The organism is Allobosea sp. P4_C6 (genome assembly GCF_056402015.1).
On record NZ_JBFUIF010000005.1, the window covers coordinates 110703 to 168373 of the forward strand.

General features: G+C 66.2%; 42 protein-coding genes, 1 tRNA gene and 1 pseudogene (1 of these 44 only partly in view). 14 read left to right on the plus strand and 30 right to left on the minus strand.

Features of this window, described 5'->3' with window-relative positions:
- Together AC1DVA_RS05350 and AC1DVA_RS05355 are read left to right on the plus strand one after the other, a co-directional pair.
- Window positions 1-771 carry the 3' portion of an efflux RND transporter periplasmic adaptor subunit gene (locus tag AC1DVA_RS05350; protein ID WP_265051506.1) on the plus strand. 390 nt of this gene lie to the left of the window's left edge, so 771 of the gene's 1161 nt are visible here — the last part of the coding sequence; the start codon falls outside the window, past its left edge; it ends in the stop codon at window positions 769-771.
- Window positions 772-775: 4 nt separating this feature from the next.
- Window positions 776-3937, plus strand: coding sequence for an efflux RND transporter permease subunit (locus tag AC1DVA_RS05355; protein ID WP_476805236.1), 3162 nt, complete (start codon window positions 776-778; stop codon window positions 3935-3937).
- Between the two features lie 41 nt (window positions 3938-3978).
- Here the strand turns inward: AC1DVA_RS05355 and AC1DVA_RS05360 are convergent.
- From AC1DVA_RS05360 to AC1DVA_RS05405, 10 genes and pseudogenes are all read right to left on the minus strand, one after another.
- Window positions 3979-5840: pseudogene (locus AC1DVA_RS05360) on the minus strand (ABC transporter ATP-binding protein).
- Between the two features lie 136 nt (window positions 5841-5976).
- Window positions 5977-6855: an ABC transporter permease gene (locus AC1DVA_RS05365; protein WP_476805237.1), complete on the minus strand. Its 879-nt coding sequence runs from the start codon at window positions 6853-6855 to the stop codon at window positions 5977-5979.
- Between the two features lie 13 nt (window positions 6856-6868).
- Entirely contained in the window at window positions 6869-7810 is a 942-nt protein-coding gene (locus tag AC1DVA_RS05370) for an ABC transporter permease (RefSeq protein ID WP_476805238.1), read from the minus strand.
- A gap of 133 nt (window positions 7811-7943) precedes the next feature.
- The gene (locus tag AC1DVA_RS05375; RefSeq protein WP_476805239.1) at window positions 7944-9545 is read right to left on the minus strand and encodes an ABC transporter substrate-binding protein; all 1602 of its coding nucleotides are present in this window, start codon (window positions 9543-9545) and stop codon (window positions 7944-7946) included.
- A 103-nt stretch (window positions 9546-9648) separates the two neighbouring features.
- A complete protein-coding gene (locus AC1DVA_RS05380) occupies window positions 9649-11118 on the minus strand; it encodes a M81 family metallopeptidase (RefSeq protein WP_476805240.1) in 1470 nt (489 codons plus the stop codon).
- A gap of 196 nt (window positions 11119-11314) precedes the next feature.
- Entirely contained in the window at window positions 11315-12850 is a 1536-nt protein-coding gene (locus AC1DVA_RS05385) for a CYTH and CHAD domain-containing protein (RefSeq protein WP_476805241.1), read from the minus strand.
- 119 nt (window positions 12851-12969) lie between these two features.
- Window positions 12970-14223 carry a DUF1501 domain-containing protein gene (locus AC1DVA_RS05390; protein ID WP_476805242.1) on the minus strand — a complete coding sequence of 418 codons (1254 nt, stop codon included), beginning with the start codon at window positions 14221-14223 and terminating at the stop codon, window positions 12970-12972.
- 5 nt (window positions 14224-14228) lie between these two features.
- Window positions 14229-15695 (minus strand): DUF1800 domain-containing protein, encoded by a 1467-nt coding sequence (locus tag AC1DVA_RS05395; protein ID WP_476805243.1) that lies wholly within the window; start codon window positions 15693-15695, stop codon window positions 14229-14231.
- Between the two features lie 178 nt (window positions 15696-15873).
- Window positions 15874-17082, minus strand: coding sequence for a CaiB/BaiF CoA transferase family protein (locus AC1DVA_RS05400; protein WP_476805244.1), 1209 nt, complete (start codon window positions 17080-17082; stop codon window positions 15874-15876).
- Window positions 17079-19280: a molybdopterin-dependent oxidoreductase gene (locus AC1DVA_RS05405; RefSeq protein WP_476805245.1), complete on the minus strand. Its 2202-nt coding sequence runs from the start codon at window positions 19278-19280 to the stop codon at window positions 17079-17081. Before AC1DVA_RS05405 ends, AC1DVA_RS05400 begins: the two co-directional genes overlap by 4 nt.
- Window positions 19281-19404: 124 nt before the next feature.
- Between AC1DVA_RS05405 and AC1DVA_RS05410 the strand changes: the two genes are divergently transcribed.
- Both AC1DVA_RS05410 and AC1DVA_RS05415 read left to right on the plus strand, forming a co-directional pair.
- Window positions 19405-20337 carry a LysR substrate-binding domain-containing protein gene (locus AC1DVA_RS05410; RefSeq protein ID WP_476805246.1) on the plus strand — a complete coding sequence of 311 codons (933 nt, stop codon included), beginning with the start codon at window positions 19405-19407 and terminating at the stop codon, window positions 20335-20337.
- 131 nt (window positions 20338-20468) lie between these two features.
- A complete protein-coding gene (locus AC1DVA_RS05415; protein ID WP_476805247.1) occupies window positions 20469-21152 on the plus strand; it encodes an NAD(P)/FAD-dependent oxidoreductase in 684 nt (227 codons plus the stop codon).
- 322 nt (window positions 21153-21474) lie between these two features.
- Here AC1DVA_RS05415 and AC1DVA_RS05420 read toward each other — a convergent pair whose 3' ends face one another.
- The 5 genes from AC1DVA_RS05420 to AC1DVA_RS05440 all read right to left on the minus strand — a co-directional run bounded on the left by AC1DVA_RS05420 (window position 21475) and on the right by AC1DVA_RS05440 (window position 27056).
- Entirely contained in the window at window positions 21475-22809 is a 1335-nt protein-coding gene (locus AC1DVA_RS05420; RefSeq protein ID WP_476805248.1) for an LLM class flavin-dependent oxidoreductase, read from the minus strand.
- Between the two features lie 37 nt (window positions 22810-22846).
- A complete protein-coding gene (locus tag AC1DVA_RS05425; RefSeq protein WP_476805249.1) occupies window positions 22847-23728 on the minus strand; it encodes an ABC transporter permease in 882 nt (293 codons plus the stop codon).
- Window positions 23729-23746: 18 nt separating this feature from the next.
- On the minus strand, window positions 23747-24664 hold the full coding sequence (locus tag AC1DVA_RS05430) for an ABC transporter permease (protein ID WP_476805250.1): 918 nt from the start codon (window positions 24662-24664) through the stop codon (window positions 23747-23749).
- Window positions 24661-26181, minus strand: coding sequence for an ABC transporter substrate-binding protein (locus AC1DVA_RS05435; RefSeq protein WP_265051490.1), 1521 nt, complete (start codon window positions 26179-26181; stop codon window positions 24661-24663). The genes AC1DVA_RS05430 and AC1DVA_RS05435 overlap by 4 nt, the downstream gene beginning before the upstream one ends.
- 188 nt (window positions 26182-26369) lie before the next feature.
- Window positions 26370-27056 (minus strand): TetR/AcrR family transcriptional regulator, encoded by a 687-nt coding sequence (locus AC1DVA_RS05440; protein WP_476805251.1) that lies wholly within the window; start codon window positions 27054-27056, stop codon window positions 26370-26372.
- Window positions 27057-27214: 158 nt separating this feature from the next.
- Between AC1DVA_RS05440 and AC1DVA_RS05445 the strand changes: the two genes are divergently transcribed.
- Both AC1DVA_RS05445 and AC1DVA_RS05450 read left to right on the plus strand, forming a co-directional pair.
- Complete coding sequence (locus AC1DVA_RS05445; RefSeq protein WP_476805252.1) at window positions 27215-30475, plus strand: TonB-dependent siderophore receptor; 3261 nt, start codon at window positions 27215-27217, stop codon at window positions 30473-30475.
- On the plus strand, window positions 30472-31611 hold the full coding sequence (locus tag AC1DVA_RS05450) for an SIP domain-containing protein (RefSeq protein ID WP_476805253.1): 1140 nt from the start codon (window positions 30472-30474) through the stop codon (window positions 31609-31611). The genes AC1DVA_RS05445 and AC1DVA_RS05450 overlap by 4 nt, the downstream gene beginning before the upstream one ends.
- Window positions 31612-31737: 126 nt before the next feature.
- Here AC1DVA_RS05450 and AC1DVA_RS05455 read toward each other — a convergent pair whose 3' ends face one another.
- The 4 genes from AC1DVA_RS05455 to AC1DVA_RS05470 form a co-directional block, all read right to left on the minus strand.
- Entirely contained in the window at window positions 31738-33792 is a 2055-nt protein-coding gene (locus AC1DVA_RS05455; RefSeq protein WP_476805254.1) for a hypothetical protein, read from the minus strand.
- An 89-nt stretch (window positions 33793-33881) separates the two neighbouring features.
- Complete coding sequence (locus AC1DVA_RS05460; protein WP_476805255.1) at window positions 33882-34838, minus strand: LamG domain-containing protein; 957 nt, start codon at window positions 34836-34838, stop codon at window positions 33882-33884.
- Window positions 34831-35892 (minus strand): glycosyltransferase family 4 protein, encoded by a 1062-nt coding sequence (locus AC1DVA_RS05465; RefSeq protein ID WP_476805256.1) that lies wholly within the window; start codon window positions 35890-35892, stop codon window positions 34831-34833. Before AC1DVA_RS05465 ends, AC1DVA_RS05460 begins: the two co-directional genes overlap by 8 nt.
- Before the next feature lie 124 nt (window positions 35893-36016).
- Window positions 36017-37363 carry an FAD-dependent oxidoreductase gene (locus AC1DVA_RS05470; RefSeq protein ID WP_476805257.1) on the minus strand — a complete coding sequence of 449 codons (1347 nt, stop codon included), beginning with the start codon at window positions 37361-37363 and terminating at the stop codon, window positions 36017-36019.
- A 35-nt stretch (window positions 37364-37398) separates the two neighbouring features.
- Between AC1DVA_RS05470 and AC1DVA_RS05475 the strand changes: the two genes are divergently transcribed.
- The 3 genes from AC1DVA_RS05475 to AC1DVA_RS05485 are packed head-to-tail and all read left to right on the plus strand — an operon-like array spanning window position 37399 to window position 42242.
- Entirely contained in the window at window positions 37399-39567 is a 2169-nt protein-coding gene (locus AC1DVA_RS05475; RefSeq protein WP_476805258.1) for an HAD family hydrolase, read from the plus strand.
- Window positions 39555-40751, plus strand: coding sequence for a glycosyltransferase family 4 protein (locus tag AC1DVA_RS05480; protein WP_476805259.1), 1197 nt, complete (start codon window positions 39555-39557; stop codon window positions 40749-40751). Before AC1DVA_RS05475 ends, AC1DVA_RS05480 begins: the two co-directional genes overlap by 13 nt.
- 51 nt (window positions 40752-40802) lie before the next feature.
- Window positions 40803-42242: a lipopolysaccharide biosynthesis protein gene (locus AC1DVA_RS05485; RefSeq protein ID WP_265051479.1), complete on the plus strand. Its 1440-nt coding sequence runs from the start codon at window positions 40803-40805 to the stop codon at window positions 42240-42242.
- 3 nt (window positions 42243-42245) lie between these two features.
- Here the strand turns inward: AC1DVA_RS05485 and AC1DVA_RS05490 are convergent, their stop codons facing one another.
- The 10 genes from AC1DVA_RS05490 to AC1DVA_RS05535 all read right to left on the minus strand — a co-directional run bounded on the left by AC1DVA_RS05490 (window position 42246) and on the right by AC1DVA_RS05535 (window position 54566).
- Entirely contained in the window at window positions 42246-43313 is a 1068-nt protein-coding gene (locus AC1DVA_RS05490; RefSeq protein ID WP_265051478.1) for a glycosyltransferase family 2 protein, read from the minus strand.
- Window positions 43303-44088 carry an FkbM family methyltransferase gene (locus AC1DVA_RS05495; protein WP_265051477.1) on the minus strand — a complete coding sequence of 262 codons (786 nt, stop codon included), beginning with the start codon at window positions 44086-44088 and terminating at the stop codon, window positions 43303-43305. The genes AC1DVA_RS05490 and AC1DVA_RS05495 overlap by 11 nt, the downstream gene beginning before the upstream one ends.
- Window positions 44089-44112: 24 nt before the next feature.
- Entirely contained in the window at window positions 44113-45822 is a 1710-nt protein-coding gene (locus AC1DVA_RS05500; RefSeq protein ID WP_476805260.1) for a P-loop NTPase family protein, read from the minus strand.
- Window positions 45822-47825, minus strand: coding sequence for a glycosyltransferase (locus AC1DVA_RS05505; protein ID WP_476805261.1), 2004 nt, complete (start codon window positions 47823-47825; stop codon window positions 45822-45824). The genes AC1DVA_RS05500 and AC1DVA_RS05505 overlap by 1 nt, the downstream gene beginning before the upstream one ends.
- Window positions 47822-49231, minus strand: coding sequence for a hypothetical protein (locus tag AC1DVA_RS05510; protein ID WP_476805262.1), 1410 nt, complete (start codon window positions 49229-49231; stop codon window positions 47822-47824). Before AC1DVA_RS05510 ends, AC1DVA_RS05505 begins: the two co-directional genes overlap by 4 nt.
- A gap of 79 nt (window positions 49232-49310) precedes the next feature.
- Window positions 49311-50003, minus strand: a complete 693-nt coding sequence (locus tag AC1DVA_RS05515) for a class I SAM-dependent methyltransferase (RefSeq protein WP_476805263.1) — start codon at window positions 50001-50003, stop codon at window positions 49311-49313.
- 102 nt (window positions 50004-50105) lie between these two features.
- On the minus strand, window positions 50106-51263 hold the full coding sequence (locus AC1DVA_RS05520) for a glycosyltransferase (RefSeq protein ID WP_476805264.1): 1158 nt from the start codon (window positions 51261-51263) through the stop codon (window positions 50106-50108).
- Between the two features lie 115 nt (window positions 51264-51378).
- Window positions 51379-52071 carry a sugar transferase gene (locus AC1DVA_RS05525; RefSeq protein ID WP_476805265.1) on the minus strand — a complete coding sequence of 231 codons (693 nt, stop codon included), beginning with the start codon at window positions 52069-52071 and terminating at the stop codon, window positions 51379-51381.
- 401 nt (window positions 52072-52472) lie between these two features.
- Window positions 52473-53141, minus strand: a complete 669-nt coding sequence (locus AC1DVA_RS05530; protein WP_476805266.1) for a LuxR C-terminal-related transcriptional regulator — start codon at window positions 53139-53141, stop codon at window positions 52473-52475.
- A 75-nt stretch (window positions 53142-53216) separates the two neighbouring features.
- Entirely contained in the window at window positions 53217-54566 is a 1350-nt protein-coding gene (locus AC1DVA_RS05535; protein ID WP_476805267.1) for a polysaccharide biosynthesis/export family protein, read from the minus strand.
- 81 nt (window positions 54567-54647) lie between these two features.
- Between AC1DVA_RS05535 and AC1DVA_RS05540 the strand changes: the two genes are divergently transcribed.
- Window positions 54648-54983 (plus strand): hypothetical protein, encoded by a 336-nt coding sequence (locus AC1DVA_RS05540; RefSeq protein WP_476805268.1) that lies wholly within the window; start codon window positions 54648-54650, stop codon window positions 54981-54983.
- A gap of 194 nt (window positions 54984-55177) precedes the next feature.
- Window positions 55178-55453 carry a hypothetical protein gene (locus AC1DVA_RS05545; RefSeq protein WP_476805269.1) on the plus strand — a complete coding sequence of 92 codons (276 nt, stop codon included), beginning with the start codon at window positions 55178-55180 and terminating at the stop codon, window positions 55451-55453.
- 14 nt (window positions 55454-55467) lie between these two features.
- Here AC1DVA_RS05545 and AC1DVA_RS05550 read toward each other — a convergent pair.
- A tRNA-Glu gene (locus AC1DVA_RS05550) sits at window positions 55468-55543 on the minus strand.
- Between the two features lie 298 nt (window positions 55544-55841).
- Here AC1DVA_RS05550 and AC1DVA_RS05555 point away from each other — a divergent pair.
- The 3 genes from AC1DVA_RS05555 to AC1DVA_RS05565 all read left to right on the plus strand — a co-directional run bounded on the left by AC1DVA_RS05555 (window position 55842) and on the right by AC1DVA_RS05565 (window position 57435).
- On the plus strand, window positions 55842-56585 hold the full coding sequence (locus AC1DVA_RS05555) for a ComF family protein (protein ID WP_476805270.1): 744 nt from the start codon (window positions 55842-55844) through the stop codon (window positions 56583-56585).
- A gap of 31 nt (window positions 56586-56616) precedes the next feature.
- Complete coding sequence (gene grxC / locus AC1DVA_RS05560) at window positions 56617-56874, plus strand: glutaredoxin 3 (protein WP_476805271.1); 258 nt, start codon at window positions 56617-56619, stop codon at window positions 56872-56874.
- Between the two features lie 84 nt (window positions 56875-56958).
- Window positions 56959-57435: a DUF1178 family protein gene (locus tag AC1DVA_RS05565; RefSeq protein WP_476805272.1), complete on the plus strand. Its 477-nt coding sequence runs from the start codon at window positions 56959-56961 to the stop codon at window positions 57433-57435.
- The last annotated feature ends 236 nt before the right edge of the window (window positions 57436-57671 follow it).

Below are 57671 nucleotides of genomic sequence, written 5' to 3' on the forward strand. Positions count from 1 at the left end.
ATCGTGCAGCGCCAGCGCGCCGAGGAGCTCCTGCGCACCAGCGCCGGCTCGGTCGCCGTCCGCGACCAGCGCGTCGCCGAGGAGAAGAGTGCGCAAGGCAACCAGACCATTGCGGAAGCCAATCTGAAAACGGCGCAGATCAACCTCGGCTACACCGAAATCACGGCGCCGATTTCCGGTCGGATCGGCCGGACGAAGCTGACCAGGGGCAACGTCGTCGGCCCCGATAGCGGCGTGCTGGTGCAGATCGTCAGCGGCGATCCGATGTATGTGACCTTTCCGGTCAGCCAGCGTGAATTCCTCGGCTTGAAGACGAATGCCGTCACGGCCGAGACACGCGCCCCGTTCGTCACCATCAGGTTCGCGGACGGATCGAGCTACGACCAGAAGGGGCGCGTCGATTTCGTCGATGTCTCGGTCGACCGCGCCACCGACACGGTCCTGGTGCGCGCCGAGATTGCCAATCCCGAGGGAAAGCTCATCGACGGCACGCTCGTGCGCGTCACCGTCCAGGCCGATCAGAGCGAGGAGAAGGTGCTGGTTCCGCAATCGGCGCTGATCGCCGATCAGCAGGGCGCCTATGTCTTCGCGGTCGAGGACGGCAAGGCCGTGGTGAAGCGCGTCAAGATCGGCGCCGAGGCCGGTGCCTATATCGTCGTCGAACAGGGTCTGGCCGGCAACGAGCAGATCGTGGTCGAGGGGCTGCAGAATCTCAGGGCGGGAACGCCAGTCCTCGCCTCGCCCGTGCCCCCGCCGGCCGGCCGGAGCTGAGCCGATGTTCACCTCCGTCTTCGTCGACAGGCCGCGCCTGGCCATCGTCATCGCGCTCGTCACCACGATCGCCGGCCTGCTCTCGCTCTTTGCGATTCCCGTGGCGCAGTATCCGGACATCGTGCCGCCGCAGGTTTCGGTGACGACCTCCTATCCCGGCGCGTCGGCGGCTGTGATCGAGCAGACGGTGGCCCAGCCGCTCGAAGCCCAGATCGTCGGCACCGACAAGATGCTCTACATGAAGAGCGTCAGCGGCAATGACGGCAGCTATTCGCTGCTAGTCTCGTTCGAGCTGGGCACGAACCCCGACATCAACAGCGTCAACGTCAACAACCGCGTGCAGATCGCCTTGTCGAAGCTGCCGCAGGAGGTGCAGCGCAACGGCGTGACGGTGAAGAAGAAGTCCTCGGCGCTGCTCGGCGTCATCGCGGTCTATGCGCCGAAGAACACCTACGACACGCTGTTCGTCTCGAACTACGTCACCATCAACCTGCTCGACTCGATCCGTTCGACGGCGGGCGTCGGCGACGCGGCGCTGTTCGGCGCCCAGGATTATTCGATGCGGGCCTGGATCCGCACCGACAACCTGACCGGCCTCAACCTGACGACCGGCGACATCATCAGCGCCATCCAGTCCCAGAACGCGCAGGCGGCCGTCGGACGCATCGGCGCACGTCCGATATCGGATGACCAGCAGTTGCAGCTGAACATCCAGACCAAGGGCCGGCTCAGCACGCCCGAGGAGTTCGGCAAGATCGTGCTGCGCACCAATGCGGACGGCTCGATCCTGCGGCTGTCCGACGTTGCGCGCCTCGAGCTCGGCGCCGCCAATCTCGACCGCGACACAAGGCTGAACGGCGGCCCGGCCGTCCTGATCGGCGTCTACCAATCGCCCGGCGCTAATGCGATCGCCGCGCTCGACGCCGTCAAGAAGACGGTGGGCGACCTCTCGAAATCCTTCCCCGAGGGACTGGCCTGGAAGGTCACCTACGACCCGACCGCCTTCGTCACGGCGACGATCCACGAGGTGCAGAAGACGCTGCTCGAGGCCTTCGTCCTCGTCGTGCTCGTCGTCTACCTGTTCCTCGGCAACATCCGGGCGACGCTGATCCCGACCGTCGCCGTGCCGGTCAGCCTGATCGGCGCCTTCATCGTCCTCAACGCCATCGGCTATTCCGCCAATACGGTGTCGTTGCTCGCGGTGGTGCTCGCGATCGGCATCGTCGTCGACGACGCAATCGTGGTGATCGAGAACGTCGAGCGCGTGATGGAGGAACATCCGGAGCTCACCCCGGCCGAGGCGACGAAGAAAGCCATGGGCGAGATCGTGGCGCCGATCATCGCCATCACGCTGGTGCTGCTCTCGGTCTTCGTTCCCGTCGCCTTCATACCGGGCATTTCGGGCGAGCTGTTCCGGCAGTTCGCAGTCACCGTGGCGGTCGCGATGGTGCTGTCCGCCATCAACGCGCTCACCCTTTCGCCGGCGCTTTGCGCCATTCTGTTGAAGCCACAGCACGGGCCGCGGCGCGGGCCGATCGCCCGTATCATGAGCGGCATCGACTGGACGCGGGACCGCTACGGCAACGCCGTCGCGCGCCTCGTGCGGGTCGCCTTCGTCAGCCTGGCGCTCACCGCGGCATTCGGCGCCGGCATCTATGCGATGGGCCGGATCACGCCGACAGGCTTCCTGCCCGACGACGACCAGGGCGCCTTCTTCGTCGTCGCCCAGTTGCCCGACGGCGCTTCCATCGGGCGGACGTCGGTGGCCATGGCGCAGGTCGAGGGCATCCTCAAAAGCGAGAGCGCGATCGCCGACTACTCCACTGTCATCGGGCTGAACTTCCTCGACAATTACTCCCAGCCCAACGCCGCCTTCGTCATGGTCTCTCTCAAGCCGTTCGAGGAACGGACGAGCCGCGACGATTCCGCCCAGGCCGTCATCGCCCGCCTCTCGCAGAAGCTGCGAGCGGTGCGCGACGCCAATGTCGTGCCGCTCGGCCCGCCGCCGATCATCGGCCTCGGCAGCGGCGGCGGCTTCAGCTATGTGCTGATGGATATGGGAACGTCCGATCCCAAGGCGCTCGGCCGTGCGCTGCGCGGCCTCACCATCGCCGCCAATCAGGACCCGCAGCTGCGGCGGGTGTTCTCGACCTTCTCGGATTCGGCCCCGTCGATCTATCTCGACATCGACCGGGACAAGGTCCAGATCCTCGGCGTCGAGCTGACCAACGTATTCCAGGCGCTGCAGGCCTCGCTCGGCGGCTACTACGTCAACGACATGAATCTGTTCGGCCGGACCTGGCAGGTGCAGGTACAGGCCGATGGCGCCGATCGCGCCTCGCTCGACGACATCTACCGCATCAATGTCCGCAGCCGCGCCGGCGACATGATCCCGCTGCGCAGCTTCGTCGAGGCCAAGGTCGTGGTCGGGCCGCAGGCCCTGATCCGCTACAACAACCGCCTTGCCGTGACCTTGCAGGGCTCGCCCGCACCCGGTGTCTCGTCCGGCCAGGCGCTGGCCGCCATGGAAGCGGTCTCCGCCAAGACGCTGCCGCCGAACTATCGCGGTGCCTGGACCGACGTCTCGTTCCAGGAGAAGCGGGCGGAGGGGCAGACCTCGATCATCCTCGCCTTCGCGCTGCTCTTCGCCTACCTCTTCCTCGTCGCGCTCTACGAGAGCTGGACGATCCCGGTCCCGGTGCTGCTCTCGGTCGCCGTCGGCGTGCTGGGAGCCTTCGTCGCGATCGTGATCGGGAGGCTGACGCTCGATCTCTACGCCCAGATCGGCATCGTCGTGCTGATCGGCCTGGCCGCCAAGAACGGCATCCTGATCGTCGAGTTCGCCAAGGAGCTGCGCGAGAAGGGACATCCGCTGCTGCACGCGGCGACCGAGGGCGCGCGCCTGCGCTTCCGACCGGTGATGATGACCTCCTTCGCCTTCATCCTCGGCCTGCTGCCGCTCGTCATCGCCGAGGGGCCGGCGAAACTCGCCAGGCGCAATGTTGCGACACCGGTCTTCGGCGGCATGCTCGCAGCGGCCTTTATCGGCATCTTCGTGATCCCGGCGCTCTACGTGGTCTTTCAGTCGCTGCGCGAGCGCCTGCGTCCGTCGACCCGGCCGAAGGAAGAACTCGCTGTGCCCGCAGTGGAGAAGGGCACGGTTTGACGGTGTCGCCGGATGCTCCGACCTGAGCGGGATGCGTCCGGCTACTGGAAGCCCGCAGCCTGGAGCGAGAACAGCTCGGCGTAGCGCCCGCCCAGCGCCATCAAGGCGGCGTGATCGCCGCTTTCCAGGATCGCGCCGTTTTCCAGCACGAGAATGCGGTCGGCCATGCGCACGGTCGAGAAGCGGTGCGAGATCAGGAGCGCGGTCGTCGATCGGCTCAGGTTGCGGAAGCGCTCGAAAATCTCGACCTCGGCGCGGGCATCCAGCGCAGCGGTCGGTTCGTCGAGGATGAGGATGTCAGCGTCGCGGAAATAGGCACGCGCGATCGCGATCTTCTGCCACTCACCGCCCGAGAGATCGATCCCTTGCGCGAAACTGCGCCCCAGCATCTGGTCGTATCCCATCGGGAGCTTGCCCATCAGCGGGTCGGCCAGGCTCTTCCGCGCGGCCTCGACGATCCTCGGCCGATCATCGATGGCAGCGACACGGCCGATGCCGATATTCTCCGCCGCGGTGATGTTGTAGCGCGCGAAATCCTGGAAGATCGCGCCGACATGGCTGCGCAGCTCGTCAAGGTCGATCTCGCGCAGATCGATGCCATCGACGAGAATGCGGCCTCGACCGGATCGTAGAGCCGGGTCAGCAGCTTGACGATGGTGGTCTTGCCCGCGCCGTTCTCCCCGACCAGCGCGAGCGTCTCGCCGGGACTGAGCACGAAGCTGAGATGGCGCACCGCCCAGCCGTCCTTGCCGGGGTAGCGGAAGCCGACATCCTCGAAGACGATGCCCTGCCGCAGTGGTGACGGAAAGGCGCGCGGGCGCGCCGCGTTCGGCATCGACGAGCGCAGGTCCATGAAGGAGAAGTAGTCGTTGAGATACTGCGCCTGCGAGGCGATCTGCGTCAGGCCGAGGATCAGACCTTCAAACAGCCCGTTGAGGCGCAGCAGCGAGCCGGACAGGAAGATCAGATCGCCCAGGCTGATCTCGCTCCGCACGGCCCGCCAGGCCAGGACGGCATAGGCCGCGTAATAGGCCAGTGAGCCGACCGCGCCGAACAGGCTGCCCCAGACGGCGCGGCTGATCGCCAGCCTGCGCCGCGCGACGAACAGCGTCTCGGCCAGGGCCCCGAAGCGATCCGCCAGGAATCGGCCGAGGCCGAAGAGCTTGACCTCCTTGGCCAGATCCGCGACCGAGCCGACATGGCGGACATATTCCATCTGCCGGCGCTCGGGCGTAGGGGCGACGCTCCAGTCATAGGTCTTCTCGTTGAAATACGCCTCGCTGAGCAGCGTGGGCAGCAGCGCCAGCATGAGCAGGCAGACCAGCACCGGCGCGTAGAAGATCAGCCCCGCGAGAAAGGCGATCAGCGTGACGACGCTCTGTACCTGCCCCATCATCAGGCTGAGCAACCCACCCCCGCTCATCGTCTGGATGCGCGCACGCAGCAGCTTGTCCTGCGCCTGACTGGATTCGATATCCATCAGGTCGAGCCGCGCGGCGTGCTCGATCAGATCGATGCCGAGCCGGTTGGCATGCCGCTCGGAGAGCAGCCCCTCCGTCAATGTGCTCAGGCGTTGCAGGATGTTCGCGCCGACCATCAGCACGCATTCGAGCGCGAGCCACTCGGCCAGCGCCGAGAGGCGCCCACTCGCCAGCCAGTCGGCCAGAGCGGGCCCCGGCGACGGCATTCCCGCCTGCAGCACGACCTCGTCGACAATCAGCTTGCCGACGAACAGCGCGAGCGGTGGCTGCACCGCGCGCAGCAGCCGCAGCACGATCGCCGCCGACACCAGGACGGGACTTGCCGTCCAGAGGCTTCGCAGCAGGCGCGGCAGCTGCGCCAGTGTCGTGAAGCGCTGAAGCAGCGTCGTCCTGGCCGAAGCCAGAGGCGCGATGAAAACCATTCTCGATCCTGGATTGCCGAAGTCCGCGACTCCGTGCCCTCTTTTAGCCTGAGGGCACCGACCGAGCCATACTCTGCGCAGGCCGGGGATGGAGTGGAACTATGGGTTCACGGCGGCGGAAACCCGTATTAAGCTCCTATAATCGCCGCGAGAGACGGGGATCGAGCCGGTCCCGCAGGCCGTCGCCGAGCAGGTTCACCGCCAGCACCACCAGCGCCAGCGCAATCGCCGGGCAGAAGATCGTCCAGGGTGCGCGGGCGAGATAGAGGCGGCTCGACGCGATCATGTTGCCCCAGCTCGGGACTTCCGGCGGAACGCCGGCACCGAGGAATGACAGCGAGGCCTCGACCAGGATGGCGGAGGCGCAGATATAGGTGGCCTGCACGATCAGGGGCGCAATCGTGCTCGGCATGATGTGGCGGAACAGAATCCGGGGCGTGCGCGCGCCGCAGGCGATCGCGGCCTCGACGAAGGGCAGTTCCTTGACGCTGAGCACGATGGAACGCACCAGCCTGACGACGCGCGGCAGCTCCGGGATCGAGATCGCTGCGATGACGATGCCGATGCTGCCCTGGTTGAGGGAGACCATGGCGATCGCCAGCAGGATGGCGGGGATCGCCATCAGCCCGTCCATGAGCCGCATGACGATACCGTCGAACCAGCGGTAATAGCCGGCGAAGAGGCCGATCGTCAGGCCGACGAGGATCGAGATCGTCGCGACGCTGAAGCCGACGATGAGCGAGACGCGTGCGCCATAGACGGTGCGGGCGAAGACATCCTGGCCGAGATGGTCGGTGCCGAACCACAGTGCCTGCGACGGCGGCTGCAGGCGCCGGGTCGGCAGCTTCATCATCGGATCGCCGGCGATCAGCGGCGCCACGACGGCGATGCCGAGGAAGAAGATCAGGATGGCGGCACCGAGCAGCACCGTCGGGTTGCGGCGCGCGAAGCGGCCCAAGCGAGCGATCTGGTTGCCGGAGGAAGGAACGACGGGCGGAGCGGTGATCACGGTCATCGGTCGCGCTCCCTCAATGCCGGATGCGCGGATCGATAAGCGAATAGGACAGATCGACCGCCAGATTGATCAGCACGTAGACGCCGGAGAAGACGAGGATCACGCCCTGGATGATCGGATAATCGCGCTTCGAGATGGCATCGACGACCAGCCGGCCGACGCCGGGGATATTGAATACGGTCTCGGTGATCACCACGCCGCCGATCAGGAGCGCGACGCCGATGCCGATCACGGTGATGATCGGCACGCCGGCGTTCTTGAGCGCATGCTTCATCAGCATCGTGCGGGCCGGAACGCCCTTGGCGTTGGCGGTGCGGATATAGTCCTCCTCCAGAACCTCCTGTATCGAGGCGCGCGTCATGCGGGCGATCAGCGCGACATAGGCGAGGCCGAGCGTCACGGTCGGCAGAATGAGGTGGAGAAACCAGGGGCCGATCCCGTCCAGGATCGGCCGGTAGCCCTGCACGGGCAGCCAGCGCAGCTCGATGGCGAAGATGTAGATCAGCCCATAGCCGACGACGAAGGTCGGCATCGAGAAGCCGAGCACGGAAAAGCCCATCAACAGCCGGTCTATGGGGCGGCCCGCCTTCCAGGCCGCCAGCACGCCGAAGGTCACCGCGATCGTGACGGCGAAGAGCATCGTCAGCACGGCCAGCGACAGCGTCGGCTCCAGGCGCTGCAGGATCAGGGTCGAGACCGGGGTGCTGGAGAAGATCGAGACGCCGAGATCGCCCTGCACGACGCGCAGCGCCCAGCGCCCGAACTGGACGAGCAGGGGATCGTCGAGACCGAGGCGCTGGCGGATGGCGACGATCTGCTGCGGCGTGGCGTAGTCGCCGGCGATGATGGCGGCCGGGTCGCCCGCCGAAAGATGCAGCAGCAGAAAGACGAAGATGCCGACCAGCGTCATCACCAGAATGGTCGATGCCAGGCGTTGTGCGAGATAGCTCAGCATGGCTCCGGTCGTCCTCCGTCGGCTAGGTCGTTGCGCGGGCCGCAGCCGCGCGATCGCCCGCGAAAGGCGACGTTGCGGCCGGGGCCCGCCGATGGTGGGTCCCGGAGATCGGATGCAGGGCTCGGCAGGGCGCTCAGCCCTTTCTGACGTTCCAGAACGGGATCAGCTCGGGCATGCCGATCAGGCCCGTCAGGTTTCGCAGGGCCGCCGGCTGGAACCATTGGCCGAAATACGCATGCGGCACGAAATCCCAGGCGTTCTGCTGGATATCGCGGGCGATCTGCTTACGCTCGGCGTCGGTCGAGGCTCCGGCCCATTTGTCGCGCAATTGCTCGTGCAGTTCGTTGGTCGGCCAGCCGAACCAGCCCTTCTCGCCATTGGCGGCGTGGCCGCTGAGCGAGACGGGATTGCCGAAGGCGTTGACCGAGCCGGAGGTGAAGAAGACGTTCCAGCCGCCCTGGTCCGGCGCTGCCTTGACGGCGCGGCGGGTGACGACCGCGCCCCAGTCGGAGGCCTGCAGCGAGACGTTGAAGCCGGCCTGCCGCATCCATTGCGCGATCAGGTTGGCGGCGTTGTTCATATAGGCGATGTTGGTCGCCTGCAGCACCACGGCCGGGCGCCCGTCATAGCCGGATTCCTTGACGAGCTGCCTGGCCTTGTCGAGGTTCGGCGCCGTCTTGAACCAGTCGATATTAGCGTCGTTCTCCATCGGCGTTCCCATGCCGAAGAGCGAGGAACAGCCGCGGAAATACTTCTCGTCGCCGAAGGTCGCCTTCATCACCTCGGTGGGGTGGATCAGGTGCAGCATCGCCTGGCGGGCCTTGACGTTGTTGAACGGCGGATGGAGCCAGTTCACACGCGCCCAGCCGAGCTGCCCCTGCTTGTTCAGCACCTCGAGCTTGATCTCCTTCTCGCCGGCCAGCGAGTCGAGCAGGTCGACATTGGGGTATTCGATCATGTCGATCTCGCCGGCGCGGATCGCGGCGATCGCCGTCGCCTCGTCGGCGATGTTCTCGTAGACGACGCGGTCGACGTTCACCACCTTGCCGCCGGCGGTGAAGACGGCCGGCTCCGAACGCGGCACATAGTTCGGATTGCGGTCGTAGACGTAGCGCTGCCCCTGGACGACGGCGCCCTCGTTGAAGAGGAAGGGCCCGGAGCCGAGGATGGTGCTGATCTGCTGGTTGGGGTCGGTCTGCGCCTCTTTCTCGCGCATGACGTAGCAGACATTGGTGGCCGCCTTGGCCAGCCACTCGACCACGAGCCCGTAAGGCTCCTTCATCACGATCTGGAAATTCTTGTCGTCCTTCACCGGCGTGTCGGCGAGGCGAGCCATCATGTGCTGGCCGCCGCCGTCGCGGGCGCCCCAGCGCCGGATCGAGGCGACGCAATCCTTCGCCGTCACCGGCGTACCGTCGGTGAAGCGCAAACCGTCGCGCAGCTCGAAGCTATAGGTCTTGCGGTCGTCCGAGAGCGACCATTTCGAGACCATCTGGGGCTGCGGTTCGTATTTGTCGTTCACGCCGAACAGCGTGTCGTAGACCATGCCGGCGTGGTAGGAGGTCATGTTCGCGGTCGTCCAGATCGGATCGAAGACGCGAAGATCGCCATGCAGGACGGCGCGGATGGTGCGCGCCACGGGAGGCGTGGTCTGGGCGCGGATCGTGGCCGGAGCGGCGACGATCGCGCCGGTGGCCAGCCCGCCCTGTACGAAGCGACGGCGTGTCGTGTTCATGTCGTTCTCCTCCTCGTTGTGGATCGGGCCGCGGGCATTCGCCTCGTCTGGCCCTCAGCGGGTCATGGCATCAATTCTCCTGGTCCATCCGGTGCATGCGGCGTCAGACGACGAGCCGGCCCGGCGGGAGCGGATCATGCGGCCAGAGCGGCCGGTTGATCTTGCGGTAGGGGTATTTGCGCACGTCGAGATGCGAAGGGCCACCGCCGTCGGTGTAGATCACCTCGCTTGCGATGGGTCCGTAGGCGGCGTGGAAGTGATTTGTCGACTTGACGCTGACGATGCGCTTCTGCGTCGGCTCGATGCCGACGCTGGTGAAGATCTCGAGCCCCAGCGCCTGCGTGCGGTGCGAGAGGAGCGCGACATCGATGCCGTCGATGCGGATGCCGACCGCGTTGCCGATCGGCACCTTCGCGGTGCCGAAGCTCTGAGTGCCGTTGCGGATGGCGCCGAGCACCGTCACCTCCCCGTCGACCGGCGTGCCGGAGGTCGAGGCCGCCTTGCCGCCGAAGCGCAGCGGGATGGTGGCGCCCACGCCGGCGGTCAGGCAGAACTCCACCGCGACCGGATCCCAGACGGGCCCGATGGCCGCGTCGCGGATGCCGCGCTCGCGCAGGCGGTGGATGATGTTGGTGTTGTCGGAGGCCGCGCCGCCGCCGGCATTGTCGGTCGAATCCGCGATGACGCTCGGGCCATTGGCAGCGCTGCCGAGGGCACGGTCGAGCGCCTCGTCGAGCGGAACGACGGGCGGGGCGAACTGCCCCTTGAGCGAACGGAACTCCTCGCCGAGCTTCACCGCGAGCGCATCCCCTCCAGCCTTGTCGTTGTCGGTAACGACGAGGACGCGGGTGCCGATCTCGGGCACGTCTCCCTGCTGGAAGCCATGTGCCAGCGAAACCGAGAGCACGCCATCCTTACCTTCGAGCGCGCTCATCCGATCGACGAAGGAGCGTCCGGGCTCGCGCGTCGTCGGCACCAGCTCGATCATGCGGCAGTCATAGAGCGACATCACCGGCCTGATCTCGCCGCGCACGGTGCCGAGGATGATATCGACGAGTTCCTCCGCCCGCTCGACGAAGTCGATATGCGGATATTCCTTGTAGAGGATGATCGCATCGGCAAGGCGGACGCGCTTCTCCGTCAGGTGGCAGTGCGGATCGAGCTCGACGCCGATCGGCACGGAGGGGCCGACGATGGCGCGGACGTGATCGAGGATGTCGCCCTCGCAATCATCATAGCCATGCGCGACCATGGCGCCGTGCAATCCGAGCAGGACGCCGTCGACGGGCAATGCGGCCTTGAGCTGGGCAAGGATCTCGTCGCGCATCTCCTCATAGTCGGCCTTGGCGCAGGTTCCGGATGGCTCGGCCCAGAAGCAGGAGCCTTCGACGAGCTCGAAGCCGTCGCGTTCGGCCCGCTGCCGCGCGACATAAAGGGGCGCCGTGCAATGGGTGGCGCGATCGGGATGCTGGCCGGCCGGAAAATAGGCCGAGGCCTCGAAATTGGCCCGGGATGTCGGAATGGGAGAGAAGGTGTTCGTTTCGGTTGCGAGCGAGGCAGCGAACAGGCGCATAGGTCACCTTCCCGAATGTCGCGCCATGTTCGATTGGCCGGGAAGCCAGAGTCAAGCCGCAATGCAAACCATGAAGTTTTGCGCATGCAGCATGGCGGCACATAATTCGAGCACGATGGCAGCGTCCTGGATGCGATCGCTCACCAGCGCGCGGTCCACCATCGTCATGCAGTGTTCCCTGCCCGCAACGATCCGCTCACTGCCAGAACGGCCGGAGCTCGACCAGATCTTCATGCGCCCCGACGGCGGATGCGAGCAGCTTCCGCTCCTTCGCGCCGATGTCCGCCGTCGCCAGCCCCGCGGCGAACTGGACGGAGCCGCCGGCATCCGAACCCGCCACATGTTCGAGCAGCTGATGGCCGGAGGCGATGTCGTTGAGCGTGCCGAGGCTGTCCTGCAGTTTCGCAAGAGCCGATGCAAAAGCCTTCCGGCGTTTCCGCTCCTTCTTGCCCTCGTAGAGACCAGCGAAGAACTCGGCGCCATAGCGCAGCTTCTTCGCGGCGATCCGGACCTGGTGCCGCTCCTCCGGGTCCAACGCCGCGAGATGCCGGCCACGCTTCCTGACCTGCCGCCTGCGCTTGTCGAGCTGGCGCGAGGCGAACGGCAGGACGGCCTGGTCGCGCTCGGCGGCGTTCGCTTCGGACAGCCACGGGCCGGCGTTGATCCACGCGACAAGATCGATCAGGAAATGCCGCCATTCCTCCGAACGCAGCATCTCGTCCACGGCAAGGTAGACTTCGGTGCGCTGGCTTTCGAGATGCTTCTCCAGGTTGAGGAGTTCGACCTGGTCGGGATGTCGGGACCTCTCCGCCGGCAGCGTTTCCGAAAGGAAGACATCGAGATTCCGGGCTCGCCCCAAAGGCTCCGACAGGCGCTTCAATCCCGCCTTGATGTCCTTGAGCCGGTCGTCGTCCAGCACATCCTTGAACAGGGACATCGCCGAACGCAGCCTGCGCACCGCAACGCGGGCCTGATGCAGGGCGGCGGCGTCGCGCCGATCGAGCAGGATGTCCTCGTTCAGCCGGAACTGGCGCAGGCAGCCATGGGCGACGGCACGAAAGGCATCTGCTGCCGACATGTCCTCCGACAGGGCGACCGGCTCGGCCTTGCGGACCCGATCAGCTTGCCCGTCGATCAGGCCGAACCCGCGCTCCGACTTGCTCGCCACTCCGAGACGGACCGGCACGCGCGTGCCGATTTCCCGCGCAAGCGTGAAGAGGTCGCCAGCCGTTCCGGTCTTCAGCTCCAGCTCGATCTCGCTGATGGCGGCGGTCTCAGCGCCGTCCTCCCCGCGAGAGTTCGTGACGCACCCTTGGTCCAGCGCGACTTCGATCTGCGAGTTCCCATGCTCCATCAGGCAGGTGGCACGTTCGACCGAGACGGTGAACAAGGCGACGAGCTTCGCCTTCCTGCCAAGCAGCTTCGCCAGTGGCGTCTTGTCCAGGGCGTCGCGATCCGGTTCGGGGCCGCCGACCTCCGCCTCCCATTCGGGGCGCTCGATCAGGCCGTCGCCGCCGGCTTTCATGGTCTGTACGTAGCCATCCTTCGTCCGCCTCACCCGCAGGACGTAACCGCATCCCTGCAGGAGGCGCTCCGGCGTGTCGAAATAGATCGACTCCAACCGATCCTCGCTTTTCGCCTCAGCCGCGGCAAAACGCGGCCATTGCCGCAGCGTGGCCAAATCCGCCGCATCGCAAACCAGCTTGAGCTCGACTTCCGTCGGGTCGGTCATGCCTTGGACCTGGCGCTCCCGGTGAAGACAAGGACAGGGCGCTCTTGTCTCACGCCAGTATAGCATTGAAGCCGGTCGCAGCGGCTCGCCCCAGAAGCGAGTCGGCGCGGGCCTGTCCGTCACACCACCAGACCTTGCATCGGCCTGAGATCGCCGGTGTCCGGGAACACCTTCTCCGCCAGAACCGGCCCGGAGAGGCCGAACAGATCGGCCACCACGCCCTTCGCCACGGCGCGGATATCCGTCGTGGGCCTCAGATCGCGGTTCTGGTAGAGCTGCTCCGGCTTCAGGCCGGGCCAGTCGGCGATGATGCGACCGCCCTTGACCGCCCCGCCGACGAGGAACGCGACCGTACCGGTGCCGTGGTCGGTGCCGACCGTGCCGTTGACCGCGGCCGTGCGTCCGAACTCCGTCGCGACCATCACCACCGTATCCTTCCAGACCGGCGCCAGCCCCTGCTCCAACGCGGCGAAGGCACCCTCGAGCCCGCCGAGCAGCGTCGCGAGCCGGCCCTTGGCGCCGCCTTCGTTGGCGTGAGTGTCCCAGCCCTCGAAGGCCAGCGCGGCGATGCGCGGCCCGTCATCGGCGCCGACGAGCGCGGCAGCCCCCTCTGCGATGCGTCGCATGCCATCGGCCGTATCCGGGCCGCCGCCGCCCATCTTGCCGTCGATGCCGCGTTGCTGCGCCAGCCTTTGCGTCTCGATCGCCTGGCTCAGCGCCGCCGCAAGGCCGGGATCGCGCTGGCCATAGAGATCGGCGAGCCGCATCGTCAGGTCGGCGCCGGCCCGCGCCATGCGCGGCGGCGCCCAGCCGAGCACCGACGCCTCGCCGCGCACCACCAGCGGCGGCACGACGCCGACGCCGAGCAAGCCCTTGCGCGCAACGCTTTCTCCCGCCGGAAGGCCGGCGAGCAGACGGTTGAGCCAGCCCGAAGCGGTGCGTCCCGGGCCGGGCTGGCCGCTCTCCAGCACGTCCTGCCCGTCGAAATGCGAGCGTTCGCGATAGCCGGTCGCGGCGGCATGGACGATGGCAGCGTGGCCCTGCCGGTAGAGCCGCGCCAGATTCGGCATCGCCGGATGCAGATAGAAGAAGCCGTCGAGCGGCAACGCGGCGTCGGGGCCATCCTTGGCGAGCGCGATGCCCTCGCGCAGATCGGCATAGCCGGGGTCGCCGATCGGCGGCACGGCCGAAAGACCGTCGAGCGCGCCGCGCAGGACCACCAGCAGGAAGCGGGGGTCGCGCGCGCCCGCTGCGGCATAAGCGAATTTCGGCACGAAGGACCATGCAAAGAGCGCGCCCGCGGCGCCGAGGACGGCGCGCCGCGACGGCGTCATGCGTTCGCAGTCATCATCGTCGTCGTCGTGATGATCCATCACCGTCACCTCCGCTGGAATTCGGGCGACATCAGCAGGAGCGCGAGCGCCAGCTGCCGGCTCTCGGCCCGCGCCACCGCCTGCCGCGTCTCGGGCGAGAGGATCGGCCCCAGGATATCGTCGGTCAGGCTGCGCGGATCCGGCACCGCATTCGCCGCCTGCCGCCCCCAGCCGGCGGCAACGTCGATGCGTGTCTTGACGCCCTCGGCCGAGGCCCAGGCGGCGTTGTCGTCGGCGTAGCCGTTCGGCCCCGAAGGCTGCCAGAAAGGCTGCCCCATCGCGGTCAAAGGCCCGTTGATCTGGCCGAAATCGGGCTGGCGGTCGAGCGCCCTATAGGAGGCGAGCAGGAACTCCTGCGGCGAACGCATCTTCGTCGCCGGCGCCGTCCACGCTTCATTGCTGCCGATCAGCGCCCGGTAGAGCGAAGGCAAGTCGCCGCCGCTCTGGCGGAAGGTGGCGACCAGGAGATCGACCAGCTTCGGCGGCGGATCATCAGCCACGAAATGGCGCACGAGCTTCGTCGCGATGAAATGGGCCGTCGCGGGATGGCGGGCGAGATCGGTCAGCGCCGCCACGCCCTGCGCACGCCCCGGCTGATCGTAGGAACGGCCGAGCAGCGGAGTCACGCCCGGCTCGTGCAACCCGGCATTGAAGGCGAAGGAGCCGGGAAAGCCGAGAACGCCCTCGCGACCCACGACCGTCCAGCCGGTGATGATGCGGGCGAGATTGGTGACGTCAGCCTGGCTGTAGCCGCCGGAGACGCCGAGCGTATGCAACTCCATGATCTCGCGCGCGAGGTTCTCGTTGAGCCCGCGCCGCTGGCGCCGGCCCACCGTCGAATTCGGGCCGACGGACTGGCGGTTGTCGAGGAAGTCCAGCATCGCCGGATGGCTCTCGGCCGCGACCAGCATGTCTTCGAAACGCCCGAAGACATGCGGGCGGATCGCCTCGCGCTCATAGGCGCCCGCCATGATCCGGCAGATGTTGCTCTTGGTCGCGCCGATGCAGAAATGGTTGGACCAGAACAGGGTCAGCCGCTCGCCGAGGCCGGTTTCGGCGGCCAGCGCCAGGGCGACACGCGCCTTCACCTCGTCGCGATAGGTGCGGTAGGGCAGCGCCGGCTCGTTCGGCGGCTTGGGCGGCGGCGCCATCTGGCCACGGGCCGCGTCGGCTTGAGCCTCGCCCTGCATCGCAGCCGCGACCTGCATGCCCGGAGCGGGCTGCTGCGCGGCCGGGCGTTTCGCTTCCCGCTCGCGCTTTTCCTCATCCTCGAAGGCGTAGAGTGCCTTGCCGATCTCGGCCGCGCCCGAGAACGGCACGCCCTGCGGCTGTGCGACGGGGCCGGCGTCGATCTCGGCGAGCAGGCGGTCCCGCGCCTCCCGGCGCATCGCCTCGCCCTGCCCCGGCTTCTGCCCGAGGCCGAAGCGCTGGAGGGCGACGGCCCCCGCCTTTGGATCGCCCGACTCCGCCATGCCATCGGCCTCCGCTGATCACGAGCGACAGCATCGGCAGCGACTATGGCGAAAAACCGAAGGGATTCATGACAATTCGGCAAATGTGCCGCGGGAGAACGCCCGAAGATTGCTATTTCAGCAGTTTTTTGTCGGTGCTGGGCTCGGCCCTGCTTCAAGGCCATGCTCCATTTGCCGCTCAGTCCCGCGCTTCCAGACAGGTCACGACACCCGCTGCGACCAGCCGTTGCACCTCCTTTGCAGAATATCCGGCTTCCGCGAGCACTTCCCGGCTGTGCTCTCCGAGGCGGGGAGCGGGTTTCTCCGGCTCGGGCTGGCTGGCGCTCCACTGCGAAGCGACACGCATTGTTCGGACAGGCCCCTCCGAAGGGTGTTCCGAGGTCGGGAAGAACCCCACCTCGACCAGATGCGGATCGCTGAGAAGCGAATCCAGCGTGTGCATGCGTGCGTGCGGGATATCCGCCTCGCCAAGCAGGCGCTCCCACTCGGCCGTCGAACGGGTGAGGAATATCGCCGCGACGCTCGCCATGATCCCGGCCATATTGCGGGTGCGGCTGGCATGGCTCGCAAAACGCGGATCGCCGCGCCAGTCGTCGCGCCCGGCGATGTCGATGAAGCGCTGCCAGTGACGGTCGGTATAGATGACCGCACAGAGATATCCGTCCGCCGTTCGGAACGGCCTGCGGTCCGGCGCAAGGAGGCGGGCATATCCGCCGTCGTCCAAAGGAGGATCATAGCTCAAGCCGCCGAGATGGTCGCCGAGGACGAAGCTCGCCATCGTCTCGAACATCGGGACGTCGATGCGCTGCCCCTGCCTCGTCCGGTCGCGATGGCGCAGGGCCGCCAGGATCACCGCAAGCGCATGCAGCCCGACGACGCGGTCGGCGATGTTGATGGGCGCATAGCGCGGTGTTCCGTCACCGGCATCGGCGATGAGCGCCGGCACGGCACACAAGCCCTGAACGAGATCGTCATAGGCGGGCTTGGCGGCGTAGGGACCATCCTGCCCGAAGCCGAAAGTGCCGACATAGATGATGTCCGCCCTGGCCTTGGCGACTGCCTCGTAGCCGAGGCCGAGCCGCTCCATCGCCTGCGGCCGCAGGTTGTAGACGAGCACGTCCGCGGTCCGCGCGAGATCGAGCGCGACATCCCGGCCGGCGGGCTTCTTGAGATCGACCACGATGCTGCGCTTCGAGCGGTTGGCATGCATGAACATGCCGCCCATCGCGCCGCTTCGGCTGGGCCCTACCTGGCGGATGAGATCGCCCTCGGGCGATTCCAGCTTGATGATGTCGGCGCCCATGTCTCCGAGGATCGAGGTCGCATAGGGACCCATCAGCACGGAGGTCATGTCGAGGACCCGGATGCCGGCCAAAGGACCGCTCATGGCAATTCGCTCGCGTCACGGGGCGGATCATAGGCGCGTATGGGCGAGGGTTCCCCTTCGTATCGCGCGCATTGGACCGTGGTGACCTGTCCGCAGCTCCCTTGGGCCAGCCGCGAGGTGCCGATGTCGCGCGTCACCACGTTCGGGTTGCCATGGCGGCAGAGGGGCTGGTCGCTGCCGTCCTCGACCGGATCGTACCAGGCCCCGGTCGAAAGGTTGGCAACACCGGGCATGACGCCGTCGCTGAGCTGGGCTGCGGCCAGACAGGCGCCCCGGCCGTTGAATATCCGCACGAGATCGCCGTCCGCTATGCCGCGCTCGGCCGCGTCTTGCGGGTTCAGCCGTACGACCTCACGGCCATGCCGTTTCGCCGATTGGCTGTAGGCGCCGAAATCGAGCTGGCTATGCAGCCGCGTCGCCGGCTGGTTGGCGATCAGCGTCAGCGGCGCGAATGCGTCGGGCTGCTCGGTGGCCGGCAGCCAGGCGGGATGGCCGGGGCAATCGTCGTAGCCGAAACCTGCGATCGTCTCGCAGAAGATCTCGATCCGCCCGCTCGGCGTCGGCAAGGCATTGCGTTCGGGGTCCGCGCGGAAGGCACGCAGCAGCCCGCCATCATCCGGCGCCGATGGCAGCGGGATCTCGCCGTTTTCCCAGAACTCGGCAAAGGACGGCGCGGGATGGCCCTGCGCCGCGAGTGCCTCGCGGGTCGGCTCGTAGAGATGCTCCAGCCATTGCGGAGCCGTGCGCCCCTCGGTGAAGGCAGCCTCGCAGCCCATACGCTGCGCGAGGCCGCGGAATATCTCGAAATCGTCGCGGGCCTCGCCGACCGGCTCGGCGATGCGCTTCATCGCGATCAGGCGGGGATCTGTCGCCGCGGCGCCGATATCGTCACGTTCCAGCGACATGGTGGCGGGCAGGACGATATCGGCGAAACGCGCCATCGGCGTCCAGGCGCTGTCCTGGCAGATGATGGTGTCGACCTGCGAGAAGGCGCGCCGCAACCGGTTGAGGTCCTGGTGGTGGTGGAAGGGATTGCCGCCGGCCCAGTAGATCAGCCTGATGTCGGGATAGGCCAGCGTCTGCCCGTTATATTCGAACGGTGTCCCGGGGCCGAGCAGCATGTTATAGCCACCCCCCGGAAGGCCGATCTGGCCGACCATCGCCGCCAGGACGGCGGCCATCCAGACCGGCTGCTCGCCATATTGGGCGCGCTGGAGAGCGTGGGCGACCGTGACGAGGCTGCGACCGCCGACCAGCCTGCGGGCGATCTCGCGGATGGTGCCGGCATCGACGCCGGTAATTGCGGCCGCCCATTCGGCGTCCTTGACGGTGCCGTCGTCCTTGCCACCGAGATAGGCGGCGAAGCGGTCGAAGCCGACGCAGTACCGATCGAGGAACGCTTGGTCGTGCAGATTTTCCGCGATCAGCGTCCGGGCGATACCGAGCATCAGCGCGACATCGGTGCCCGGGCGGATCGGCAGCCAATGCGGACGGGCATCGTCCGGCATGTCGTCGCGAAGCGGGCTCACGGACCAGAAGGCGCAGCCGCGCGCGGCGGCCCGCGACATCGCGTCGGGTTCGATATGGCGGGTGATGCCGCCGCTGGCGATCATCGAGTTCTTCAACGGCATGCCGCCGAAGGCGAGCACGAAGTCGGTGTGATCGGCGATCTGCTCCCAGGTGACGTTGCGCCGGGACAGGTTCTCGAACGGCCCCAGCACATGCGGCAGGATGACGGACGACGCCCCGGCGCTGTAGCTGTTGACGGAGCGGACATAGCCGCCGCACGCCACGTTGAAGAAGCGATGGATCTGGCTCTGAGCATGATGGAAACGCCCGGCGCTCGCCCAGCCATAGGAGCCGCCATAAATGGCCTGCGGCCCGAAGCTCGTCCGGACACGGCCGATTTCGGAGGCCAGACGATCCAGCACCTCGTCCCAGCCGACCGCGACGAGATCGTCGCGGAAATCCCGCTCACGCCGGCCGGGACCGGCTTCGAGCCAGCCGCGGCGAACCATCGGCCGGCGAATCCTGGCCTTGTGATCCAGCGCGTCGGTGAAGTTGCCGAGGATCGGCGACGGGGCGGGATCTTCCGGATGGGGCGTCAGCACCAATCGATCGCCGTCGCGGCGGGCAAAGAAGCTGCCCCAATGGGCGCTGTGAGGCAGGCCGCGCGAGGGCGGTCGAGGACAATCCATGCGCAACTCGCCTGGGCACGCGGGCATCGGTGGTCCGGCGATATTGCTGAGCGAGGTCATATCGGTCCAATATCCTGACTGATCGATTTCAAGAATTAAAACTTCTCAATGCGAGGCATGACCGATGGCGCCAGGCCGACGTCCCAGCAGCGCGATGCTCGAACTGAGGCATCTGCGCTATTTCCTCGCGACCGCCGAGGAGCTGAATTACGGCCGGGCGGCCGAACGCTTACGCATCGCGCAGCCCGGTCTCAGCCAGCAGATCAAGAATCTGGAAGAGATCGTCGGCACGCAGCTCTTCGACCGAACCCGCCGCTCGGTGAAGCTGACGCTCGCGGGGGAGCTTTTCGCCGAGGAAGCGCGCAAGGCGCTCCAGCAGACCGAAACGGCACTGCTGGTGACGCGCCGAGCAGGCAGAGGGGAGCTCGGGCGCATCGCCATCGGCTATGTCGGCTCGGCCGCCTATACCGGCGCACTCACCACGATGATCGGCGAGTTCCGCAAGGCCTATCCGGAGGTCGAACTCGACATCTCCGAAATGGAGATGTTGCAGCAGCTCGACCAACTGGACCATGGCAAGCTGGATATCGGCTTCATTCGCCCGCCTGTGCCGCTGCCGCTGGGCATCGTCTCGACGCCGGTTCTCTTCGAGGAGATCATGCTGGCGCTGCCCGAGAACCATCCCCTGGCGGAGCAGGAGCGGGTTTCCCTGTCGGCGCTCAACGGCGACATCTTCATCACGCCGCGCCACCCTGCGGGTGTCAGCTTTCACGCGCATACAACCTCGGCCTGCCGCGCCGCCGGCTTCTTTCCGCGGCTGGGGCCGCAAGGACGCGATTTCGTCACCATCGCCAGCATGGTCGCCGTCGGGCTCGGCGTCGCGCTGGTGCCGCAGTCGCTCCGGAGCATCCAGGTTCCCGGCCTGCGCTACCGCGCCATCGCGGGCGAGCCGGTGCTGGCCGAGTTGGCGGTGGCCTATCGGCGCAACGAGCCTTCGCCGGTGGCGCGGGCCTTCGCGGCGCACGCCCGGAAAGGAGCGCCGCCCGTCAATCAATAACCTCAAATTATTCGGGCTACCTGCTGATCAATCCCGGCGAGCCCAGCGCCAATGCAGCGGGCTTCGGCCGCGATTGGGCGGCCCGGCAGATCGGGCTGGTCCAGGCGGGGCTGGACTGGCTGCGCGAACTCATGGCGGCCCATGCGATCGCCTGCGACTGGCAGGAAGACGTCCCTGCGATCACCGCCGCCGCGACATCGCGAGGCGAAAGCTCCCTTCATGCGACGCGCCGTCGCTACGAAACCTGGGGCATCGCATCGAAGGCGTATCCGGCCGAGGACCTGCGGCGCATTCTCGGAACCGCCTATTATCGCTGCGGAATCCAGTCGCTGACGCGTGCCCTGGTCCAACCGGCCGCGCTTCATCGAGGTCTCGCGGATCATCTGCCGGCGGGCGTTACGCTTCTGGAGAACACCACGGTGCATTCGCTGAGCGGTGAAGCGCCGTTCACGGTGGCGACCAGCCGCGGCGAATTCACCGCCGACCGGGTGTTCATCACGAACAACCTGCATGCCCGGGCCTTCGGGCTCGCTCGCGACCGCATGATCGGCATCTACACCTATGGCGCCTTCACGCCCGAGCTCGATCGGGATCAACTGGAGCTTCTCGGTGAAATGCCGCAATGGGGCGCGCTGCCTGCGCATCGGATGGGCACGACGATGCGGAAGACGGGTCGGCGCCTGCTGATCCGGAGCGGCGATTCCTACGAGCGGGAACGCGAACCTGCCGCGGTCCGTGCGATGCTGACCCAGCTCTATCGCAACCGCTTTCCGGCGATGAGGACGCATGAGTTCGAGCATGTCTGGGGTGGCTGACCGCGGTGACGCATAACGGCGCCTTCCTGTTCGGGCAGGTCAGGCCAGGCCTTTTCGTCTCGGCTGGATGCGGCGGCGCCGGCGTCACGCGCGGAACGATTCACGGCAAGTTGCTGGCTGAGCTGGCATGCGGATCGCAATCCCAGCTCCTGACAGACCGGTTGGCCCAGAAGGGCCCAAACTGGCTGCCGCCAGAGCCCTTCAGGGGCGCAGGAGCGAAGGCCCAGATCGCCTGGGAGCAATGGCTGGCGGGAGCCGAGCGCTAGCCGTCATTTCCGATACGGTCGTTCAACCCCGTCGAAAGCGGCTTTCCGCCGGCCGCTCAGCTCGTGAAAGCAGCTAGCCGGGGGATGTCGAGGCCAAAGCGCTCGCGCAGGGTGGTTTCCTCGTAATGACGGCGGAACAATCCGCGTTCCTGGAGGACGGGGATCACGAGATCGACGAAATCGTCGAGCCCGTCCGGCATCGAGGCCGGGATCAGGTTGAAGCCGTCGGCGGCGCCCTGCTCGAACCAGTTCTGAAGGTCGTCGGCGATGGTCTGCGGCGAACCGATGATGATGCGGTGGCCATGCGATGCGATGGCGAGGGCGGCGAGTTCGCGCAGCGTGTAGTTCTCGGCCCGCGCCTTGTTCAGCAGGAGGCGCACCCGGCTTTCGCCATGGATGCGTTCCCCCGGCTCCGGCACGGGACCGTCGAGGGGATGCTGCGAGAGGTCGTAGCCCCAGCGCCCGGACAGTTGGCGGATGCCGGCGGCGATGTCGGTATGCTCCTGCAAAGCGGCGAATTTGTCGCGCGCTTCGGCATCGGTCCGCCCCACGATCGGCATGACGCCGGGCAGGATCGGAAGGCTCGGCGCCTTGCGGCCGGCGGCTCTCGCGGCCTCGCTCAGCGCCGCGCGATAGACGAGCGAATCCTCGATCGTATCCTGCGCCGTGAAGGCGATATCCGCCTCGGACGCAGCCAGTCCTATGCCGTCCTGCGAGGAGCCGGCCTGCACGATGATGGGGTGCCCCTGCGGCGGCCGCGAGATGTTGAGCGGCCCGCGCACGCCGAAATGCTCGCCCTTGTGCTCCAGCAGGCGCACCCGCGCCGTATCGAGGAATACTCCCGATCGCCTGTCCATGATCAGGGCGTCGTCGGCCCAGCTATCCCAAAGGCCGCGGACGACATGGACGAATTCGCCGGCGCGCACATAGCGGGTGGCGTGATCCGGCAGCGCGGCGAGGCTGAAATTCTCGGCAGCGCGATCCGATTGGGTGGTGACCACGTTCCAACCCGCGCGGCCATGGCTGATGTGGTCGAGCGAGGCGAGCTGCCGCGCGACATTGTAGGGTTCCGCGAAGCTGGTCGAAATCGTGCCGACGAGACCGATCTTCGAGGTCGTGACCGCCAGCGCCGACAGCAGCGTCAGCGGTTCGAGTCCGCCGGCCTTGCCTTGGGCGCCCGGCTCCGGGCCAGCCAGGTTATCCGCGACGAAGAACATGTCGAACAGTCCTTCTTCGGCCTTGCGAGCGATCCGGATCGCCCAGTCGACATCCTCGGGATGGCCCTGCGCACTGTCCTGCCGCCATGCAGCCGGATGCCGGCCGAGCGGCTGGTGGAACAGGCCGAGATGGAGCCTGCGGGGCTTCCCGGCATTCTGGTCGACGGTCGTCATTGCATTCTCAGATAGGGTCAATCGAGTGAAGCTGCGTTCAATCCAGGCGCGGATCGAGATGATCCCGCAGCCAGTCGCCGAGCAGGATGACGCCGAACACCGTCAAGGTGATCGCGATACCGGGAAAGGTCGCAACCCACCAGCTCGTCGCCAGATATTGCCGGCCCTCGCTCAGCATCTGGCCCCAGGAGATCTCGGGCGGCTGAATCCCGAAGCCGAGGAAGCTGAGGGACGATTCCGCGAGAATGACGGTGCCGACATTCATGGTCGAGACGACCACGAAGGACGACAGGATGTTGGGGAGGACATGCCGCAGGATCAGGCCGAGCGGGCGCGCGCCGATCGCGCGGGCCGCCGCGACATAGTCCATTTCCTTCACGCCCAAGACATCGGCCCTGACGATCCGGGCACAGCCGACCCAGTTGGTCGCGGCGATGACGACGACGAGCGGCAGCAGCCCGGAGCCCGCGACGAGGGCCACGACGAGCATGAACAGCATCGTCGGAATCGCCAGCATCGCGTCGATCACGCGCATGATCAGGGCATCGACCCTGCCACCCGCCATGCCCGCCAGCAGGCCGAGCGAAAGGCCGATGAGGCTGGAGAGGGCGACGGCGGCGACGCCCACCGTCAGCGACGTGCGGGCGCCGAAGATGATGCGGCTGAGGAGGTCGCGCCCCTGGCTGTCGGTTCCCAGCAGGTGTCGCGGATTGCCGCCTTCGAGCCAGGCCGGCGGGAGCAGTTTCAGCGACAGGTTGCGCCGCAGCGGGTCGAGCGGCGCCAGCTGGTCCGCCAGCAGCGCCGTGAGAGCGATGAGGACGACGATGGTGAGACCGGCCAACCCGGCCTTGTTCGACAACAGCGAGCGCAGCACGCGCGGGGCACGCAGGCCATGGGGGATCGAGAGAGTTATCTGCATCGCTTTCACGTGAGCCGATCAGGGCCGCAGGCGAGGGTCGATCAGCCGATAAAGGGCGTCGGTGGCCAGATTGATCGTCAAGGCCATGATCGTGATGACGAAGACCGCGATCTGAATGACCGCCATGTCCTTGGTGTAGACGGCCTGCACGACGAGCTGGCCGAGCCCCGGCCAGGAAAACACGGTCTCCGTGACCACCGCACCGCCGAGAAGGGCGATGGCGTGCAGCGATGTCATGGTGAGCGCGGGGATCAGCGCGTTGCGCAGGCCGTGACGCAGGATGACGAACCGCTCCGGCACGCCCTTGGCCCGCGCGGTCCGGACGTAATCCTGGCCCATCACCTCCAGCAGGCTGGAGCGGATCAGCTTCGTCAGCTCCGCCGCAAAGCCGGTGCCCAGCGTGATCGCCGGCAGGATGAGATGCGAGAAGCCGCCGCTGCCGGACACGGGCACCAGCCGCAGCCACACGCCGAAGACGAGGATCAGCATGATTCCGACCCAGAAGTTCGGCATCGCCTTGCCCAGCACGGTAACCGCCGAGATCGCGAAATCCGGCATGCTGTTGCGGTTGACCGCAGCGAAGATCCCGGTCGGCACGGCAATGATGATCGCGACGACGAGGCCGCCCGCGGTCAATGTCAACGTCGCGGGAATGCGTTCGAGCACGACCGGCAGGGCATCGGTGCCATAGCGATAGGAGACGCCGAAATCCCCGGTCAGGATGTTGGCCATGTAGCGCAGATACTGGGCGTACCAGGGCTGATCGAGCCCCCAGGCCGCGACGAGCGCGAGACGGTCCGCTTCGCTCGCATCCTCCGGGATCAGCAAGGCCGAAGGGTCGCCCGTCAGATAGACGAGGACGAACACGATCAGCGAGACGATGTAGAGCACCGGGACGAATTGCAGCAGCGCCCGCAGGGGAGAACGGCCGCTCATGGGCGCGAGACGTCCTCGGCCGCGATCATCTCGTCGAAGCGCCCGTTGTATTTGACGCGGTCGCTGACGCCATAGATCGACTGCGGAAAGAGCAGGCCGATGCGGACACGTTCGTCGGCCACGATCTGCTGGCCCTTCTGCGAGATCGCGATGCGCTCCTCTTCGGTCCTGGCGGTGCGCACGGCAGTCGCGAGCCCGTCGAAGGTTTCGTCCGCCCAGTCGTAATGGCGCTTGAAATTGTCGACGAAGAGGGTGGAGGCGTCGGTGTAGGAGCCCATTCCCCAGAGATAGAGCTCCCCGAAGCCGTCGCCGACCACCTTGTTGTTGTAGACGGTCCAGTCCAGCACCTCGACCTGAACCTTGAAGCCGACATCCTCGAGATAACCGGCCACTGCCTCGACGATTTCGCGATCCTTCACGTAGCGGCCGCTCGGCGTGCTGATCCTGATCGCCGGCTGCTTGCGGCCGCCATAGCCGGCCTCGCGCAGCAGCGCCTTGGCCCGCTCCGGATCGAAGCGGATGTTGCGGCTGAGATCCGGCGCGAAGCCCGGGATCGCCGGCGGGAAGAAGCCGCGGGTCGGCGTGCCATGTCCTTCCAGAACCTGCTGCACGATCGCGTTGCGATCGATCGCAAGATCGATCGCCTCACGGATGCGCGGATCGCCCGTGACGCGGTCCTTGCCCGTCCGGACATGCAGGGCGAGGTTGCGGGCGATATCGAAAGTCAGCGCCCGCGTGCCCTTGTTGTCATCCAGCCGGGCGATATCCTCCGGCGGAATGTTCACGGCGATGTCGACGCCGCCGGTCAGGAGCTCGGCCACGCGCGTCGTCGTCTCCGGGATCGAGCGGATGACGACGCTGTCCCATTTCGGGGTGCCGCCCCACCAGCGCGCGTTCTTCACCAGAACGACGCGATCGGACTTGATCCACTGCTTGAAGACATAGGGGCCGGTGCCGACCGGCTGCTTGAAGAACTCGTCCTTGCCGGCCTTCTCGAACGCCGCCTTGGGCAAGATGCCGGCGCCGTTGCCCACGAAGGCGTGCAGAAGCAGCGTGTCGGGACCATCGGTTTCGATCTTCACCGTGAGATCGTCGGGCGCCTCGACCGATTTGATCCGGCGGAACTTGCTCGAGTTGACCAGCTTCTTGTCTTGCTGCGAGCGCTCGATCGTGAACTTGACGTCCTGGGCGGTGAACTTGTCGCCGTTATGCCAGTAGACGTCGTCGCGCAGCTTGAACGTCCAGTGGATGTTGTCGTCGCTCTGCCATGTCAGCGCGAGGCGCGGTGCGAAGCGCAACCGGCCTTGGCTGAAATCCTTGTCGACCAGATAATCGTAGATGTTCACCAGCGCCGACTCGGTGCTGTTGTTGCCGTGATTGGCCGGATCGAGCGAGAGGATGTCGTTGCCCTGCGCGATCGTCAGCGTTTCGGCTGCGGCAGAGCTTCCAGGGCTTGCAAGGATCAACGCTGCCGACATGGCCAGAACCGGCCAGCGGATCAAAGCAGACAAACTCATGAAAGCGACGCCCTTGTCTTCGAGACTTCGAGATTGGCGCCAAAATAACGCGGGCCATCCGGAAAAGGCCTTCAAATCCACGGCGATATCGATAGAGATCCTCTCCCGTTCCCGGACGTCGCAGCAATTTCCATCGTCGGCGCGGCTCTCATGCGAGCGCGCGGCCAAGCGCCTACACCGCGCAGATCTCAACGCGATCCGTCGGCCGCGCCCTTCAGGAACAGAGCCCAGGCCTTCTCGAAGAACGCGTCCTGCGCCTCCGCCGTCGCATAGGCCGTGCCGCCGAGCATGGCGTCGATCGAGGGGCCGGTCGCGACGGCATGAATGAGCTGGTCCGCGATGAATTCGGCCTCGCCTTCCGCGATCGCGCCCTCGCCCTGTGCGTCGCGCACGATCTCGGTCAGGCGCTCGACGATCGGGTCGGGCGTCTTTGCAGCTAGAGCGCCGTCGAGCAGAAGGGCCTCGCTGAAGGCGATGCGCTTGAATGCCGTCAATTCGGCTTCGACATTGACGGTGAGGAACCAGCGTGCGGTCCGCCGCAGGCGCTCGATGCCGGTTCCCGCCTCGCTGGCGACCGCCTCCAGGCGCTGGAGAACCCGGGACCGCAATCGCTCGATCACGGCATCGAACAACGCCCGCTTGGAGGGAAAGCGGCGATAGATCGTGTCCTTGCCGACCCGGCAGGTCACGGCAAGCCGCTCCACAGAAGTGGCGGCATAGCCCTGGCTGGCGAACATCTCCGAGGCGAGATCGAGGATCGCATCGGAAATCTGGCCTTCGCGCGCCTTGGATGGCCTGCCGCCCTTTCCCAGGCGCCGGGAACCCTTCGCAGGCGAGGCTTTGGGCGGTGAGGAAGAGGGAGGAGCGGCGGACATGATGCTTCCTTAGCTCATGGCTACACAGTTTAGAAGCTTGAAAATGAAGGGAAATAAACTGGACAGGCAAGTCCCGTTTTGTTTAGGCGAGAGCGATCGCGCTTGCTGGGGCTACCGCTATGACGTCACGGGTTTCACATCTTTCCACATCGGTATGCGTGCTGGCACTCTTCGCCGGATCGGGGATCGCGGGGGCGCAAACGCGTGCCGACGCGCAACCCTTCCAGCTCGACACGCTCGTCGTGACGGGGGAGCGCCCGGACAGCCGCGACGAATACGCCCGCCGCACGACCGCCACGGCGACCAAGACCGCGACGCCCGTCCTGGAAACCCCGCAGGCGATCTCGACGGTGACGCGCCGGCAGCTCGACGACCAGAACCCGCAGACGGTGGGAAACGCCCTGCGCTATACCGCTGGCGTGCTCTCCGAGCGTGACGCGACCTCGCGCTACGACAGCGTCTTCCTGCGCGGCTTCGGCGGCTTCGGCACCGCGACGGACTTCGTCAGCTTCCTGGACGGGCTCAGGCTGCCGCGCGGACAGGCCTTCGCGGTGACCTCGATCGATCCGTTCCTGCTCGACCGCATCGAGGTGATCAAGGGTCCGTCCGCGCTGCTCTACGGCCAGATCAGCCCGGGCGGGCTCGTGAACCAGATCAGCCGGATGCCGAGCACCACGCCCTATAACGAATTGCGCGTCGAGGCCGGCAGCCATGGCCGGGTCCAGAGCGGCTTCACCAGCCAGGGGCCGATCGACCGCGAGGACAAGTTCTCGTACAGCCTCAGCGCCATCGGCCGCCTTGCCGACACGCGCTACGACGACGTCGAGGAGCAGCGGTTCGGCATCGCGCCGGCGCTGACCTGGCAGCCCACGAGCGATACGCGCCTGACCCTCTCGGGCTTCTACCAGCGCGATCCGAAGGGCGGCTATTTCAACTCGCTATACCCGCGTTTCCTGGCGCCCAACTACCGGGCCTTCCTCAACCGGGACCTCAATATCGGCGATCCCGGCTTCGACAGCTTCAAGCGCGAGAAATACGGCGTCGGCTACAGCCTCGAGCATCGCTTCAACGACACGGTGAGCCTGCATTCGAGCCTGCGCTATGGCGAGGTCGACACCAATTTCCGCTCGCTGCAGATGGCCGGCCCGATCAGCGCGGCGGGCACGATCCCGCGCATCGCGCTCAACTCGATCGAGGATGCGCGCCGGCTGTCGACCGACAACCACCTGCGGTTCAATCTGCGGACCCTCAATGCCGAGCATACGATTCTGACCGGCGTCGACTATCAGAACGGCGGCAGCAACTGGCAGTACAGGTTCGGGCCGGCAACGACGCTGAACGTCGTCTCGCCGAGCTATTATCAGCCGGCCGGGCCTCTCGCGACCATCATCGACAGCAAGCAGGATCTGACCCAGGCCGGCGTCTACCTGCAGGACCAGATCAAGCTCGGCGGATTCCGCGCGACTCTGGGTCTTCGGCACGCCTGGACCGAGCAGTCGACGCTTAACCGCCTGACCGGAACGAAGCAGAGCCAGTCCAGCGAGAAGACCAGCTATCGGGCGGGCCTGCTCTATCTCTTCGACAACGGCCTTGCGCCCTATGTCAGCTACTCCACCTCCTTCGAACCGACCATCGGAGTCGATGCCGTGGGCGTTCCATTTCGGCCGAAGACCGGTGAGCAATACGAGGCCGGCCTGAAGTATCAGCCCGGCTTCATGAACGCGCTTCTGACCTTCTCCGCTTTCGACATCAGGCAGCAGAACGTGCTGACCCCGGGAGCGATGCTTGGCTTCAACGTGCAGCAGGGAGAGATCCGCTCGCGCGGCCTCGAATTCGAGGCTCGCGGCGAGGTTCTGGAGGGCCTCGACATCATCGCGGCGGTAACCGTGCTCGATACCGAGGTCACCCGCTCCACCGTCGCGACCACGATCGGCAAGCGACCCCAGGCCGTACCGACCCAGTTCGGCTCGCTCTGGGCCAACTATCGCTTCGCGACAGGGCCGCTGGCGGGGCTTTCGATCGGCGGCGGCGTACGCGTCGTGGGCGCGAGCTTCGCCGACGACGCCAACACCATTCGCACGCCCAGCTACGCCGTCGTCGATGCCGCCATCCGCTATGACCTCGCGAAGCTGCACGCCTCGCTGAAGGGGGCGGAAGCCACGCTCAACGTCTCCAACCTGTTCGACAAGGACTACTACACGAGCTGCAGCTCCAAAATTTTCCTGCCAGTTCGGCGCCGGCCGAGAGGTTCTGGCCGGCCTGCGCTACCGGTGGTGAAGCTGCCGATGCACCTGCCGACACGCCGAACCGCCCTGGGGACGATGGCCGCGTTGATCGCGCAGCCATCACTCTCGCGCGACGACAGCCTTTCCGTCGTCGACATGCTCGGCAGGACCGTCACCCTGCCACGGCCACCGCGCCGGATCGTGCTCCTCGAAGGGCGCGACCTCCTGACGATGGCACTGTTCCACCCCCGGCCCGCGGAACTCGTCGTCGGCTGGGCGGCCGCAGAGCGCTTCGACAGCGACCTGCTGCGGGACCGTTTCGAGCGCTCGGCCGGCCATCCGATCGTGCTCGTCGGCAAGCAGCCGGCCGACACGCTTACGCTGGAAGGCATCCTTTCGCTCGCGCCCGATCTCGTCATCGCCACCGCCTTCATGGCGCCGGGCGGCGATCCGCAGGCGGCGGTCGAACGGTTGGCACAGTTCGGCATTCCGCTGGTGTTCAGCGACTCCGCCAGCAACTCCCCGTCCGAGAGCCGGCGCTCGCCGCGACAGGGGCTTGCGGCCCAGCTGCGCATGTGGGGCGCCATCCTCGGGGAGCCCGCCCGCTCCGAAGAGATTATCGCCTTCGTCGATCAACGGTTCGAGGCCGTCTCCCGGCGCCTGTCCGGCGCCAAGCCGGTCAAAACCTATCTCGAAATCATGTCGCTCTACGACGAGTGCTGCTGGGCTGCGGGAACCCGGATCTGGGGAGAGCTGCTCATCGACGCCGGTGGCCGCTCGCTCGACGGGCTCGATGCACCGTGGACGGCGAAGCTGTCGACGGAGCAACTTCTAGCGCAGCAACCGCAGGCCTATATCGCGACCGGCGGAGGCTATGCGTCCGCGACGCGCCCGGCCATCGGGCCGGGGCTCGACGCGCAAGCCGGGCGCCGCGGCCTGCAGCGGCTGACCGAGCGGACCGGGTTCGCGTCCCTGCCCGCCATTCGCGACCGTCGCGTCCACGGTATCTGGACCGGCCTGATCACGGTTCCGGTGCTCAACATCGTCTTCGTCGAGCTCGCCGCCAAATGGCTCCATCCGGAATTGTGCGGCGATCTCGACCCGGCGGCGACGCTGGCCGAGATCAATCGCCGCTTCCTTTCGCAACCCCTCGCCGGCCCGTTATGGGCAAACCTCGACGGAGCCGATCCGTGACCGCCGCCGTAAAGCCGACATCCAGCCCGGCAACCCCACGATTCGCCGCCAAGGCCGTGATCGCGTTCCCGCGTGTATCCGCCTTCCTGCCCGACATCCTGGACTCGATCGCGACGCATGACATGGAGATCATGCCCGACAGTGGCGGATACACCGTTTCCTCGCCATTGGGTGTCGCCACGGTCGCTGCGGGCCGGGGCACGCTGACCCTCACGGTCGGCACCGACGAGCCGGCGCATCTCAACCGCCTGAAACATGCGCTGGCCGGCCCGATCGAATTCATTGCGCGGTCGGAGCAACTCGTCATCGACTGGCRGGGCGACACGACGGGCCCTTCGCTCCCCGATGACCTGCGCATCCTGCGGGTTCGGCATATCGAGGATATGTCTCCTCGCCTGCGGCGCATCGTCTTCTCGGGCGAGAACCTCGTCCGCTTCGACCGCCCCGACCAGATCCATTGCCGCCTGCTGTTCCAGCCCGAGGGGATCGACGATCCCCAATGGCCGATGCTCGGCAATGACGGGAAGATCATCTGGCCGGAATCGGGGCCGTTGCCGTCCCGCGTCTATACGATCCGCGAGATCGACGCGGCGGCGGGGACGATCACGATCGACTTCTCCCTCCACCCGACGCCCGGCCCGGCAACGCGATGGGCGATCGAAGCCCGCCCCGGCAGCATGGCCGGCATCCTCGGCCCGGCGGCCAAAGGGCCCAAGCCTGCCGAATGGTATATGCTGGCGGGGGACGAGACCGGCCTGCCGGGCATCGCCCGGATTCTGGCTGATCTCCCCGCGCAGGCCCGCGGCATCGCCCTGGTAGAGGTCGGCGGCGACGGAGACGAGCAACAGCTGCGGCATCCGCCCGGCATCGCGTTGCGCTGGCTGCATCGCGCGGGGGCCGCGCCGGGACTGTCGACCGTGCTTGTGGACGCCGTACGCGCATCCGCATGGCCTGATGATCTGGCATCGGCATTCTTCTGGGGCGGTTGCGAGTTCCAGGCCTTTCGCGCCATCCACCGCCATCTCAGGGAGGAAGTCGGGCTGCCGGCCGACCGGCGCGTCCTCTACTCGCACTGGCATCGCAGCATGAGCGAGGAAGACATTATCGCAGTGGGCAGCGAAGCCTATCTTCCATAATCAGAAAAAGGGTGCTGCCACACGCGCTCATGCTGCAACCAGCCGCAGCGATTGCAGGGCGTGACCGAGACGCATCTCTAGCCAGCGGCCTTCCTGGCCGCCCAGTTAAGCGGCGGCGAAGAATGATCACGTCGAGCTCTTTCGGCGTCCGGCGCTTGCCTCAAGAACGTCCTTCGCCCGCCGGCGCGCTGCCCCGTTCCGGCGCTTGGTCCGGAGGCGCGCTTCCAGCTCGATCGCCTTGTCGATGCCGCGGGAAATCAGCGCGGGTATGAGCTGGTCCCGCGATCGCGCCAGGGAACCGGTGTACCAACTCGTCACCGCCCCTTTCGCGCCGCGGTTCACCAGATGACGGACGACGTCCAGGCTCTTCAGCCGTTGAGCGAGCTCCCGCGATTTGAGGTGATTGACATCCTCCTGATGCAGGATCGCGCCATAGGCCTCAGCCTCCGCCCAGCTCGGCGACAGCATGAAGTGCCGATATGCCGCCAGAGCGGCGCTTTCGAGGGCTTCGTAAAGCTCCGCGGGCTCGTACTGGTCGCGCTCGACCGCATCCGTCAGGTAATCGACGAACCGAAGCGCGATCTCCTGCTGCTGGCGCGCGCCCCATGCGACCAGAACCGTATCGTCCTGCAGCAGTGGAACGCAGACCGGCTCCCCACCCTCGGACAATCCGAAGCCCTTCACGCTCGTATGATCCGCCGCGGCCATCACCTCGAGCAGCGCGGTCTTCCACGGCGCGCTCGGCATCCATATGCACGTCCGCGCCTCCGGCCCGAGCACCGTGGTGCTGAGCCCCATGTAATAGCCAACGAGACTGACACGATCGCCGACGACCCGCTGAAGCCGCCTCTGCGTCGTGCCACGCCAACCCAGATCGACGATATAGGCGTCGTCTGCGGCAAAGAAATCCTTGGTTTCAAGATAGGCCGTGGTCGCCGCCCGCGCCTGCCGGACCCGCTCGCGCAGGGGAGCCAGCCACAGCGGCCGCAGCAGCACCTCTTTCAGCCGGTCCCTGTCGTTCTCGCTCAGTTCAGTGCGCGGCGTACCCGGATCGAGGCTCGAGGCCTGGGCGATCAGATCGATATCGCCGCGAGGATAGCTCAGGGAGAGCAAAGCTTCGGCGAGCGAGATGCGGTCGTAGTAGGCCAGCGCCAGCGCCTGATCGACCATCTCTTCGTCATCGTCGTCGGGCAGCGCCGGCAGCAGGAAGGCCTGCCGCGACGCGTAGGTGTAATGCACGGCCACGTCGACGCCGAGCCAGCGGACGAAGCGCTCGCAGATAGCAGCCAGGACCTGCCCGTCGCGCGCGAGGAAATGAATGGCGCGCCCGCCCCGCTTCAGCACGTCGAGCAAGATCCACAGGACATAAGCGGCGAAGAGCGGGCCGACGACGCTGGCTGCGGCCGTTAGAATGCCTTTATCGACCGGCGCCTCCTGTCCGAGACGAGCAGCCCGCGCCGACCCCGCTATGGTGGAGGCCAGGACATCGCCGGCTCCGGATGCGAACAGCACCCGCTCGCGGGTCGTCCAATGGGAGTCGCTGAACAGCGTGGCTTCCCAGCCATTCGCCCGGGCGTTCTGGACATCGCTCAGCGCATTGTCGCCCAGATGCCGGAAGCGCAGGCCGGAGAGGTTTTTCCGGCCCGCAACATGGCCGAAAATGCTGCCATCGATCTTGCTCCTGAGCTCCTCGCACGACGAGATGATCGCCATCGGAGGGGCATAGCCGGCCTTGGCGAGAAGCTGGCCGACCTCATCCGCCGTGAAATAGGTATCCGACAGGAAGAGCAGCGGCTGCCCGCTCCGTGCCAGCGCCGCCACCCTGCTCCGCGTCGACGCGATCGGGCGGATGAGACGCAGCTCCTCCTCGAATTCCATTCCGCGCGCGACACGCGCGACCTCCGGCGACAGGCCGAGAAAGCCGGCCAGGCGGCCGTAGATATCGTCGAGCGTGACCTCGCGGTGAGGAACCGTGAGCCTTTGATCGAACTCGGCCTGTGCCCGGGCGTAAAGCCACTCGGTGTCGCCGAGCTTCGATAGGCCAAGCCGGCGCAGCTTTCGCCCGACGACGAGGTGCAGGTGTTCGGGCAGATGGAGGAGGCGGCAGAGGGATGTGTCGAACACGTCGAAACTGAAGGCCAGCCCGGTCCGCGCGGCGTTCGGCGGGGATAGGTCGTTCATCTCAACCTCCTGCGACGGACCGCAACAACTGCTCCGTTCAAAGGCATCGAACATGCGACGCAGCGCGCTTTGCCAGGCCTGAACCGGCCTCACGCATAGACGCGGAAGTAATCGACCCGCATGCTGGTCTCGCGATCCTCCTCCCTCAGCGGATCGGGAAAGGGCACGTCCGAGCGCAAGGCGAGGGTCAGCAAGGGCCAGAACACATCCCCTTGGTCGTCCAGCTGCCGCGCCCGGCCGATCGTCCAATCGATGGGGAGGCCCGATTTTGGATCCCTCACTGGTTGTCGCTCGAAATACGGGACACAGCGCGCGCCTTCGACGAGCACGCCATAGCGAAAATATCCTGCGGTGATGTCGGTCCCCGTGGGCACGCCGACGCCCTCGTGATGTTCGCCGGGCTGCCCCCATTCGTGGAGATAGGTGCCGTAGAGGTCGAGCTCCCAGCCCTTGTGCTCGACGACATCGATCTCGATGCTCGTCTTCGGCAGCAGGATGCTGCGGCCGTTCATGAGCCAGAACGCCGGGAAGCTCAGGGGATGCTTGGGAAAGCGAATCCTGGCCTCGAAATAGCCGTTCCGCCAGCCGGCGACGATCGTGCCGTCGGGGCGCGCCGTCTGCAGGTTGCCGGAGATCCACTGATATTCGGGCAGGACGTTTCCGTAATAGGCCGGCACCCTCATCGTGCGACCGATATATTTGGCGGAAATCTGGAGAGCCTTGCCGTTCTCCGTGAGGGGATCGTCGATGATGGCGTAGGGGTTGAACCCTTCCTCGCCGTCGATCCGCGCGAAAGCCGAGCGCCCGTAGAAGCCGGTGTCGAAGGTCGTCGCCTTCGGGCCGGCCTGCCAGAGCTTCGTATCGAGAACGGCAAAGTCGTCGCTGAACGAGAGCGCCCTGCCGGCCAGCGGGTCTGCGGGAACGGCAGCCGCGCCACTCGCAGGCCCCGCCACGGCAAGCGGAGCAGCCGCAAGGGCCGCCATCCCCTTCAGCAGGCCGCGCCGCGGCAGCGCGAGGTTCCGGGATGAAGAGCGTCGCTCATGCATGCGCCGCTCCCGCCGCTTCGTAGACGCTCATGGTCTCGCGAGCGACGCGGTCTATCGTCAGATGCGTCAGGTTTCTCTGGCTGCGCGCCCTCCATTCGGACAGGATCTCCGGATTCCCGACGATCCGGCCGAGCGCGTCGGCAAGCTTCATAGGGTCCTTAGCCGGAACAAGAATTCCGGCCTCGCCATTCTCCAGAAGCTGCGGAACCCCGTCGACGGCCGTCGCCACAACGGCGCAGCCGGCCTCTCTCGCCTCCGAGAGAACCAGCGGCGCAGGGTCCGCATGCGACGGCAGCACGAAGATATCGGCCCCCAGCATCCAGGGATAGGGATCCTGCTGCGCACCGACGAAGGTCACGGCCGGCGCGCAGCGCATCTGTCCGACCATCTCGCGATAGGACTCCAGATACGGCCCCTCCCCGACGATCCAGAGGCGCGCGGTGGGATGGTCGGCGTGAAGCCGGTCGAAGGCCGCGAACAGATCGGGCAGCCCCTTGCGCGGATGCTGCCCGCCGACGGACAGGATGCTGGGCGAGCCGAGATCCCGCGGCGAATGATCTCGCCCCTCGAACCGGGCCGAGCCGATCGTACCGTTGAGAACCACGCTCAGGCGGGAGGCGGGAACACCTCTCTTCTTCATCGACAGGCCGACGGCTTCGCTGACCGCGATCACGCGCGTGCCCAGCCCCATCAGGGTCGCGCTTTTCTCGAACTCGTTATGGACAGTCGTGACAAGCGGGATGCGCGCCAGCTTGCAGGCTGGCCAGGCCAGCACGGCGCTGGTCATCATGTGAGCGTGGACGATATCGGCACGCCACAGCCTTATCTTCCGCCGCAACGCCAGGAACGCCCTCATGAGATCGGAGGCCCGGCGACGGTGATCGATATGAAAGCTCTCGATGCCGTTCCTGGCGAGGAGGTCGTCGAAATCGCCGCCGCCGCTCGCCACCGCGACCGAATGGCCGAGCTGTCGTTGCGCACAGGCCAGATCGACCGCGGCATGAACATGCCCGTTGAGGCGCCGGGTATGGTTCAGCAGATGGAGGATGCGCATGATCCGTTTCCCGTGGAGGCCGGCGTAGCTAATCTTCGCTTGCTGTCCCGACCGGACCGAGCGGCTGCCGCCCGGAAACGGCAGCCTGCCCGGGGTGGGAGCCTCGTCTGGCTGCGTTTGAGACTCACAGCGCGGACCGACTCGCGCCGAGCGCCGCCTCGGCTTCGTGCGTCGAGACCCGGGCGGTCGGCTGATAGTTGAACGCTCCCTGCCGCCCGAAGGATTCCACGCCGAACTGGCGCAGCGAATCCACCAGCGCCGCGGCCCTCGCCGCCGCTCCGTTGCGATAGATCGGATAGGCATTGGCGAGCATCTGGCTGCCCTCCAGCTTGAGGTCGCCGTCGAACAGCCCGTTCAAGCGGACATGCGCGCGGAAATCCGCCTCGGCTTGGGCGGCCGAATGCCCGATATGGTCGGCGATGACCTCGACCGCGAAATACTCGCGGCCATTAGCCGGCCCGTAGAAATCCGAGTAGACGGTCAGGCGCTTCCAGGCGCCTTCATGGGAGAAATTGTAGAGGATGGACTCCCGGAAGCCCCTTTCGCCGGAGAAGCTGAAATAGAGGCTCACCAGCGTGATCGTCTCGAGTTCCGCCTCGCCGAAATTGATTCCGCACAGCGCCGCCGCACGGTCCAGCGGAATTGTCGAGATGACGCGTCTCGCGCTGATCGTGCCGTCCGCGAACCTGACGCGGAACCCCTGTCCCGAACGCTCGATCCCCTCGAGTCGGGTCGACAGGCGGAATGTGACGCCACTCGCACTGAGGCGGTCGACCGCCGCGGCGTAGAGCGTCGAGAAGCCTTCTTTCGGGCGAGCGAGCTGCCGGTTCGTCGGCGCGCCGCCCTTCGGCTTCCGCAAGCGGGCGGCAAAGGCGCGCAGCGAGGCGTTTTCGCTGATCCAGAGCATCCGCTTGCGGGCGAGCTCGATATCGATCTGCTCCGCCGGCACGCCGTAAAAGCGCTTCATGTAGGATTCGAGCCCGGTCCGGTGCAGCAGATACCCGCCGATCCAGTAGCGCGCGAAATCCCGTGCGTTGCGCATCTGCCGCTGGAACAGCCGGGCATAGATGACGGAGGCCGCGATGCAGATGAGGACCCAGAGGCCGGCGGCCAGAACATCGTCCCTCGGCGAGATCGGATAGGCGGTCACCTTCCTCTGCGGGTTCAGCCGCGCCCAGCTCGGGTCGATCGGCACATAGCGCGGCAGCAGCTCCGGAAAATGAGCGAGCAGCGGCGAATCGTCCTGGAAGATGAGGCTGCCGATGTCGAAGGTGTAGCCGCCACTCGACCAGTCGATATGGTTCCCGCCGACACGGGCGTATTCGTCGACGAGGAGGAGACGCCCGCATCCCTGCGCGCCGAGGACCGAGGCGGAGACGAGCCCGGATATGCCGGCGCCGAGCACGACGGCGTCATAGTGCTCGACCAAGCCTTCGACGTCTTCCATGTCGCGGGCAACCGCGTCATCCATGGCTCGTCCCTTCTCATCCCTGCGCCACCGGATCGGTGGCCAGATGGATCGGGCGCGACGCTCCGGATCCAGAAGTATCCGGCAAAAGACCGGGCGCGTCGGCATCACTCCGGATCCCAGCAAGACTTAGGCCAACGTTCGGGAATGCGACTCGGCATCTTTCTGCCGCTGCGGCAGAGGCGCGTGACTGCGCTGGCACGATCTTCGCTTTACCTCAGCCCAAGCGGCTCTGGCTCTGGAACGAGGATTCCGACGTGCGAGGCCCAAGCGAACTCAACAGCAGGCTCGATGGTGTCAGCCTGATCTCCACGGACGTCTTCGACACGCTGCTGTTGCGGCGACTGAGATCGGAGCGCTCGCGGATCGTCGAAGGCGAAAGGCTGTTTGCCCGGTTTCTCGGCGAACGCGGCTTTTCGGTTTCCGTGGAGAGGCTCGTCGACCTCCGCCTTCGCGCGCAGGCGCTGGCCCACCGCGCCGTCAATATGAACGGAAACGGGGAAGTCGGCTTTCTCGACATCACCCGACGCCAGCTCCAGGTGCTGGGGCTGCCGGAAGAACTGGCGCAGGACCGGCTCGGCATCGAGATCGAGGTCGAGAAGCGATCGTTGCGACCCAACCGTGCCCTGGCCGCAGCGCTCCGGCGGTCCGGCCTGCCGGTTGTCGCGATCAGTGACACGGGCTTGCCGGCGGCGGCCATAGCCGGCTTGATCGAGCATCATCACGGGCCGGAATTGATCTCCCGGGTCTATTCAAGCGCGGACGAGGCGGCCACCAAGCGCCAAGGCGACATCTTCCTCCAGATCCTGGCTGCCGAGGAGGTCCCGCCGCACCGCCTGCTCCATGTCGGCGACGACGCCATCGCCGACCATGAAGTGCCCTGCGCATTGGGCATCAGGACGCTTCATTTGCCGCGAGCCCGGCTGCGCCGCCGCGTCTCGCGTATGCACGGGGCCGCCGCCGAGGCGCGCCGGCGCCTCGGCCGTGCATGGGTTGGCAGCCGGCTGGCCCTGCCCACGCCGGGAGATACCGCCAGCTTCGCCGGTGCGGTGCTCGGTCCGATCGTCGCGGAATTCTGCCTCCGGATCTGGCTCTATGCCGATCAGCTCCGAAAGGATGACGACGCGATACTGCTGTTCTGCGCCCGTGGCGGCCTCGGTATTCGGGAGGCGTTCGAACGTCTGCTCGATCGCTTGCATCTGCGGCTGGATACGCCCCGGGAAAACCTGCTGATCTCGCGTCTCGTCGCGGCGCGCGCGGCGATCGCAAGGCGCAGCCCCGCCGCACTCGAGGAACTGAGCCGCGAATTCCGGGACAGCAGCTTTGCCGACGTGGCGCAGGCCTTGAGCGGGCGCAATCGCGAGCTGCCCGCCAACTGGTCCGAACCGTTTGTACCGGACCAACTCTACGATCTCTTCAAAACGCCCGCAGGCCAGCAGGTCGTGGACGATATCGACGCGCAGAACGCTCTCTTCCGCCGGCACCTGAAACAGGTCTCAGCCGGGCGAGGACGGCTGGTGCTCTGCGATACCGGTCTCTACGGCAGCACCCAGCGGCTCCTCGCCGACGGGTTTCCGGAACTGTCGATCGAAACCGTCCAGCTCGCGCGGTCCAACTACAAGGGCCATTCGGAGGCGCATTTCCCGCGGGTCGTCGGCCTTCTCGTCGAGCAGGATGTCTACAGCCCGTTCCAGGTCGAAACGACCGTCTTGCGCTACTGGCAGCTCGTCGAAAGCCTGTTCGAGCCGGCCATCCCCTCGGTACGTCATTTTCATGAAGACGCCGCGGGCGATGTGCTGGCGAATTCCGGCTGCGTCCGCCGCGAGGCCGTGGATGTCGCCGCCGGCAACGCGCTGCTGCGGGATGTCCTCGCCTATATCGATCAGATTCCCGACGGCGCGACGCTCCTCGACGATGCGGAGCGCGCGTGGCCAAGGCTGAAGCAGGCGATCACCCGCCCATCGACACAGGATCTGCACGCGCTTGATGTCGGCCGGCGCTCGGTCGATTTCGGGCGCAGCGGTGTCGTCGCTGCAATCAACGGCAACAGCCCCGGCCATGCGCTAGCGCGCCTCTCTGCGGTCCGGTCGCATCTCTGGCGGGAAGGCGCCATCGCCCGCGAATTCCCGCATCTGCGCCCGGCGCTGCTGCTGGCGATGGAGGCAGGCTACGCGGTGAGAGGATTGTCGGCACAATGGCTGCGGTGACCGCTCCCGGGCGCCCCATGAACGTCGCGATGCTGCTCAGCTGCGGCTCCTTCGAAGGCTTCTTCGGCGGCGTCCAGGGCCAGACGCGGGAGACGTATCTGAAGAGCTATCGCGGTGATTGGTCCTGGTACTACGCCCGCGGCCTCGTCGAGAACGGGATCAGGCCGACGCTCTACATTCCCTCCCTCCGCGAGAGCGGGCGCTACGAAACGGAGCTCGGTGTCGCCGTGCGCTTCCTGCCGCTGGCGCGCTGGTATGTTCCGGCGGAGCGGGTCTGGCTCAAGCGGCTGAGCCGGACCAACCCGCTGTCGCTGTATCTCGACGAGCGCCTCAACACGATCGCGTTGATGAAGCCGCTGCGCGAAAGCCTGAGCGCGGACGAAATCGACCTGCTCTATATCCAGGAATATTGGAGCGGGCGTTTCGACCATGTCGTGACGCGCGTCGACATCCCCGTGACCGCGGCGGACCATGGCGGCGTTTCCAGGGGCGTCCTGAAGTGGTTCAAGCGCCGCAGCTTCGCCAGGACGCCGTTCGTCTACAGCCAGACGCCCAACGAATGCGACATCGTCCAGGCCTTCGGCGGACGATCGAAGCTCCAGCCCAATGGCTGCGACACCAGCGAATTCTCGCCCGACCCGGGCCGCCGGCGCGACAAGACGATCCTCACCGTCGCGCGCTTGACCGACAAGCAGAAGCGGACCAGCGACCTCATCCGGGCGCTCGCCCTGCTGCCGAAGGAGTGGCGCCTGGATATCGTCGGCTCGGGGCCGGACCTCGCCAAGCTGCAGAAATGCGCCGCCGAGGCGGGGGTCACGGAGCGTGTCGTCTTCCACGGCTTTCTCGGCCGGGCGGCAGTGCGCGAGCTTTTCCGCAGTTGCGGCGTCTACGCCATGCCGTCCTCGAACGAAGCGGTCGCCATCGCCGCGCTCGAGGCCATGGGCTGCGGCGCCTCGGTGGTGCTGAGCCGGATCCGCGCCTTCGAATGGCTGGTCGAGGACGGGGTCGATGGCCGGCTGGTGCCGGTGGCAGACCCCGCCGCGCTTGCACTGGCCATCACCGATGCCTGGAACAGGCGCGAGCAATTCGGCGCGGCGGCGGCGGCAACGGTCCGGCAGCGCTTCGACACCCGCAAGCTCTATCGGGAGCTGGCCACTTCGCTGCGTGCGGCGGCTCATGCCTAGGTTCCCTCTCCGTGCCCGGATTTGCGGCAGCCTTCCTGAAAAGGCCCAAACATGCTCGCTGTGAAGACCTTCAAGGGCGCGAGCTGGCTCATCCTTTCCCGTTTCGCCGGGCGCGCGATCGACATGGTCACGATGTTGGTCCTCGCCCGCATCCTTACCCCCGCAGATTTCGGGACGACCGCGCTCGCCATGAGCCTGGTCGCGATCGTCGATACCGTGCTGGAAGTGCCGGTCAGCCAGGCTCTGACCCGGCTGCGCACCATCGACAAGAGCCATCTCGATACCGGCTTCACGCTCGGCCTCGCGCGCAGCGTCATCGTCGCGCTGGCGATCCTGCTGGTGGCGCTGCCCTTCTCGTTCTTCGGGGCGCATGAGCAATTCCTGCCGCTGGTGCTGGTGCTCTCCATCGCCCCCGTTGCCCGAGGGCTCTTCAGCCCCGGCATGGTCGCGTATACGCGCGAACTTTCTTTCCGCCCGATGTTCGTGGCCGAGTTCATCGGCAAGGTCGTCGCCTTCGCCGCCGCGATGGCGACGGTCTTCGCCGGCGGCAGCTTCTGGGCGATCGCCGTCAACTTCGTCGTGGCGCCGACCGTCGCCTCCGCCGTCTCCTATGTGCTGTCACCCTACAAACCGTCATTGTCGCTGGCGCGCTTCTCGCATTTCTCCAGCTTCGTCGGCTGGTTCACCGCTACCCAGGTCATTTCGGCCCTGAACTGGCAGCTCGACCGCGCCCTGATCGGCGTGACGGCCGACAAGGCGACACTCGGTCACTATGCCGTCGCGAGCGACCTGTCGGCGGCCCCGACGCAAAGCCTGATCGGCCCGGCGCTCCAGCCAGTCATGGCCGCCTTCTCCAAGATGAATGCCGACCCGCCGCGATTGCGCAGGGCCTTTCTCAAGGCGGCCCGCATCGCCATGCTGCTGGCGGTTCCGGCCGCGTTGGGAATAGCTCTTACCGCCGATCTCCTCGTCGCGATCCTGCTCGGCCCGAAATGGACCGGTACAGCCCCCTTGCTGCAGTGGCTGGCGCTCGCGGTGCTGCCGATCCCCTATTTCCAGACGCTGTGTGCCCTGAGCATGGCCGTCGACCGGCCTTCCCTTCTGGCCCGGCTGAGCGTCATCGATCTCGGTTTCCGGATCGTCCTCGTCTCGCTCGGCGTCTTCCTCGCTTCCGCGACGGGCGCCAGCATCGCGAGGCTCGCCCTCTCGGGCATCATGTTCGCCTTCTATCTCGACGCGACCCATCGCCTGATCGGCGTCGGCGTTGCCGAGCAGTTGAAGAACCTCTGGAAGGTGCTGGCCGCGGCAGCCGTCATGACCGTGGTCGTCCTGCTGCTCCGCGAACGTCTTTCGCCTCTCGGCCTGCAAGCGGTGCTGGAATTCGGGATCATCGCGGCTCTGGCGGCAGCGACCTATGGCTGCACGCTGCTGATCCTCGGCATCAGGCTCATGGCCGGTCCGAGTCGGCTGGAGCTCGTCGACCGCTGGTAGAGTTCAGTTCATCAGCGCCTTGAGGAAGCCGAGCGGAGAGCGCCGGCCCGGCTGCAGGCGATAACCGAGCAGGCGCACGGCAAGGCTGGGCGGCAGAACCGCCGCGAGCGCGAAGAAGAGGGTCATGACCGCCTTGATCTTCGCCGGGTAATATTCGCGCCAGAGGCTCCCGATCAACGCCGGGAATTGGCCCCGGTCGAGGCGGTTTCCGGTCGCGAGAGCCAGATAGAAGCTCCGCTCCCGGTGGAAGTAGGCCTCCTGCGCCTGGACCAGCGGCACCGTCACATCGGAGCGGGCGACGACCTGCCGCAGATGCTCCATCCGCCGAGCGAAACGGACGAGATCGCGACGCAGCAATCCGGGGTCCAGCGGCTTGCCGAGGCCCGAATCGTTGGCGGCGTGCACGCGATAAAGCGCGAGCTCCTCCGGGAGACTGACGACATCGCCGAGGAACGGAGCGGCGAACAGGATGACGCCATCCGCCGCCCGGTCGTAATCGGCCTCGCGCAGCAGCTCGCAAACATCGCGGCGAAAGACGTTCCCGGAGGTCGGCGGGGTGGTGTAGACGCCAGTGCGCAAGACGCGCTGCACCAGGTGATCACGATCGCGGCCGGCGGACAGGGGCGGAAAGGCAGCCCCCACCCGCTCGCCATTCTCGTCGATCCTGGCCAATTGGAACTGCACCTTGGCGACACCGGCATCGAGATGCGGAAGGATCGCAGCGAGCGCGCCGGGTTTCAGCTCGTCATCGGCATCGAGAAAGAGCACGAAGGGGGCGCTGGTCTGATCGAGCCCGAAGAGGCAGGCCGCCCGCTGGCCCCCATTGGCGATGCGGAACGCCGTGGCGCCGGTTTCGCGGATCGCATCCCACGACCCGTCCGTCGAACCGTCATCGACCACCACCAGATCGCATTCGGCGCAGCTCTGCCCCTGAACGCTGCGGATCGCCCGCCCGACGAAGCGCTCGTAGTTCCAGCAGGTGATGATGACGGCGATCCGCGGTGCGGGCGTGCGCCGGTCCTCGCGCATGCCGACGCTGCGAGTCTCAACCTCCCGAGTCTCAACCTCCATGGACGTACCAGCCGTCCCACTGCGAATACTCCGGAAAGCGCCGCTTGAAGCCGTGTTGCGCCAGGAACGCGTCGATCTTGGGCTCCTGCGGGCTGTTGCTGTGCTCGACCGAGAGAAGGCGCACCTGCCGCTTTCCGAAGTCGAAGGCTTCGAGAATCTCGAGCTCGCTGCCTTCGGTGTCGATCGACATGTAGTCGATGACCGAGGGCGCGGCGTGATGGTCGAGCAGATCGTCGAGGGAGATCGTCTCGACTTCGATCGGCGTCCCGGCCTGCCGAACCGCAGCGAAATGGTCACGTCCCGCGCTCGCCGAAATGCCGCTCAGCTCGGGATCCTCGGTCGCCATGAAGCCGAGGGTTTCGCCCGACCGCGCATAAACGCAGCGCTTGTCGACCGCGCCGCTGCGATTGCGGTCGAGGGCGTCATGCCAGACGGGGTTTGGCTCCGCCAGGATGCCGCTCCAGCCGAACTGTTTCTCGAGCCGCCAGCTGTTGCTGTTCGTCAGCCCGTCCGTCGCCCCGAACTCGACGAAGAACCCGCCGCGCATGTCCGAAAGCTCGTAGGCGACCCAAAGATCCTGCAGGATCTGGGACTTTGAGCTGTCGAGGTTTTCGAAGACGTAGGCGAGAAAGCGGACCGCATCGTCTTCGCGCAATTGCATGATCTCGGGCCGGCGCAATCGCAGGGCGTTGAAGACGATCTGACGGACGTCGGGCCGAGCGGCCAGGGCGCCTACGGCACCTGCCGCCATCCTCTTGGTCGTTCTAGTCAGCATGTCTTCACCTCTCGACAGCGGCAGCTAGGCCGCCGCGTTGCTCAGGACGGCACCGATGACGTTCGCTCCCCCGGCTCGAAGGGAGCGCGCAGCCTCCGCGACCTCGTCGATGCGCGTGCTCCCGGCGACTGCGACCAGGATGACGGCGTCGGCGTGCTGGGCCAAAGCGAGCGTATCCATCTCGCTGCCGACCGGAGGCAGATTGAGCAGCACGTCGCCCTTCTGCCTGACGGCGTCGATCATGGCGTCCACGCACGGGTCGTTGAAGTCAGCGAAATGGTTCAGATCCTCGGTCGCGGAGAGAAGAGGCAGGACCGAAACATCGTCCAGCCTGAAGCAGGACAGCTGAGCGGGCAGCGCGCGATGGGCCAAGGCGTCGACGACGGTCACGGCCCCGCCACCCTGAAGCTCATAGCGGTCCGGGCCTTCCGTATTCAGCACGGTGACATGCGTCCCGCTGCGGCCGATCACCCGCGCCAGATTCATCACCAGCGTCGTTGTGCCGGCTCCGGTGTCACAGGCGACGAAGGCGACGACCATGTTCTCTCCCGGCCTGCTGGCGGAGCAGGCCAGCGCCACCGCGGTGCGCAGCCGGCGGACGGCCAATGCGTAGGCGCTCGTCGGATGCGTGACGGCGAGGCGCTCCATTTCCGCCTCGGACCGACGCCTTGCGCCGCGACCGCCGTTGCCCTGCGGGATGCTGGCCAGGCAGGGCAAGCCCGCCTGCCGCGGCAGATCGCCGGAGCCGCGCAGCTTGCGATCGAAAGCCCCGACGAGCGCGGCCACCATCAGGCCGCTCATCAGGCCACCGATCGCCCCGAGCAGCAGGATCAGCGTCTTTCGCGGTGCCGAGGGCGCGAGCGGACGTAGCGCGGCCCCGATCACCCGGGCATCGGCGTCCGGCGTCGGCCCCGCCGGCACGACGCCCTCGTTCAGGGCACGCCCGGCGGCCTCGACCTGCGCATCCAGCGCGTTCACGCGTCCCTGGAGATTCTCCGCTCCGTTCCGGGCGAGCTCGGCCTTGAACGAGACGGATTGCCAGATATAGGCCGAGGCGGCGGCATTCACGACCTGAGCCGCGAGGGCGGGATCGGACGACGAATAGGTGATCTCGACGACATAGGATTGTCCGACGCGCCGGGCGGTCAGGCGTCGCGCGAAATTCTCGAATGCGACCTGCCGCGTCAGGGCCGCGTCGGGCGCCGGCGACGAAGCTTCGTTACCAGCGTCCTTGTTCTCACCGGGGTTTTCGCCGGTCACGGCACGCCTGCCTCCCCGCACCTGGCTACCGGCGACCCGGCGCATCCAGTTCGAAAGGTTTCCGAAAGCTGCGCCCCCCTGCGGGAGAAACTCGGGCTTTTCGGCCAGGCCGAGCCCCTCGAACACCGCATTCAACAGGCGCTCCGAGCGGATGACCTGAATCTCGCTGTCGGCACGGTTGAGGTCCAATGTCCCTGAGCCCGCCTGCTCCCCGACGCCGCGAGACACCCCGCGCCTCGGCTCGAGCAGGAGCGTCGCGGTGGCGGAGTAGATCGGCACGGCCGTGTAAGCGTAAAGGCCCGCGGCGAGGATGCAGAGGCCGGTCCACAGACCGAGCGGGACCGCATAGCGCCGCACCTTGGCTCCAACCGATCTCAGCAAGGCGAGCGGCCCGTCCTCCGCCGGCGCGGTGGAAACCTCGTCGATCGGCCAGACCGTTTGCAGGCGACGCCCCCCCGTGAACCCCTTATGCATCATGCCCTCTCCGAACCGAGTGTGATCGATGCCGCCCGCTCCGGCTGGACATGCCCCCGGAGCACGTCGGCGATCGCCAGTACGTTGCCCCGCAGGCGTCCACGACGGTCGATGAACGGCTCCGGCCAGGCGGCCTTGCCGATGTTGCTCGCCATGTTCCGGAACAGCTGCCCGGCGACTTGCGGCAAGGTCATGGTTCCCTTCCGCAGCATGTAGAGCGGATTGACGACCTGCGAGTAACCGAGGCGGTCGCCCGCGATCCGGCCGCTCTTGACGCCCATGTGCACGCCGACGAGCTCTGCGGATTTGGCGACGCGACCGCCCTTCCTGGCGAGCGCGGCGCCGAAGTCCCGGTCCTCGAGCCAGCCATAGAGCACGAGGCGCTCGTCGAAGCGCAGATCGCCGAGCTGCGAAACACGGAAGGCCATGTTGCAGCCATAGGGGCTGTAGCTGTCGATCCAGGACCAGTCGCTGCGTGGAACATGCTCGACCAGCCGGCTGGCCTCCTCGAAGCCGATGCCCGGCCCCGTGGCGCCGTCCGCCAGGACGCGGCCTGTGAGCGCGGCCACGTCGACATCGTCCCGGAAGGCCTCCGCCGCCCGCGCCAACCAGTCCCGGTGCGCGACGAAGTCATCGTCGAAGAACACGACGATCTCAGCTCCCGGCGGCAGCCGGGCCAGCGCCGTATTGCGCTGGGCAGCCAGCCCTGCCGGGCCGGTCACGATCGTCACGTCCGGGCTGCCGACGAGATCGCCGGCATCCGAGCTGCTGCAACAGGAGACGATCACGTCATCCGGCTTCAGCGATTGCTGCGCGAGGAGATGCCCGACGGTGCGGGAGACCACATCCGGGCGGCCCCGCGTGGCGATGACGACGGCGATTTGCGGCCGCCGCGACAGGTTGGCCGCTCGCCCGGAGAGCGACGCCGCAGGCTGGCGAAGCAGATCGAGATAGCCGGCGCCGGTCTGCGCCCAGGAGAAGGACGCCACCTGCTCGCGCCCTTTCCCGCTCAGCTCCTCGCGCAAGCCGGGAGACCCGGCGAGAGTCAGAATTGAGCTGATCCAGGTCTCCGGCTGCGTCGGTGGGGCCAGGAGCGCGGCATCGCCGCACACTTCGGGCATGCTCGCGCAATCGGACGAGACCACGGGGCAGCCGCGTGCCATCGCCTCCACGATCGGCAGACCGAAGCCCTCGGTCAGCGACGGAAAGGCGAGGCACAGCGCCCTGTCCATCAGATAAGCGAGATCATCGTCGGACAGGCGGCCGAGGAGGTGGACATTGGGCGCCGCGCGCAGCGTTTCCGGCGCGAAGATGTCGCCTTCGCCCCCGGCGATCAGGACATCGATGTCGCTTTCAGCGAGCTGGGGAGCGATATCGATCAGGAGCTTCAGGTTCTTGTGTCGCGCCCGCGAGCCGAGCGCCAGCACGAAGCGGCGGCCCGCTCTGTCCGCGAGCAGCAGCGGCGCCGTCTCGGCGCGCTCCGGCCGCCAGGCAAGGGCATGTTCGTGGCCGTTCGGCAGCACGGCGATCTCTTCCGCCCGGATCGGCAGGTAGCGGGCGAGCTGCCGCGCCGAGGCCTGCGACACCGTCGCGATGCGGGCCGCGCGGCGCACCAAAAGCGGCTGCAACCGGGTGTAGAGTTCCCGGAACGCCCGGCCATAGCTGCCGGGAGCGGTGAAGACGTTCGCATCGTGGATGCAGATGATCTGCTCGCCCTTTGCCAGCGGCGCGGTGTTGCAGAGGTTGAGAAGCGGACCGGAGAACGAGATCGGCAGTTCGAGCTGCTCCCAGCCATGGCCGGAGAGACGGCCTGTGCGGGTTAGCGGCAGCGCTTGAAAGCCAGGATCGTCGACACGGCGCGGCCCGATGATCGCCGCAGCCTGTCCGCGCTCGACAAGCGCCGCGTCGATCGCGGCAACGACGTTGCGGGCGTAGCGCTGCACACCGGTCACCCGTTGCGTCAGAAAGCGGCCGTTGATGGCGAAGCCGGTCGTGGAACTCATGCCGGCAGCCTCCTGCCGGGAAAGCCGGGGATCATCGATCTCGCGGTATCCGTCTCGCCCTTCGGCCGTGCGGCGGCCAGCGCGGCGAGCATGTAGAAGAACAGGCCCTGGTCGATCACCGGGCTGACGAGCATGTCGCCCAGCAGCAGGCCGATGCAGCCGTGGCGAGCGGCGAGGCGCACATCGGTGGCGAAGCTGCCCGGAATGCCCTGCCGCATGAAAAGCGCGCTGGCGAGAAAGGCCCCATAGAAGAGCGCGCCGGGAACACCCACCGTCGCCAGCAGGGCGACTGCAAAGCTCGACGCCCTGGCGGTGCCGAGCCCGACCCCGATGCCGTGGGTATCCAGGAAGTTCTGGAACGATATCGCATTCCAGGCGCTGCGCTCGATGCTGGAATCCGAAGACGATTTGTCGAGGAGAACCAGGTTGAAATAGTCCTGGATGATCTGGGACAGCGTTGGTTCCAGCATCACGCCGATGCACACCGCGACCGCGGCGGCCGGTGCTGCGACCACGACCACCGCCGCCGTGCGACCGCCCGGCCGCTGCGCGCGTAGGACGGCAGTCGCGTAGAGCAGCAGCAACATCAATGGCGCCCCGGCGAGCCCGGTCGACGAGGTGGAGAAGACAAGGGAGACAGCCGCGCAGACGGCAAGGCCTCCCGTCAGGAGCGTGTATCGACCGCAGAGGAAAAGCGTCCCGGTCAGGCCGAACACGCCGAGCGTGGAGCGCGCGAATGCCGAGGCCTCCGGAAACGAGCCCGCAATGCGCTTCATTCCGGCGACCTGATCCTCGGTATGCATCACGTACTGGGCGTTGCGCATGAATTCGAGCACGGCCTGCGTGCCGGAATAGAAGGTCGCGAGATCGATCGCCGCGAAGGCGAGATTGGCGGCGCAATAGGCCAGGACGCCCTTCAGAACCGCCTCGAACCCCTTCTGCGTCGCGGCGATCGCCACGACCGCAAGGAAACAGACGAGATTGGCGATCAGATAGACGCTCTGCGTGAGATTGCTCGAGACCGGCGTCAGCGGCACAGTCGAACCATTATCCTCGTAGATCGAGGTTCCCAACGCGACGATGTCAGTCGTGCCCGCCAACAGGCGCGGCACGAAGAAGGCGCTGGCGACCCCATATATCGCGAGGCAGGCGAGCCAGAAGCCGGGCTCATCGGGGTTGAGCGCCCGGATCGCGGTGCTGGCCTCCCGCCTGCGGCTGAGGGCCGCGATCACGACGAAGCCGAGGAACAGGTGGCCCGGCTGGACATTCGCCCCGCCGACGAACAGCGCGCAGGCCGCGCCCAGCACGGCCGCGATACCGAGGCCGACGAGAGAGGCTTCGATCGTGGAGAGAAGGCAGGCGATCCCGATGAGGACCGTGACCAGGCCGATCGGCTCCAGCATCATGTCCGGCGGCCTCCCGCATCCTGCTGGAGGAACTGCTGGCTCCGATGCCCCGCGACCTGCCTGCGCCCGCCATCCATGGCTATTCCGCCAGAACCATCAGGGAATAGCCCCCGAGCATGCGGACGGCGAAATCCGGATTGACCGAATAGAGGAGCCGGCGCGGCAGCCGCATCAGCTGGCTGCTGAAGGCCTGATTGGGAAGCTCCAGCCGGCTCGCCGTGTATTTGTAGTCGAGGACGACGTATCCGCAGTCCTTCAACGTCGCGAGGACACTGTCCTTGAAGAAATAGTGTAGATGCCCGACGCTCTCCCTGAGCCCCATGATCGGCCAGGCCCGCAGAACCGATTGAACCGAAAGATCCAGCGGAACGTGGATCACCTTGTAGCGGGCACGGTCCTTCAGGCTCTTCAGAAAGGAAATGTAATCCTCGACATGCTCGACGACGTCGGCGATGACGAGGATATCGAAATGGGGCCCATCCTCTTCGATCAGGTTCGCGAGATGGAACCGGACACGATTGGTCTCCTTCGATTTCGCACGCCGATAGGCATGCGGCGAGATCTCGTAGCCCGAAAACCTTGCTTCGGGGAACGCGGCGGCGAGGTTGAGCAGAATCTCCCCCGTACCGCAGCCGACCTCGCAGATCGTCTCGAAGTCGAGATCGTTCTTCCTGATGATCTCGGCGACATGCTTCGCCTTCCAGGGCGAATCCTCTTCGTGCCAGTTCGGATTCCGGTCGGCATATTGCTCGGTTTCGTAGATCGTCTGCACGGCACTCACTCAACAAGGGTTGCGGGGGCTATCGCGCTCTGCGAGCCCGGGCGAACGCGTTCCCGGTGCGTTGGCGATGCGGTCCCTGTCACGACGCATTCCTCAACCTCCCGCCGGGGCGAGCTGCGGCGTGAGTCCGGAATGCAGGACCGCTTTCCGCATCGTGTTCGGCAGCGGCTTCAGCAATTGCTCGATGTGCAGCTTGATCTGCGTTTCGAAGACATCCCGCGAAAAACCATGCGCATAGTCGGCGATCGCGCCGGAATCCCAGGCGATCGCGCGCGCCCGGTTGTCGGCCGCGATGATGGCTTCGACGCTCTGCTCGTCGAAGAAGATGCCGGTCTTGCCCTCGATGACCGTCTCGGTGGCCCCGCCGCGACGATAGGCGACGACGGGACGACCGCTGGCCATGGCCTCGAGCGGAACGATCCCGAAATCCTCCTCGCCGGGGAAGATCAGCGTTCTGCACCGGGAATAGTGATGCCGCAGTACGTCGAAGGGTTGCGGTCCGAGAATCCTGACGTTCGGCTTCGCAAGCCGGCGCAATTCACCCAGCATTTCGCCGCCGCCGATGACGACGAGCTCACGGCCGGATTCGTTGAAGGCCTGGACCGCCAGCTCCGGCCGCTTGTAGCGCACGAGTTCGCCGACCATGAGGCTGTAGTTCTCGACGGCCTCGTTCGGCACGACCTCGAACRCATCGACATTGACCGGCGGGTTGATCACCGCAGCGGCCCGGCGATAGTAACGGTACAGCCTTCCTGCGACCGTCTCCGAATTCGCGATGTAGTGATCGACGCGGCTCGCGGAATTTGCATCCCAATTGCGGATGTAATGCGCGAAAATAGGCATCATGCATCGCGTGATGAAACCCGATCTCTCGCGATAATCGTGGAACATGTTCCAGATGTACCGCATCGGCGAGTGGCAGTAGCAGATGTGCATCGATCCGGGTGGAGGCACGATGCCTTTCGCAGGCCCGGATTCGCTGCTGATGATCAGATCGTAGCCGCGCAAATCCAGCTGCTCGAGCGCGAGCGGCATCAGCGGCAAATACTTCTGATACATCTTTCGGGCCCGGGGCAGGCCATTGATGAAGCTCGGAATGACCCGATGCCGCCGAATTTCCTCGGAGACGGCCTCGGGCACGTAGACATGCGTGAAGATGTCCGCGTCGGGATAGATGCGGCACAGCGACTCGACGACCTTCTCGCCGCCCCGCATGCCGACCAGCCAGTAGTGGATGATCGCGACCTTCATGGCGCCGCCTCCGCTGTCGTCCTGTGGGACCGCACGCCCTGCCGCGTATCGGCAGCCGGCGGAGAGCATCGCTTGTGCAGGCATGAAAGCTCGAGGCTGGAGACGAGGCCCGAATTCATCGACTTCCCCTCCCCGAAAGCACGGCAGGAACGGTCTGCACGAGGATCTGGAGGTCCAGCGCGAGGGTCCAGTCGCGCGCATAGCGCGCATCCAGCGCCACTCGCGTGACATAACCGCAGTCGCTGCGCCCGCTCACCTGCCAGAGACCGGTCAGGCCCGGAGGCACCGAGAAGCACTGCGAGAAAGCCTCGCCATATCGCGCGATTTCGGCTTCCACGATCGGCCGCGGCCCGACGAAGCTCATCTCCCCGGACAGGATGTTGAGCAGTTGGGGCAACTCGTCCAGGCTCGTGCGCCGCAAGAATTGCCCGAGCGGCGTAATGCGTGGATCGCAAGAGAGCTTCTGATTTTCTGTCCACTCCCGCGCGGCCTCGGAGTCCGCTTCCAGGAGGTCGTTAAGCGCCTTTTCCGCGTCGCATCGCATCGTCCGGAACTTGAGACAGGTGAACGGCTTGCCCTGTCTGCCGACCCGCCTCTGACGAAAGAGCGCCGGGCCGCCATCGGATGCGCTGATCACCGCCGAGAGCGCGACGAGCAACGGGATCAGGAAAGCCAGAAGCACGAGCGCCAGAACAACGTCGAACGAACGCTTGGCGGCACGTTCCGCAGCAGACCGAACTTTGGGATTCAGCCGCGTACCGACTGGACGCGGAAGAGAAAGGCCAGACGGTCGATTTGATTTCGCCATGGCATCACCCTTGGCCGTAAGACGACAACGTCGCTTAAGAAAATATCAACCCAAGTTAAACAAACTTCAAGATCAATTTAGTTGCTGATTACTATTTATACTATCAATACATGAGATGATGCTTTTTCAACCAGCCATCAGAAAATACCCTACAAAACGAGAACGAAAATGGCTCTAAATTCATCGCTTTGCGACCGAGCGTATTACGACAATTCATTCGCCCAATTAATTTGCATTACCTTGGGTTAAATTGAGCCACTCCCTTAGGGAATGTCACCCTGGACACGGCATTGCCGACCATCCGCCTATGGCAGCACGAAGAGAGCAATCCGGCCTACAGGAAGGGGAGAGGTAGCCCAGACCCAACCACACCAAATTCAGGCGGGGGCGCTGCTGGCGGTCTAATTCGGCGCCGCGATCGAGGCGGGCCGCGCCACGCCCTGGAACCACCCCATGACGATGGCGTACTGGATGATGTCGGAGCGGCCGTGAAGTTCGAGTTTCCCGGTCGCCCGGATCTTGTAGGTTTCGACGGACTTTGTCGTCAGGCCCAGGCGCGTTGCGATCTCCCTGCTGCTGTAACCGAAGGCAACCAGCCTGAGGACCGTGACTTCACGCTCGCTGAGCACCGTTCGGTGACCGTTCGAGCCGCCGGCCAGCTGTCCGCCGGCACGCACCCCTTGGCCCTCGACATACTGGCCTCCCCGGCGGAGCGCCTCGACCGCACGCAGCAGGCTCTCGCCCGGCGAAGTCTTCAGGACATAGGCACGCGCCCCGGCCGCCAAGGCCTCTCCGATATGGCGATGGTCGTCCTGCTCGGACAGGCAGATGATGCGCGCATTGGGGAATGCCTGGACGAGGCACCTGATGAGCGAAATCCCGCCTGGCACAGCGTCGACGATGATGATGTCGGGGCACGCCTCGCTTATCAGAGGCAAGAATGCCCCAGCGGAACTTGCTTCCCCGACCACCTCGATATCGGGCGAGCGGCCGAGAAACGATCGCACTCCGGCCACGAGGATCGGGTGTTCGTCGCATATGAAGACACGCAGCTTCGTATCCGAGGCCAAACTCATGGCGTCCCTTTGGTCAGGTCGTCGCTTCCACTCTCCTCCCCCAGTCTTTTTTTATAGATTCATTGGATCTCAATTTTGCTTCACGCCGGCATCATCGCTCTTCCGCCTGTCGAGCGACAGCAAATCAGGCGCGATGGCCTGCAATTGCGGACGCTCGACCTTGATGAGATCGCCGGGTTGCACGCTTGACGTCTCCTCGGCAGCGAACTGCTTCGTCAAACCACCTTCCCGGCGGATCAGAACGATCGACATGCGGGACGCGGCGCGCGACTGCTCAGTTTCGAGCCGCGGCCCGATCGTACCGGATTCGTTGATCAGCAGCTTGAGCGAGCCGATCCGATCATCGGCCTGCTTGAGGCTCGTCTGCGTCTCCCGCAATTCCCTGCTGACGTCCGCATCGCGCTGGTTCTGCAGATCAAGGCTGTTGCGTTCGGTACGGGCAATCTCCTGCTTGGCCCGCGCCATCGCCACGATCAGGTCCAGCGACTGGCTCTCGAGCTGGGCGAGGTTTTGCTCGACGGCGAGCTGGCGCGGGCTCACCGCAAGCCCCTTGCTCATCAGGGTGTTGATGTTGTCGAGTTCGCGGCGGACCAGATCGACCTGCTTCCGCTGATTGGTCTCCTTGGCCCCAAGCGTCCTCAACTCATCCTCGAGCAGCGATCTCGCCTGTTGCAGCAGCGTCAACTGGGAGAGCAGCGCGGTCCGCCGGGCGTTGAACAGCATCGTCTCCTCCCGCATGCCTTGCGCCGCGGACGGGGCATCGGGGTAGCGCTGCAGGGCCTGCGAGAAGGCAATCGCATCGGCCTTCTGGGCTTCCGCCAACAGGCGGTCGCGGCGCAGAAGCAGCGCGAGCCTTTGCGTCTCCTGCAGGCGGATTTCTCCGTCCGCGACGATGGTCTCGCGCTCGAACCGCGCGAGAGCAAATTCGGCCCGCTGGAAGCCACCGGCGATGCTGATGGCCTGAAGCGCGTTGAGGCCCGGGCGGTAGGCGTATTCGCCGGGCTTCTCGACGGCCCCGACGACATAGATCGGCCGATACTGGGCGATCTCCACAGCCGCGGCGGGAGCATTGACCAGCCCTGCGGAGACCTTGAGACGATCCGCGATGAGCGCCGCGATCTCGTCGGTCGTCCTGTTGTCGACCGACACCGATCCCACGATGGGGAGCGAGATCAGCCCGCCGGAATTGACCGTGAACTCGCCGCTCAGCCCCGTCCATTCAAAGACTTCGCGAGAGTTCGGCCTCCATTCGGAAACCTTGATCCTGACCTTGTCCGAGGGGCCGACCCGATAGCTGGGCTCGCCGGCCATAACCGTCGAAACAAAGCAGAAGGCGCCGACAACAGCGGCAAGCAGGGGCGCGAGCCGTGGCGGCACGATCCGGCAGTTCGACGCGGTGGCAGATCGACGAAGCACCATTGACGCCCTCGACAGCTACAAGGGCGTCTCATAGCAAGTTCTCTGCCAAGCGCCGGCGGAGTTCACCTGGGCTTAACGGCCATGGCCGATGATATCGAGCGGCTGGCGGGATTCGAGGCCCTGATTCAAATTGGTGCCGGCCCGCGGAGCGCGTATAGTCCTGACGAGGCTTCCTGCGTCGTCAGAGAATGGTGGCCGATGATTTTTGTCCTGTTCCTAGCCGCATTGATCGGCGGTGGGCTCACGGTCGTCATGGCCTGGCCGCTGGGGCCGTTGCCTGCCGTCATGCTGGCCTCGCTCGTCGCGAGCTGCGGCGCATTCGCTGCGGCGATGATTGTGGCGCGTCTCGCGAACAGGCCCGGCGACGAGCCCCGCACCGGCCTCCGCTCAGCGTTGAATCGTATCTTGCCGCGCTGATTGGCACATCAATTGCTATCTCGACGTCGGGAGGTCCCTGCCCCATGTCGATGATCACGCGCTTCCGCAGGCCCGATCGCGATCAACAGACGGATGACGGCCGGAACCAAGCGGTTCGGCTCGCGCTGTTGAGGGCCAGACGCAGCCTGGAGCAAGAACGGAAAGGGCTCGATCGACGCCTGGAGGAAGCCAGGTTGCGCGCAGCATCGCTTCTGGGAAACGAGAGCGGCATCTACTTCGAGCGCGAGCCGGAGGACGAGCAGATGCTGTCCGAGGCGGAAGCCCAGATGGCCTATGCCAGCCGGCGGCTCGCCGATCTCAGAACACAGTATCTCGCCTTCTCGAACATGCTCGCGGCGCTGCCCGGGCCTTCAACGAGTCTCGACAAGCGGCACGGCCTCCGTTCCCGTATCGCTGGCGGCTTCTATCTGCTCTACCGCCGCATGGCCCGTCGACAGAGCCGAACCTGAGCCGCGGAAATCGGTGGCGCTCCCTAGGGGACTCGAACCCCTGTTTTCGCCGTGAGAGGGCGACGTCCTAGACCGCTAGACGAAGGGAGCAGCGCTGGCCGAGGGCGCCTATGTAGTCGGACCACCGCGCCGCCGCAACTGCTTTTTGCGGTGATCCCGACAAAAGATTCGTGAAGCGCGACGACGCCGTTTCGCATCCGACCACAGAGATACGCGGCGGGATTGCCCGCCTCTCCGGAACGTTCGATGCTGAGGGCCATCCGCCGGACGCGCCTTCAGGCCGCTCCAGCGGGCAGACGCCGCAGGGACGGCCTTGGGGAAGCGGTTCGTGACGCAGGGCGAGCAGCGACGATATCCACTCCACGCCGTCCTTCGGCGCGGACACGCCGTGCTCAGGGCCGGGCTCGGCAGCCTGGTGTCGGTCGTCTATCCCCCGATCTGCATCGCCTGCCAGGCGGCGACGGGCGAGGCGCAGGCGCTGTGTCCGGCCTGCTGGAGCGGCATGGGCTTCATCGAGCGCTCCTATTGCGAGCGGCTCGGCACACCCTTTGCCGTCGATCTCGGGGCGGGCCTGTTGTCGCCGGCCGCGATCGCCGATCCGCCCGTCTTCGCGCGGGCGCGGGCCGTTTGCCGCTTCGACGGCGTGGCGCGCGAGCTGGTGCACCGCCTGAAATACGGCGATCGCGTCGAGCTGTCCCTGACGCTCGGCCGCATGATGGCGCAGGCCGGCCGCGAACTTCTCGGCGAGGCAGAGATCGTGGCGCCCATCCCGCTCCACCGCACGAGGCTCTGGAGCCGGCGCTTCAACCAGGCCGCCGCGGTGGCCGGCGTCGTGGCCCGTCAGGCAGGGCTTCCGCTCCGGCCGACGGCCCTCGTCCGCGTCAAGCGCACGCGCCAGCAGGTCGGGCTCACGCGCTCCCAGCGCGCCGACAACCTCCAGGGCGCGTTCCGGGTGCCGGATGCGATGCGGCCGCAGGTCGAAGGCCGGCGCATCCTGCTGGTCGACGACGTGCTGACCACCGGCGCGACCGCCAATGCCGCGGCCCGTGCCCTGCTGCGGGCCGGTGCCCGGGAGATCGACATCCTGACATTCGCGCGGGTCGTGACGGATGGCCGGGAAATCACTACATGAGATCAAGCGCTATCAAGAGAGACTCCAGCCCATGCCGCCGGTCACGATCTACACCACCTCCTGGTGCCCCTATTGCAAGACCGCCAAGTCCCTGCTGACCCGGAAGGGGGTCGCCTTCACCGAGATCGACGTCGACGGCAAGCCGGATCTGCGGCAGACGATGACGGCAAAGGCCGGCGGGCGCACGTCGGTTCCGCAGATCTTCATCGGTGAGCGCCATGTCGGCGGTTCCGACGACATCCATGCGCTCGATGCCCGTGGCGAGCTCGACAAGCTGCTGGCGGCCTGAGCGGGACGCCCCTCCGGGCTTCCTGCCGTGCTACCCTGCCGTGCCTATTTGCGCTGGTGGCCAAGCGCCACCATCTGAGACGATATGATCCGTTACACCCTCATCTGCGACAATGCCCACGAGTTCGAGAGCTGGTTCTCCGGCTCGGCCAGCTTTGAGGAACAGGCCAGGCGCGGTTTCGTGACCTGCCCGCTCTGCAACAGCGCGAAGGTCGAGCGCGCGGTGATGGCGCCGAATGTCGCGCGTACCGATCTCGGCCAGCGCGCAGCGGCCGAGCCCGCAGCGGAAGCTCCCGCGCCGTCGGGCACGCCTGCGCCAATGGCCCTGATGAGCGACAAGGAGATCGCCTTCCGCGAGATGCTGACCGCGCTCCACAGCCATGTCCGCGAGAATGCGGAGCATGTCGGGACTCGCTTTGCCGACGAAGCCTTGAAGATCCATCACGGCGAAACGGAAGCGCGTGCGATCTATGGCGAGGCGAACGCCGACGACGCCCGCATGCTGCATGAGGAGGGCGTCGATTTCCTGCCCCTGCCGCGCCTGCCGAACTCGGGGAACTGAAGCGCCTTCCACCGCGACGGTCGCCAACGACACATCGATGATCACGATCGACCTTTGATCGAGAAACGGTCGGGAGGCCGTCGAATTGCCGGCAAGCCGCTCCGCGATCGCGCCCCTGCTCCGGCAATGATGACCGATCCGTAACGCGGAAAAATGAAAATTCGCCGCGCCGTCCATCATAATTTTTCTTGTTTTACCAACATGTTAGAATATCCATAGCCGGCGAGATCACTCGC

Excerpts from the sequence above, each read along its gene's own strand:
- AC1DVA_RS05460 (WP_476805255.1), bottom strand. The coding sequence starts at position 34,838 with ATGCATGAGCGACGCTCTTCATCCCGGAACCTCGCGCTGCCGCGGCGC.
- AC1DVA_RS05565 (WP_476805272.1), top strand. The coding sequence starts at position 56,959 with ATGATCCGTTACACCCTCATCTGCGACAATGCCCACGAGTTCGAGAGC.
- grxC (WP_476805271.1), top strand. The coding sequence starts at position 56,617 with ATGCCGCCGGTCACGATCTACACCACCTCCTGGTGCCCCTATTGCAAG.
- AC1DVA_RS05495 (WP_265051477.1), bottom strand. The coding sequence starts at position 44,088 with ATGCTGACTAGAACGACCAAGAGGATGGCGGCAGGTGCCGTAGGCGCC.
- AC1DVA_RS05375 (WP_476805239.1), bottom strand. The coding sequence starts at position 9,545 with ATGAACACGACACGCCGTCGCTTCGTACAGGGCGGGCTGGCCACCGGC.
- AC1DVA_RS05455 (WP_476805254.1), bottom strand. The coding sequence starts at position 33,792 with ATGAACGACCTATCCCCGCCGAACGCCGCGCGGACCGGGCTGGCCTTC.
- AC1DVA_RS05380 (WP_476805240.1), bottom strand. The coding sequence starts at position 11,118 with ATGCGCCTGTTCGCTGCCTCGCTCGCAACCGAAACGAACACCTTCTCT.
- AC1DVA_RS05425 (WP_476805249.1), bottom strand. The coding sequence starts at position 23,728 with ATGCAGATAACTCTCTCGATCCCCCATGGCCTGCGTGCCCCGCGCGTG.
- AC1DVA_RS05400 (WP_476805244.1), bottom strand. The coding sequence starts at position 17,082 with ATGAGCGGTCCTTTGGCCGGCATCCGGGTCCTCGACATGACCTCCGTG.
- AC1DVA_RS05420 (WP_476805248.1), bottom strand. The coding sequence starts at position 22,809 with ATGACGACCGTCGACCAGAATGCCGGGAAGCCCCGCAGGCTCCATCTC.
- AC1DVA_RS05390 (WP_476805242.1), bottom strand. The coding sequence starts at position 14,223 with ATGGATCATCACGACGACGACGATGATGACTGCGAACGCATGACGCCG.
- AC1DVA_RS05540 (WP_476805268.1), top strand. The coding sequence starts at position 54,648 with ATGGCCGATGATATCGAGCGGCTGGCGGGATTCGAGGCCCTGATTCAA.
- AC1DVA_RS05485 (WP_265051479.1), top strand. The coding sequence starts at position 40,803 with ATGCTCGCTGTGAAGACCTTCAAGGGCGCGAGCTGGCTCATCCTTTCC.
- AC1DVA_RS05365 (WP_476805237.1), bottom strand. The coding sequence starts at position 6,855 with ATGACCGTGATCACCGCTCCGCCCGTCGTTCCTTCCTCCGGCAACCAG.
- AC1DVA_RS05435 (WP_265051490.1), bottom strand. The coding sequence starts at position 26,181 with ATGAGTTTGTCTGCTTTGATCCGCTGGCCGGTTCTGGCCATGTCGGCA.
- AC1DVA_RS05370 (WP_476805238.1), bottom strand. The coding sequence starts at position 7,810 with ATGCTGAGCTATCTCGCACAACGCCTGGCATCGACCATTCTGGTGATG.
- AC1DVA_RS05430 (WP_476805250.1), bottom strand. The coding sequence starts at position 24,664 with ATGAGCGGCCGTTCTCCCCTGCGGGCGCTGCTGCAATTCGTCCCGGTG.
- AC1DVA_RS05505 (WP_476805261.1), bottom strand. The coding sequence starts at position 47,825 with ATGAGTTCCACGACCGGCTTCGCCATCAACGGCCGCTTTCTGACGCAA.
- AC1DVA_RS05465 (WP_476805256.1), bottom strand. The coding sequence starts at position 35,892 with ATGCGCATCCTCCATCTGCTGAACCATACCCGGCGCCTCAACGGGCAT.
- AC1DVA_RS05410 (WP_476805246.1), top strand. The coding sequence starts at position 19,405 with ATGGCGCCAGGCCGACGTCCCAGCAGCGCGATGCTCGAACTGAGGCAT.
- AC1DVA_RS05415 (WP_476805247.1), top strand. The coding sequence starts at position 20,469 with ATGGCGGCCCATGCGATCGCCTGCGACTGGCAGGAAGACGTCCCTGCG.
- AC1DVA_RS05490 (WP_265051478.1), bottom strand. The coding sequence starts at position 43,313 with ATGGAGGTTGAGACTCGGGAGGTTGAGACTCGCAGCGTCGGCATGCGC.
- AC1DVA_RS05500 (WP_476805260.1), bottom strand. The coding sequence starts at position 45,822 with ATGCATAAGGGGTTCACGGGGGGGCGTCGCCTGCAAACGGTCTGGCCG.
- AC1DVA_RS05480 (WP_476805259.1), top strand. The coding sequence starts at position 39,555 with ATGGCTGCGGTGACCGCTCCCGGGCGCCCCATGAACGTCGCGATGCTG.
- AC1DVA_RS05355 (WP_476805236.1), top strand. The coding sequence starts at position 776 with ATGTTCACCTCCGTCTTCGTCGACAGGCCGCGCCTGGCCATCGTCATC.
- AC1DVA_RS05470 (WP_476805257.1), bottom strand. The coding sequence starts at position 37,363 with ATGGATGACGCGGTTGCCCGCGACATGGAAGACGTCGAAGGCTTGGTC.
- AC1DVA_RS05510 (WP_476805262.1), bottom strand. The coding sequence starts at position 49,231 with ATGATGCTGGAGCCGATCGGCCTGGTCACGGTCCTCATCGGGATCGCC.
- AC1DVA_RS05440 (WP_476805251.1), bottom strand. The coding sequence starts at position 27,056 with ATGTCCGCCGCTCCTCCCTCTTCCTCACCGCCCAAAGCCTCGCCTGCG.
- AC1DVA_RS05525 (WP_476805265.1), bottom strand. The coding sequence starts at position 52,071 with ATGGCGAAATCAAATCGACCGTCTGGCCTTTCTCTTCCGCGTCCAGTC.
- AC1DVA_RS05395 (WP_476805243.1), bottom strand. The coding sequence starts at position 15,695 with ATGGCGGAGTCGGGCGATCCAAAGGCGGGGGCCGTCGCCCTCCAGCGC.
- AC1DVA_RS05535 (WP_476805267.1), bottom strand. The coding sequence starts at position 54,566 with ATGGTGCTTCGTCGATCTGCCACCGCGTCGAACTGCCGGATCGTGCCG.
- AC1DVA_RS05405 (WP_476805245.1), bottom strand. The coding sequence starts at position 19,280 with ATGGATTGTCCTCGACCGCCCTCGCGCGGCCTGCCTCACAGCGCCCAT.
- AC1DVA_RS05385 (WP_476805241.1), bottom strand. The coding sequence starts at position 12,850 with ATGACCGACCCGACGGAAGTCGAGCTCAAGCTGGTTTGCGATGCGGCG.